Consider the following 56,187-nt stretch of genomic DNA (forward strand, 5'->3'; position numbering starts at 1 on the left):
ATGCGAGGAGTCGGACAGCAGATGGTCGTAGGCCAGTTCGCGCAGGCGCGACGACAGGGCCGGATGCAGGGCGCGGTGCTTGTCGAGCGAACGCACGAGGCGCAGCACTTCCGGCCAGTTCTTCGCCTGCTGCTCGGCTTTCAGCGACCATTGCAGCGCGTGGATGTGGCGCGTGCCGCTGGCATTGAGTTCGCGCACGGCGGCCAGGGCCGCTTCCGGCTGGTGGTCGTCGACCAGCAATTCCGTCACCGTCATCAAGCGGGCCGTTTTCAGGCTGGCATCGCCTTCAACGCGCGACAGCCAGCTGTCGCGGCGTTCGGACTGGCGCATGCGGTGCGCGGCGCGCGCGCCGATCAGCGCGGCCAGGCCGGCGTTCTCTTCCAGCTCGGCGGCGCGCAAGGCGGCCTTCTCGGCATGGCCGAAACGGCCTTCGAACAGGGCTTTCAAGGCTTCGCGCAAGCCCTTGTTGCCGTCGCGCTCACGCTTGCGCTGGCGGTAGGCCGCCACTTGCGCCGGCATGCGCACGGTGGCGCGCACGGCGCGCACCAGCAGGTACAGCAGCACGAACAGCACGACCTGCAGCAGCAGGAAGAAATTCAGCGACAAATCGATGCGGTATGGCGGATAGAACAGTACCACGTTGCCGGGATTGAAACGGGCCGTCACGGCGATACCGATCGCCGCGGCCATCAGGGCGAGTAACCAGAGAAATAGACGCATGGGCTCAGGACTTCGCTTTGTAGTTGCGCACAGCCGTCAGGCTGTCGGACAAGGTTGGCATTTCGATGGCCAGGTTGCTGCCCTGCACTTGGCGCAGCAGGGCTTGCGCCGTCTGCGTGCTCTTGGCGCGAGTGTCGAAATACTTGGCCAGCGCATCCTGCGCGGCGATCAAATCGTTGCGGAAAGCCGTTTCATTGCGCGACAACAAGGCCATGCGGGCATTGAGCAGGCGCAACTTGACGTTTTCACGCAAGAAATACGATTGCGTCGGCGACAGCATCAGCGCTTCCGGCGTATCGACGCGGCGGATGCGTATCAATTGACGCACGTCGGCCCACATGTCGCCGCTCCAGGTATTGAAGCCGTCGCGCACTTTTTGCAGCAGCGGTTCCGGCGCAGGCGGCCCCATCAGCTTCCCGCTCGCATCGCGCACGGGCTTGGCCTTGCCCGGTTTTTCCGGTGCGGCCGGCAAGGCCGGAGTTTCGTCGGACAGCATCGGCAGCGAATCGACCTGGGCGATCACGGCGTCGAGGCGCAGGGCCACGCCCGTCGAATCGACGCTGGGCAGGGCTTTCAATTTTTCCATGTCGCGCCCGATGGCGCGGCGGATGGTGATGAATTGCGGCTTGTCGGAACGCGACAGGCTGCGGTCCGCGTTTTGCAGGGCGATCAGCGCGCCGGGCACGTTGCCGGCCAGTTGCAGCTGCTGGCTGGCCGTCGACAGCACTTGCTCGATTTCCGTCAGCGCCCATTCGTCGCGGTTCTTCGACAAGTCGTTGTACAGTTGTTCCAGCGCAAGCTGCTGGCTTTGCGTTTCGCTCTGGCGGTTTTCCAGCGCGCCCACCTTGATTTGCAGCTCTTTCGTGCCTTCTTGCACGTTGCGCGCCAGCACGCCCGTTTCGGCGTTGCTGACATCGCCTTTTTGCAGGCGCTTGGCCACTTCTTCGCGCAGGTTGCGGATCTGCTTGCTGGTCGACCAGCTTTGCGCAGCCAGCAGCACGGCGAGCACGATGACGGCGATGCTCATGGGCTTTTGCAGCTGTTCCAGCAGGGTCGGCGCGCGGCCGGCAGGTTGGTCGGCCGCCTGCGGCGCCGTCTTCACGGCGCTGCCAGGCGTTGCATTCGGTTCGGAGAGTGTAGGCATTTCGTTCATGGTCGTGATTGTAACGCGGCGAGCACTCCTGCGTCGCCTGATCCTGTCAAGGTGACTCGGGCAAAACCCAGGGCCGCCGCCGTTTGTGCAATGCGGGCGTGCGGCACGATCAGATGCTGCTGTTGCATTTTCACAACAGCCGCCTTTTCAGCATCCATTTCGCCCAGCAGCGCCAGCAGACCGCGCAGCGCTTCCGAGCTGGTGATAATCCAGTCATTATTATGCTGCAACAGGTTTTCCAGGGTCGCCCGCAAGGCGGGCGTCAGCCTTGGCACCTTGCGGCGGTAGGCCGTGACGAACTCGACAGTGGCTCCCGCCGCGCGCAAGCCGTCGGCCAGGTAATCGCGTCCGCCATCGCCGCGCACGATCAGCACGCGCTTGCCGCGCAGGGCCGGCAAGTCCAGCGCCAATAATAGATGTTCGGAGTCGCTGCGCGCCGTGTCCAGCGGACTCGTGATGGTCGCGTTGGCGTCCGTGACGCCGTGCGCGCCCAGGGCCATCCGGCTGCCCTCGCCCACCACGGCCAGCGGCAGGCCGGGGGGCCAGGCGGGCAGATGCGCAAAGACGCAATCGATGGCGTTGGGCGAGACGAACGCCACCAGGTCGTAATCGCGCAGGCGGGCCAGCACGGCTTGCAGCCGCGCGCATTCCTCTGCGCCGTCAAGCGCGTGGATTTCCAGCAGCGGCAGCAGTTGCACGGGCAAGCCCAGCGCCGCGATCCGGGCGGCCAGCGGCCCCGCTTGCGCCGCGGGCCGCGTGATCACCACGGTGTCAGGCATGCGGCGCCAGGCCTTCATGGTTGTCGGGCGTGACTGCGCACGAGGCGAGGATGCCGGCGGCATCTTGCCCGCGCAGCAATTCGGCCACTTGCTCGCCCAGCTGTTCCGGCGCGCCGGCAGCACCTTCAAGCTCGGCGCTGGCCATGCGCGCGCCGTCCGGCGTGGCGACCATGGCGCGCAAGCGCATCTGCCCGCCCTCGACGGTGGCGAACGCGGCCAGCGGAATCTGGCAGCTGCCGCCGAAGATCTTCGACACCTTGCGCTCGGCCGTGACGGCTTGCGCCGTGGCCATGTGGTTCAGCGGTGCCAGCAGGCGCACCAGGTCGGCGCCGTCCGCGCGCCCGCTGCGGATCTCGATCGCCATGGCGCCCTGACCGGCGGCCGGCAAGCTGTCTTCCGGCGCCAGCACGGCGCGGATGCGCGACGCCAGGCCCAGGCGTTTCAAGCCGGCGGCGGCCAGGATGATGGCCGCGTAGTCGCCACGGTCCAGCTTGCCCAAACGCGTATCGAGATTGCCGCGCAGGGGCAGAATCGTCAGGTGCGGGTAGCGCGCGGCGATCAGCGACTGGCGGCGCAGGCTGCTGGTGCCGACGACGGCGCCGTGCGGCAGCTCGGCCAGGCTGGCGTAATCGTTCGACACGAACGCATCGCGCGGGTCTTCGCGCTCGAGGATGGCGGCCAGGGCAAAGCCTTCCGGCAACTCCATCGGCACGTCTTTCAGCGAATGCACGGCCAGGTCGGCGCGGCCTTCTTCCATCGCCACTTCCAGCTCCTTGACGAACAGGCCCTTGCCGCCTACCTTGGACAAGGCGCGGTCCAGAATCTGGTCGCCGCGTGTGGTCATGCCGAGAATTTCGACGCTACACTGCGGATACAGGGCGGCCAGGCGGGCGCGCACGTGTTCAGCTTGCCACATGGCAAGACGGCTCTCGCGCGTGGCGATCACCAGGCGGGCAGGAATATTCAATTCGTTCGGGGTCAATTCGGATGCTTTCAAAACAAGTTCTTTCGCTGTGGCTGTCGTTGTCATTATCGTTGCCATTTCGCCCGTCTGATATCAATTTTGTATCGGGTGGCGCCTGGCGTCGCTATAATCGTTATCGCTTAGCCTAGAAGGCCAAGTCAGGCTAGCGTCCATGTTGAAGACCACAAATTTTATCATGCGCCCCCTCCCCTCTGCGGCCAAACGCCCGGTGCGATCCACATTCCCTTGCTTTTACACTTACTTTGGTTCTTTATTATGCTCAATGACGCAGTAGCACCAGAAATAGTTCCAGCGGCCGGCTCCGACAAGGACGCGCCGCTGAAAGAAGACATCCGCCTGCTGGGCCGCCTGCTGGGCGACGTGCTGCGCGAACAGGAAGGCGACGCCGTCTTCAATGTGGTGGAAACCATACGCCAGACGTCCGTGCGCTTCCGCCGGGAAGCGGACGCGGGTGCCGCGCTGGAACTCGACGCCATGCTCAAGGAACTGAGCCGCGAGCAGACGATTTCCGTCGTGCGCGCCTTTTCCTACTTTTCGCACCTGGCCAACATTGCGGAAGATCAACACCACATCCGCCGCCGCCGCGCCCACCTGCTGGCCGGCTCGCCGGCGCAAAAGGGCAGCGTCAGCTTCGCGCTGAGAAAACTGCGCCTGGCCGGCGTGCCGCGCAAGACGGTCGACACCTTCTTCCAGGACGCCCTGATCGCCCCCGTGCTGACGGCCCACCCGACGGAAGTGCAGCGCAAGAGCATCCTCGACGCCGAGCACGACATTGCCCGCCTGCTGGCCGAGCGCGACTTGCCGCAGACGCCGAAAGAGCGGCACGCCAACATGCAGCTGCTGCGCTCGCGCGTGGCCACCCTGTGGCAGACGCGCATGCTGCGCTACTCGAAGCTGACGGTGGCCGACGAGATCGAAAACGCCCTGTCCTACTACCGCATCACCTTCCTGCGCGAACTGCCGGGCCTGTATGACGACATCGAGGACGATATCGCCGCCGAATACCCGAACGGCGACGGCACGATCGAGCCCATCAACGCCGCCTACGTGCAGATGGGCAGCTGGATCGGCGGCGACCGCGACGGCAACCCGAACGTCAACGCGTGCACCATGCAGCACGCGCTGGCGCGCCACGCCACCACCATCCTCGACTTTTACCTCGACGAAGCGCACGCGCTGGGCGCGGAATTGTCCGTCTCGACCCTGATGGTGGGCGTGAGCGCCGAACTGCAGGCGCTGGCCGACCAGTCGCCGGACGCCTCGCCCCACCGCAGCGACGAACCGTACCGCCGCGCCCTGATCGGCATCTATGCGCGCCTGGCCGCCACGGCCCGCGCCCTGGGCGCCACCAACATCCTGCGCAAGGAAGTGGGCGCGGCGGCCGCCTACCCTGACGCGGCCGCCTTTGTGGCCGACTTGCGCACCATCGTCGCCTCGCTCGAGTCGCACCACGGCGCCGCCCTCGTGCGCCCGCGCCTGGCCACCCTGGCGCGCGCGGCCGACATCTTCGGCTTCCACCTGGCCTCGCTCGACATGCGCCAGACCTCGGACGTGCACGAGCGCGTGCTGGCCGACCTGTTCGCGAAAAGCGGCGTGGCCGCCGATTACACGGCCCTGTCCGAGGAAGATAAGCAGGCGCTGCTGCTGAACGAACTGGCCCAGCCGCGCCTGCTGTACTCGCCCTACATCGCCTACGCGGCGGAAACGGATTCCGAACTGGCGATCCTGCGCGCGGCGCGCGACATCCGCCAGCGCTACGGCGCGCGGGCCATCCGCAACTACATCATTTCGCACACGGAAACCGTGTCCGACTTGCTGGAAGTGTTGCTGCTGCAAAAGGAAACAGGCTTGCTGCGCACCGACTGGCAAACTGGCGACAGCATCTGCGAGCTGATGGTCATCCCCCTGTTCGAGACGATCCCCGACCTGCAGCGCGCGGCCGGCATCATGAGCCAGGTCATGGCCTTGCCTTTGGTCAAGCAATTGATCGCCAAGCAGGGACAGTTGCAGGAAGTCATGCTCGGTTATTCCGATTCGAACAAGGATGGCGGCTTCCTCACGTCCAACTGGGAACTGTACAAGGCGGAACTGGCGCTGGTCGCCGACTTCCAGAAGGCCGGCGTCAAGCTGCGCCTGTTCCATGGCCGCGGCGGCACGGTGGGCCGTGGCGGCGGACCCAGCTACGAAGCCATCCTGGCCCAGCCGCCGGGCACCGTCAACGGCCAGATCCGCCTGACGGAGCAAGGCGAGATCATCGCCTCGAAGTTTTCCAACGCGGAAATCGGCCGGCGCAACCTGGAATTACTGGTGGCCGCCACCCTGGAAGCGAGCCTGGCGCCGCAGGAAGCCAATCCGGCCCGCAACGGCCAGCTGGCGCAGTTCGAAGCCGTGATGGCGCAACTGTCGGACCTCGCCTATCACGCCTACCGCCACCTCGTGTATGAAACGCCGGGTTTTACGGAGTATTTCTTCTCGGCTACGCCGATCGCGGAAATCGCCGAGCTGAACCTCGGTTCGCGCCCCGCTTCGCGCAAGGCCAACCAGCGCATCGAAGACTTGCGCGCCATTCCCTGGGGCTTTTCCTGGGGCCAGTGCCGCTTGCTGCTGCCGGGCTGGTTCGGCTTCGGCAGCGCCATCGAAACGTGGATCAATCAAGCCGACGGCGCCGCGAAAGATGACAGGATCGCCACCCTGCGCGCCATGTACGCCGAATGGCCATTCTTCGCCACCCTGCTGTCGAACATGGACATGGTGCTGGCCAAGACGGACCTGGCGATCGCCTCGCGCTATGCGGAACTGGTGGCGGACCAGGGCTTGCGCGAACGCATCTACAAGCGCATCACAGACGAGCACGGCAACACCCTGCGCTGCCTGGAACTGATCACCGGCAACACGGAACGCCTGGCGGGCAATCCCCTGCTGGCCCGTTCGATCCAGAACCGCTTCGCCTATCTCGACCCGCTGAACCACTTGCAGGTGGAGTTGATCAAGCGCAACCGCGCCCTGTCGGCGGAAAGCCGGATCGACGAAAGGGTGCACCGCGGCATCCAGCTGTCGATCAATGGCGTGGCGGCCGGCCTGCGCAACACGGGCTGATCGCACCGCCTTGCCATCGGCAAACAGGGCCGGCACCGCAAGGGCCGGCCCTTTTGCTTGCCCAATGGAAAAATATTCTCAAGAAAACAACAATTGGTATTACACTAGCGTCGGATACCTTCCCCTCTCCGGCGCCAGGCGCACGGCAGCGGCCAACCACGACGCCAGGGACGCGGATGAGCAAATGGTCGATTGAAACCCTGAGTGGCGCTTGCGGCGCCCTCATCCTGATCATGCTGGGCTGGTTCGCCGGCGCGGCCTGGCAAGAACTCGATTTCTGGCAGCATGTCTGGCTGGCCCTGCTGCTGCTGGCCGCCGCCGTCGCCGTCCTCTGGCTGATGCGCAAGCTGCGCAGCCACCTGGCCCTGACGCGCGCGCAGCTCGACGATAGCCTGATGCGCTACCAGCACCTGAGCGAAACGGCGCAGGACGGCATGTGGCAAACGGATGCGCACGGCCGCATCCTGCACGTCAACCAGCGCCTGTGCGACATGCTGGGCGTCCCCGCGGAACAGCTGCTGGACCACTCGATGGACGAATTCCACGACGAAGCCACCTTGTTGCGCCTGTGTCCGCTGCGCCAGACGGCGACGGATAGTTGCATGGGAGAACTGCATTACCAGCATGGCGACGGCTCGGAACGCTGGGCCATGCTCAGCGGACGCCGCCTGTACGACCAGCGCGGCAACCTGACGGGAGCGCTGGTCATGGCCAGCGACATCACGGAACACAAGCGGGCCGAACACGCGCTGACCGTCGCCCATGCGGAGCTGGAAAGCCGCGTGGCCTTGCGCACGGCCCAGCTGCTCGACGTCAATCTCCAGCTGTCCGCGGAAATCGCCATGCGCGCGCAGACGGAAGCGGCCCTGGCGCGCAGCGAAGAACGGCTGCAGGACATCATTTCCATGATGCCCCTGTCGCTGTTCCTGAAAGACGCCGATTCGCGCATGCTGATGATGAACCAGGCTTGCGAGCAGCAATGGGGCGTGCTGTTCCAGGATATCGCCGAGGGACGCGACGTGCAGCACTTCCCCTCGGACCAGACCCAGGCATTCCACGCGGCGGACCAGGAAGCGTTTGCCAGCCGCCAGGTGGTGATCCGCGAAGAACTCGTGTGGAATGCGCGGCTGCAGGAAAACCGCCTGCTGCAGACGCATAAAAAACCCATCTTCGATGCGCAAGGCCGGCCGCAGATGATCATCGCCATGGGCATCGACATCACGGAAAGCAAGCGCAACGAGGAGAACCTGCAGCGCACCCTGGCCCAGCTGCGCGAACTGACCGACCACCAGCAGACCATCAAGGAAGAGGAAAGGCGCCGCATCGCGCTCGACATTCATGACGACCTGGGCCAGAACCTGATGGTGCTGCGCATCGACGTGTCGCTGCTGCACGCGCGCACGGCCAGGACCCACCCGCGCCTGCACCGCCACGCCCAGCGCGTGCTCGACACCATCGACGCCACCATCCGCTCGGTGCGCACCATCATCAATGACTTGCATCCCAGCACCCTGGAGCTGGGCCTGGGCCCGGCAGCCGAATGGCTGATACGCCAGATGGAAAGCCGCGGCGCCATCCGCTACCAGCTCTCGCTCGACAGCGAGGCGCCCGACCTGGGCCTGGACCAGCGCCAGACGTCGGCCATCTTCCGCGTGCTGCAGGAATCGCTGTCGAACATCGTGCGCCATGCCCAGGCCAGCGAGGTGGAAGTGGCGCTGGCGCAAGATACGGATGCCATCGTGCTGCGCATCAGCGACAACGGCATCGGCATGCAGCCGGACGCCCACGGCAAGAAGGCCGCCTTCGGCCTGAAGAGCATACGCGAACGTGTCCACGCGCTGGGCGGCGAACTGCGCATCGACAGCCAGGAGGGCCAGGGCACGGCGCTGGCCATCCGCCTGCCGATCGCCAAAAGCCAGGCCGTCGAAGCCTAGGACAATTCCAGGGCGAAAAAAAAGAGGCTTGCGCCTCTTTTTTATTGCCTGCTGACTACTTAATTTTGCGTCAAGAAGGTTTTCAGCTTGTCCGAACGCGAAGGCTGGCGCAGCTTGCTCATGGCTTTCGCTTCGATCTGGCGGATGCGCTCGCGCGTCACGTCGAACTGCTTGCCCACTTCTTCCAGCGTGTGGTCGTTCGACATTTCCACGCCGTAACGCATGCGCAGCACTTTCGCTTCGCGCGGCGTCAGGGAGTCCAGCACTTCCTTGATCACGTTGCGCATCGAGGCGTGCAGCGCGGCGTCCAGCGGCGCCAGGGTCGTGTTGTCTTCGATGAAGTCGCCCAGTTGCGAATCGCCATCTTCGCCCATCGGCGTTTCCATGGAAATCGGCTCTTTCGCGATCTTCATGATCTCGCGCACCTTGTTTTCCGGCATTTCCATCTTGACGGCCAGGGTCGCCAGGTCCGGCTCGCTGCCCGTTTCCTGCATGATCTGGCGCGAGATGCGGTTCATCTTGTTGATCGTTTCGATCATGTGCACCGGCACGCGGATGGTGCGGGCCATGTCGGCGATCGAACGCGTGATGGCCTGGCGGATCCACCAGGTGGCGTAGGTCGAGAACTTGTAGCCGCGGCGGTATTCGAATTTATCGACCGCCTTCAGCAGACCGATGTTGCCTTCCTGGATCAGGTCGAGGAATTGCAAGCCGCGGTTGATGTATTTCTTGGCGATCGAAATGACCAAGCGCAAGTTGGCGACCGTCATTTCGCGTTTCGCGTGACGGGCGCGCTTTTCGCCGGCAGCCATCTGCTTGTTGATCTTGCGCAAGTCTGCCAGCGGCAGGGCCACGCGGGCTTGCAGGTCGATCATCTTCTTTTGCAGTTCTTTCACGGCAGGCACGTTGCGGCTGAGGATGGCGCTGTACGGATACTTGCAATCGACTTCGCGGTCGACCCATTCCAGGTCGCATTCATTGCCCGGGAACACCTTGATGAAGTGGGCGCGCGGCATGCCGCATTTGTTCACGCACAGTTCCAGCACCGCGCGCTCGATGTGGCGCACTTCTTCCATCTGGCCGCGCAGGGTGTCGCACAGCTTTTCGACGACCTTGGCCGTGAAGCGGATGCCCAGCAATTCCTGCGAAATGGCTTCCTGCGCCTTGACGTAGGCTTTCGAGTTGTAACCCTCTGGCGCCTTGCGCATCTTGTCGTACTGCGTCGAAATGACGTTGAATTTCTCCAACGCATTCTTTTTCAGCTGGGCCAACTGCTCGCTGGAGAAACCGGCCGCGCCGCCATTGGCGTCGCCGTCTTCTTCCTCGGCTTCTTCTTCCTCTTCCTCGTCGTCACCGCTGGCGGCGGCGGGCGCGGCGGCAGCGGCAGGCGCCGGGGCATTGCTTTCGTTCAAATCGACGAAGCCGTCGACCACTTCATCGACCTTGATTTCGTCGCGCGCGATTTTTTGCGACAGCGCAACGATTTCGCCGATGGTGGTCGGGCAGGCGGAAATCGCCTGGATCATGTCCTTCAAGCCGCCTTCGATGCGCTTGGCGATCTCGATCTCGCCTTCGCGCGTCAGCAGCGCCACGGCGCCCATTTCACGCATGTACATGCGCACGGGGTCGGTGGTGCGGCCGAAGTCGGAATCGACCGTTGACAGGGCGGTCGCGGCAGCCGCTTCCACTTCATCGTCGCTGGTGACGGTGGCGACGTTGTCGGTCAACAACAGACTTTCCGCGTCAGGGGCGCGCTCGTAGACGGCGATGCCCATGTCGTTGAAGGTGGCGATGATGCCTTCGATCGCTTCCGGATCGATGATGTTTTCCGGCAATTGGTCATTGATCTCGGCATAGGTGAGGAAACCGCGTTCCTTGCCCATGTTGATCAAGCCCGTGATCTGCTTGCGGCGGCGTTCCAGGTCCGCTGCCGATGCTTCCGGATCGCCCAGCGCATCGGCCAGGCCGCCCTTGGCCTTGCGGTCGCGCGCTTTCGAGACGGCCTTCAGTTCGGCGCGCTCGACGGCGTTCAGTGCTGCCACTTCGTCGTTTTCCGGCGTGAATTCGCTCGGTTTGCGGCCACGGCGGCCCGGCACCTTGACGGTCGGCAAGAAGTAATTCGAGGTATCGATGGCGGCCAGGGCATCGGCGTCCGTGGTCTTGCTGACCACTTGTGCGCCGGTGATGATGGTCACGGGCGCCGCTTCTGGCTTGGCGCGCACGACTTTCGAACGGGCTGCCGTCACCACCTTGTTCGTGGCGGCGCTTTCGCTGACCTTGCGCGGCGCAGGCGCCGCCTTGGCGCTAGGCGCCACCTTGACGCTCGGCGTCTTGACGGGCGCCGCTTCCACGGCTTCGGCGGCGTCGGCCACGGGCGCGGCAACAGCGGCTTCCGCTACCGTTTCGGCCGGCGGCACGGCAGCCAGGCGCGAGCGGCTTTTCTTCACCACGGTGACGACGGTCGGCGCCGTCGTGACGGTGGCTTCCGGATTCGCTTGCGCATTATCGATGAAGTAAGATAAAGTCGTTTTGGGTACGGCAAGCGGCGCCGCGGCTGGGCGTGGCGCCTTGGCGGACAACGTTAAAGTTTTTGGCGTATTCTTCATGAGATATCTCTTAATGCGAGACCAGATGGTGTCGGCGCGAAGTGAATGATTCCACCTAAGCCTGCGAAACCGGACTCGATGGAGCGTATTGTTGCGGCTGCCGTCAAGGGCAGCGGCGCCTGTCTATCGTGACGTTCATAGCCCGCGCATCCGGCATGAGGAGCGCGGGGCCGAAGCCGGGTCAGATAAATAAGCGATGTACATTGCGGAATGAAAAAAAGCCCGTACCAGAACGGGCTTGAATCTATTGTTGTTCAGTGAAGACACAGCGGAGAGCAAGATTATGCACGAAGGCCCGTTATCTGAATAATTGATAAGTGGAATAACCGATATCAAAAATACCAATAATGGTGGCCCTGCGCCGCACTGCTCCTATCCCCTGCACACCTGAGCCAGACCTTCAAAAACAGGGTCCAGTCATCAGCGCAAGCCGACATTATACACATTTCCCGTATTTCGCGCTGTGCCGGCTGTAGTGCGAACCCGCTTATCGCAGGTCAAGTTGCCAAAAAAGACAATGCACTTGCCTGTGGCGCGTGCTATGCTCCCCTTTTATAGCCCAACCAATGATGTCGATGACCAGCTCCACGCCAGACCAGCAAGCCACCACTCCTGACACGCCAGTCGATGCAGCCCCAGCGGCGGCACCGGCCGCAGCGACCACGCCGGCGCCTGCCGGCCTGACCGCGCGCGCGCTGCTGAAACAGTTCCAGGAGCAATTCCCGCCATTCCGCGATTGCCTGCCCTTGTCGATCGGTATCGACAAGCAGATCCTCGCGCGCCTGCCGGACCTGGACCGCAAGCTGATGCGCACGGCGCTGGGCATCCACACGGGTTCGCTGCGCTACCTGCGCGTGATGGAAAAAGCCAAGGTACGCTACGACCTCGACGGCACAGCCGGCGCGGAAGTGACGCAAACCCACCGCGACCACGCCACGCAAGTATTGCAGCAACGCTTCAAGAAGGAAGCCGAGCGCAAGAAAGCCGAACGCGATGCCGCGGCCGCCGAAGAAGCGAACCGTTTGCGCCTGGAAAAACTGAATCAGCTGACCGCGAAATTCTCGCGCAAGGGCTGATCCGGTTTCATGGACACAGCTGCCGCACCGCCACTGCCCCCCTATCAAGGCATTGCACTCGACCACGTCAAGCTGGTACGCACCAGCGACGATGCGCAGGCGGCCATGGCCGCCCTGCTGGCAGCGGACGCCATCGGCTTCGATACGGAATCGAAGCCGACCTTTGTGAAGGGCGAATCCTCCACGGGACCGCACCTGATCCAGCTGGCCACCGACGACATCGCCTACCTGTTCCAGGTGGGCAGCACGCCGGCGCCTGCCCTGGCCGAACTCAAGGCCATCCTCGAATCGACCACCACCCTGAAGGTGGGCTTCGGCCTGTCCGACGACGTCAAGCGCCTGCGCAACAAGCTGGGCATCGCCCCGGCCCAGGTGCTCGACCTGTCCGTCGCCCTGCGCGGCGGCCAGCGCAACGACCTGGGCGCGAAGACGGCCGTGGCCAAGTTCTTCGGCCTGCACCTGCAGAAATCGAAAAAGATTTCCACCACCAACTGGGCCACGTCGCGCCTGACGGAAAAGCAGATCCTGTATGCGGCCGACGATGCGCAAGTGGCCCTGCGCGTGTACCGCCGCTGGATCGCCGACGGCGGCAAGGTCGCGCCGCAAAAAGCCCCGCGCGCCAGCACGCCGCCAGCCCCGCCGCCTATCGCCGCCTGAGCCGGCGCGCCTTTCTGCAGCATGAGCAAGAGCAAGTCCATCGGCACCACGCTTGACGCGATCGCCGCCGCCGAACAGGCGCTGGGGCGGCAGCTGCCCGCATCCCATGTGCAATGGTTATTGGAGAACAATGGCCGCGCGCTGGGCGCCTTGAGCGTGTTTCCCGTCTACGACGCGGCCAATGCGCGCAAGACGTGGGAATCGATAGCACGCCATTACCGCGAAGGCTGGCAGGAATGGCTGGAGAATGCGGGGACAGGCGACGAGGCCGGCAGCCTGCTGCCCTTCGCCCAGTTCGGCACGGGCGATTACTACTGTTTTGATTATGCGCAAACGGGGCCATCGGGCGAGCCCGTGGTCGTGCTGTGGTCGCACGAAACTGGCGCCACCACCGCGGTGGCGCCCGGCTTTGCCGCATTCCTCGCGCTGCCCGGCCGTCCGGGCTGACACCCGGCGGCCGGCGCAGCCTTATTTGACGAGGCGCAAGGTCAAGGGATAGCGGTAAGTGACGCCATTGCTGGCCTTGACGGCCGCGACGATCGAGCACACCAGGTTGGCCAGCGCCACGATCCAGAACAGGAACAGGCCGATCAGCACGAACGACAGGATGAAGCAGGCGAAATACCAGATGATCAGGGTGATCTGGAAATTCAGCGCTTCGCGGGCGTTCTCGGCCGAGAATTTATCCGCATCATCTTTCTTGATCAAATAAATGATCAGCGGCGCCACCCAGCTGGTGAACAGGCCGCCAACGTGGGACAGAATGGCGATCGTCGTATCTTGTGTACGACCCACTTCCGGCTGCGTGTTATCCATTATGATTCCCATCATTAGTTATAGATACATCAATATAACAGTAATATTTCTTTTTGGAATGGAACACTTGCTGCCGCAAGGGACTTTTTTTCGCCGCTATGCCGCCGCCAGCGCCAGCCGCCCCAGGGTGGCGATGGCTTCTTCCAGTTGCGCGCTCCACGGGTGGCCGTAATTGAGGCGGATGCAGTGGCGAAACGCGCGCGTGGCGGAAAAAATGGGGCCGGGCGCGATGCTGATGCCGGCCGCCAGCGCGCTGCGGTGCAAGGCCAGCGCGTCGATACCGGCAGGCATCTCCACCCAGACGAAATAACCGCCCTGCGGCCGCGTGACCCTTGTGCCGGGCGGAAAATGCACGGCGATGGCTTGCAGCATGGTATTTTGCTGCGCCGCCAGGGTCAGGCGCAGCTGGCGCAAATGGCGGTCGTAGCCGCCTGCCGCCAGGTAATCGGCCAGCGCCATCTGCAGCGGGATGGGCGCCGACAGGCTCGTCGTCAGCTTCAGGCGCTCGACCTGGCGCGCATAGCGGCCCGCCACGGCCCAGCCCAGGCGAAAGCCGGGCGCCAGGGTCTTGGAAAACGAACTGCAATGCATCACCAGACCCGCGCTGTCATGGCTTTTCGTCAAGCCGGGGCGCTGCTTGCCGAAATACAACTCGCCATACACGTCATCCTCGATCAGCGGCACGCCATGGCGCGCCAGCAGTTCGACCAGCGCGCGCTTCTTTTCCGGCGACATCAGGCTGCCCAGGGGATTCTGGAAATTCGTCATCAGCCAGCACGCCTTGGGCTGGTGGCGCAGCAGCAATTCCTCGAGCGCCGCCAGGTCGACGCCGTCGCGGGGGCTGGTGGCGATCTCGACTGCCTTGAGTTCCAGCCGCTCCAGCGCCTGCAAACACGCATAGAAGCTGGGCGACTCGATCAGCACCGTGTCGCCGGGCCGCGTGACGGCTTGCAGGCACAGGTTCAGCGCTTCCAGCGCGCCATTCGTGATGACGATGTCATCGCTGGAAACGAGCACCCCGTCGAGCTGGTAGCGCAGGGCGATCTGGCGGCGCAGTTCGGCATTGCCCAGCGATAAATCCGTGACCGTGCTCCACGGGTCGAGGCGGCGCATGCTGGCCGACACGGCCCGCGCCAGCCGTTCCATCGGAAACAGATGCGGGCTGGGAAACGCCGAGCCGAAAGGCACGATATCGCGCGCGCCGACGGCGCCCAGCACTTCGAACACGAGGTCGCTGACATCGACCGTGGTGCTGGCGTCGAGCGGGCGGGAACTGTCCGGCTCGGGGGCCAGCGCGGCGCGCTGCGGCGCCACGTAGTAGCCGGAGCGGGGCCGCGAGACGATCATGCCGCGCGCTTCGAGCAAATAATAGGCCTGGAACACCGTCGACGGGCTCACGCCCCTGCGCGCATGCTGCTGGCGCACGGAAGGCAACTTATCACCAGGCAACAACAGCTGCGTGCTGATCATGGCGGCGACTTCTTCCGCCAATTCCTCATATCGTTTCAACCCTGCTCCTCAAACTGATCCGTAGTTTTATTGCACAACTGATCCTGTCACAGTGACAGCACCCGTTATATGCTAGGGTAACAACATCCGGGCAGCAACACCGGCACGCCATAATCGACCGACGAGACAGGTTACTTTTCCATGCAACTCTCCATGCTACTGCATTCCCCCCTCGTGCTGTTGCTGTCCATTGCCTTGCCCGCCACGGCGCTGGCCGCGCCCGCCAGCATTTCCGCCAGCCACGACAGCCTGGAACAGCGCATCAAGGCGTGCACGGCCTGTCATGCGCAAAAGGAACGCCACGACGCCTTCTTTCCCCGCATCGCGGGCAAGCCGGCCGGCTACCTGTACAACCAGCTGCTGAACTTTCGCGAGGGACGGCGCCAGTATCCGATGATGAACTATATGGTGGAACACTTGCCTGACGATTACCTGCGCGAAATTGCCGACTTTTTTGCGGCACAGCACCCTGCCCCGCCGCCGGCCCAGCCCAGCAGCGCCGGCACGACGGCCCTGGCGCGGGGCAAGCAGCTGGTGCTGCATGGCGATGCCGGCAAGAAAATTCCCGCCTGTATCGCCTGCCACGGCCAGCAACTGGCCGGCGTGGCGCCCGCCATCCCCGGCTTGCTGGGTTTGCCGCGCGACTATATCAACGCCCAGCTGGGCGCGTGGAAGAACGGCATCCGCCGCGCCCATGCGCCCGACTGCATGGCGCAAGTGGCGCAGCGCCTGTCGGACGCCGATGTGGGCGCCGTCTCGGCCTGGCTGGGCACGCAAGTGGCCAGCGCCGACGCGCGTCCCGCGGAAAACATCGCCCTGCCCTTGCCGCTGCATTGCGGCGGCGTGCCCGGTTCCGGCGCGCAGGTGGCGCCATGAAAAAATGGATGCTCGCGGCCGCCATCGTCGCCATCGGCGCAGCCGGCGCCAAATTCCTGCTGTGGCCGGCGGACGACATGGGACCGCCGGCCGCCGCCAGCACCCTGAGCCAGGAACAGCTGGTCGCGCGCGGCGCCTACCTGGCCAAGGCGGGCGACTGCATGGCTTGCCACACGACGCGCGGCGGCGTGCCCTACGCGGGCGGCCGGGCCTTGCAGACGCCGTTCGGCAAGGTGCTTTCACCCAACATCACGGCCGACAGGGAAACGGGCATCGGCAGCTGGACGGCCGACGATTTCTGGCGCGCCATCCACAACGGCAAGTCGAAGGATGGCCGGCTGCTGTATCCGGCCTTTCCCTACACCAGCTACACCAAGGTGCGGCGCGAGGATAGCGACGCCCTGTACGCCTACTTCCAGAGCGTGCCGCCGCACCGGCAAGCCAACCAGCCGCACGCGCTGCGCTTCCCCTATAACCAGCAGATCGCGCTGGCCGCCTGGCGCGCCCTGTACTTCAAGCCGGGCGTGTACCAGCCGCTGACGGGGAAAAGCATGGAATGGAACCGCGGCGCCTACCTGGTGCAGGGCTTGGGCCACTGCAGCGCCTGCCATAGCAGCCGCACGACCCTGGGCGGCAGCGACGACGGCCTGTCGGGCGGCCTGATCCCCGTGCTGGGCTGGTATGCGCCGTCGCTGACGTCGGATGCGGAAGCGGGCCTGGGCGACTGGGACACGGCGCATATCGTGGAATTGCTGCAAACGGGCGTGTCGCCGCGCGCCACCGTCTTCGGCCCCATGGCGGAAGTCGTGCGGCAAAGCTTGCAGCACATGAGCAATGCCGACGTGCAAGCGATGGCCGTCTACCTGAAAAGCCTGCCCGGCCCCGCGCAGCCCGTGCAACGGGCGCCGCGCGACACGTCGGAGCAAGCCCGGCAGCAACTGGCGCTGGGCGCGAAGCTGTATGAGGCGCAATGCGCGAGCTGCCACCAGGCCGACGGCAAGGGCGTGCCGCCCGGCTACCCGCCGCTGGCCGGCAACCGCGCGCTGACGACGGAGTCGGCCGTCAACGCCATCCGGCTCGTCCTCAACGGCGGCTTCGCGCCCGGGACAAAAGGCAACCCGCGCCCCTACGGCATGCCGCCGTTCGGCCCCGTCATGGATGATGCGGAAGTGGCGGCCGTGGTCACGTACCTGCGCGCGTCGTGGGGTAATGACGCGCCGGCGGTTTCTGCGCTGGAAGTGAACAAGTACCGCAGCGTGCCGCTGGAGTAGCGCGCCTGAAAAACGTCCATGGCCGATTGCATCGCTTACCTTGGACGTTTTTCCGGCGCGCATACGAAAAAAAACCGGCCAGCGCCGGTTTTTTCACGTCAAGCAGCCGTTCTCAGCGGAACTTGCTCTTGTGACCCGTCTTCAGGTCCAGCGCATAACGCACGCCGTTGTCCGTCAGCATGACTTCATCGGGCGGCTCTTCGCCGGCCAGGGCGCCGTCGATCAGGGGCAAGCCTTCGCCCTTGCGCATCAGGTCGTCGCAGCGCTCGTACACGTTGACGCACCCGGTGGACGCCATCAGCGATTGCACGATGGCCACTTTCCACGCATCGACACCGCCCGCGTTGAATTCGCAGATCAGGTAGCCTTGCACGCCGCCGAACAGTTGCACCACCAGGCCGGGCAAGCCCTCGTCTTCGCCCTTGATCAGGGTCAACAGCTGGTTTTCGCCCGCCTTCTTGATGGCAGATAATTTTTTCTCGATGGCGGCCTTGACGCGGCGCTTGATCAGCGCGTGGTCGACCGGTTCGTCTTCCTTGAAGCTCCAGATGCGCGCGCGGATCTGCGACTTCGAATTGTAGGCGGCGCGGGCGATGAACTGCTTCGACGAGCTTTGCACGATGGCCGTCGAGCCCGGCTTCATTTTTTCCTGCGGCTTGCCCTCGACTTTTTCAATCGCGGACGCGTAGATCCACGATTGGCCCAGCAAGCTCTTTTCCTTGCCCTGTTTGATGGTGATGATCAGCATGTAATTCCAGTAGTGTGACCGGCGCGTACCGGTCGTCGTATATCCAATACCGGCATGATACCTCATGCCATCCTGTCGCATCCTCCTGCATTCCATGCCGCTGCTGACGCAGTCTGTCGCAGCGCGCTACGCAGGCGCGGCCGGCTGGCATACCATGCAAGTATACCAATTCCAAACAGGGAGCAAGAATGACACCGACACTTTTCCACCCACGCCGTGCCCGCGCCGCCACCGTCCTGCTGCTGGCCGCCTGCGCGCTGGCCCTCCCGGCCGCGCCGGCGCTGGCCTCGCCGCTCGACTGGATTTCCGGCAACAGTATCCAGGGCAGCGGCAAGCTGCAAAAGCAGACGCGCGAAGTGGGCAATTTCCATGCCGTGGCGCTGAACGTGCCGGGCACGGTCGAATTGCGTATCGGCAACACGGACAGCATCAGCATCGAGGCCGACGACAACATTTTGCCGCTGATCGAGACGGCGGTGGAAAACGGCACCTTGCGCATCCGCCCCGCCAAGCGCAACGCCAACTTCCGCCAAAGCAGCCTGAATATCGTCATCCAGGCGCGCCAGGTGGAACGCATCAGCGTGGGCGGCTCGGGCAACATCACGGCCACGGGCTTGCGCGCCGAGAATCTGCGCTTCGACGTGGGCGGTTCCGGCTCCATCCACGCGCGCGACCTCGACAGCCGCCAGGTCTCCATCGCCATCGGCGGCAGCGGCAACTTCAAGGCCAGCGGCAAGACGGAGCAACTGACGGCCTCGATCGGCGGCTCGGGCAATATCCAGGCGGGCAAGCTGGCCGCGCGCGACGTGCAGGTAAGCATCGGCGGCTCGGGCGAGGCGCAGGTGTGGGCCAAGGATGACTTGACCATCAGCATCGGCGGCTCGGGCGAAGTGAGCTACTACGGCGACCCGCGCATCAGCCGCAGCATGCAGCGTTCGAGCAGCATCAAGCGGCTGGGCGCGGCGCCGAATTAAGCCCCCCCCCGCAATGACAAAAGCCCGGAGCGATCCGGGCTTTTTGCGTTTCAGACAGGCTATATCAGCGGGCCGGCTTCACCGGTTCGCGGTCGATCAGGACCGTGTTGACGCTGTCCGTCAGCCAGATCTGGCCATCCTGGATCGTGCATTGCAGCTGCATCGTGCGCTGCGCCAGCTTGCTCATGTCTTGCGCCGCTTCCGACGGCAAGTTGATCACGGTCAAGTTCTTTGCCCGTTCCAGCTTGTTCGCGATCTGCTTCCACCAGATGTGGCTGGTTGCGCCATAGCTGTAGACGATGACCTGTTCCGAACGGCCGCACGCCTTCAGGATGCGCTTTTCGTCCGGCTGGCCCACTTCGATCCACAGCTGGATGGCGCCCGTCAAGTCTTTCTGCCACAGGTCGGGCTCTTCCGTGTCGAACAGGCCCTTGGTAAACGTCAGCGCCTCGTCGGCGTGGATGGCGAACGCCAGCAGGCGCACCATCATGCGCTCGTCCGTTTCGGACGGGTGGCGCGCCAGGGTCAGCGCGTGATCCTGGTAGTAATTGCGGTCCATGTCGGCGATCTGCAGATCGGCTTTGAAAATTGTTGCTTTGAGGGCCATCGTGTTTCTGTCTCGGTAAAGTGAATTGTGAAGTCGGTATCAGCGGAAAACCACGGTCTTGTCGCCATTTTTCAGGATGCGGTGCTCGACGAACCATTTCACGGCGCGCGCCAGCACCACGCACTCGACGTCGCGGCCGATGGCCGTCAGGGTTTCCGCATCCATCGCATGGTCGACGCGCTCGACGTCCTGCTCGATGATCGGGCCTTCATCCAGGTCGCCCGTGACGAAATGGGCCGTCGCGCCGATCAGCTTGACGCCGCGGTGATGCGCCTGCGCATACGGCTTGGCGCCCTTGAAGCTGGGCAGGAAGGAATGGTGGATATTGATGGCGCGGCCGTCGAGCGCCTGGCACAGGCCGGGCGACAGGATCTGCATGTAGCGCGCCAGCACCACCAGGTCGATCTTGTGCGTGTCCATCAAGTCGATGATCTTCGCTTCCTGCGCCAGCTTGGCCGCTTCCGGCGCGCCGGTGGCCAGCGGCAGGTGGTGGAACGGAATATTGTAGCTGGCCGCCAGCTGGTAGAACTCCATGTGGTTCGACACGATGGCGGGAATTTCCACGTTCAGCAAGCCGCTCTTGTAGCGGAACAGCAAATCGTTCAGGCAATGGCCGATCTTCGACACCATCAGCATGACGCGCGGCTTGACGCGCGCATCGTGCAGCTGGCCGTGGAAGGGGCCGTTCAACTGCATGGCTTGCGACAGGTCGGCGAAGTCGCTGCGCAACTGGGCGTCGCTGACGGCGCCGTCTTCCAGCGCGAAATGCACGCGCATGAAGAACAGCTGGGATTCCTGGTCGCCGAACTGGGCGGAATCGAGGATGTTGCAGCCGCGTTCGGCCAGGAAGCCGGACACGCGGTGCACGATGCCGCGCTGGTCCAGGCAGGACAGGGTCAGGATGTATTCGGGATGCGTCATGGTCGCGGAATAAAGCAAAAAAAGTGGGCTATGCTCGGCTCAGCCACGCGCGCCGGCCATCGGCTGCGCTGCCGCGAGCCGGCTATTGTCGCACGGCCGGGCCAGTCAACCCGCATTTTCCACACAAGCAGCATGGCTGCCGGCGGCGGCAAGCCGATTCACGTTCATTTGATCTAACACAAAGTCATCGCATTTTTCCGCCTGCCAGGCGCCATTCCCCCGCCAAACGGGCCACTGGCGTGGAACCTGGCACGCCATCCGGCGTCTATCCCTTTGCTTGTTTCACCATACGCCGCATCCGGTGCACCGGGTGTTTCCTGGATCCGTTTTTCATTGAGGTAGAACATGTTCACAAACAGTATTTCCCCCAGTTTCAGCCCCGCCCTGAAGTCCCACCTGGAGGCCCAGTGCAATTTCGCCACGGAACTATCACGCAAGCTGGTCGATACGGCGCAGCAACTGAGCGAGCTGCATCTGCGGCTGGCGCAAGACTTGCTGCAGGAATGGAGCAGCGCCAGCCAGCAACTGCTGTGCGCGCGCGACACGGGCGAGTTCATGTCGCTGGCCGCAGCCCAGTTGCAGCCGAGCAGCAACAAGCTGCAGCAGTACCAGCAGCAGCTCGGCAACCTCGTCGCCAACGCCAATGTCGAAATGAACCGCACGGCAGAGAACCACCTGCCCGAAGCGAGGCGCACGGCCGTGGCCTTCGCTGACGAAGTGGTGCGCAAGACGGCCGAGGAAACGGAAAAAGCCACGCAGCGCCAGCGTGAAATGATCGAAAAGATGCACGCCACGGCCCCCAGCAATGGCGCCGGCCGCAGCCGCGATACCGGCAGGCAATCCGATCAGGCGCATTGAGCACTTGAATTGACCACTTGACCCCACTCGACAGCAAGGAGAGCGACATGGCTAGCAATCAAGGTAATGAACAGGGCAAAGGCGCTGGCAGCAGCCAGAAAGCCGGCGAATCGGGCAGCGGCAAAGGCCCGAGCAAACGCGGTTTCGCCGCCATGAACGAGGAACAGCAACGCGAAATCGCCAGCAAGGGCGGCCAGGCAGCCCATCAAAAGGGCACGGCGCATGAATTCGACTCGGAAGAAGCGCGCCGGGCCGGACAGAAAGGCGGCGAAGCCGTCAGCCGCAACCGCGAACACATGGCGGAAATCGGCCGCAAGGGTGGCGAAAGCCGGCAATCGGCCCAGCGCGCCAATGAAAGCCGCAGCGGCACGGCCACGCGCAGCGGCGGCACCGAGCAGGGCCGCACTGGCCGGCAAGGCGGCAAGGACGAGGACGACAAGGGCGGAGCAGGCGGAGCGGGCTGAGCGGGGCAGGCCGGGGCGGCCCTGGCAGCCCTGGCAGCCCCGTGCAAGAGCGGGTGCAGCGCGGGGGGCGGCGGTATGGTACATTCTCGCCTTACCGACACCTCCGCGCCACGCCCCGCCCTTCCCCGCATGCAGCCATCCCTGAAATACCTGAGCGCCTATTCCGAACAAACGCAAGCGCAAGTGCAGCAACTGATCGCGCAAGACAAGCTGGGCGACGTCCTGTTGAAACGCTATCCGAACGCGCACGATGTACGCAACGACAAGGCTTTATACCAGTATGTGCAGGACTTGAAGAATGAATTCCTGCGCAATGCCGAGCCCATCAACAAAGTGGCGTTCGACAGCAAGATCCATGTGATCCAGCACGCGCTGGGCTTGCATACCTCGATCTCGCGCGTGCAAGGTGGCAAGCTCAAGGCCAAGCATGAAATCCGCGTGGCTACCATGTTCAAGGAAGTGCCGCTGGAATTCCTGCGCATGATCGCCGTGCACGAACTGGCACACGTGAAGGAAAAGCAGCATGACAAGGCGTTCTACAAGCTGTGCACGTATATGGAACCGCAATACCACCAGTACGAATTCGACGTGCGCCTGTACCTGACCCAGCTCGACCTGTCCGGCCAGCGCCTGTGGTCATGACATCCATGTAACAATGCCGCCCCGGGCATCCATTGGGCGGCATTGCTGGTGTGGGTCAGAGTAGCCGCCCGGCAAGACGGGCGGCTCTTGACGCATGTGCCGGCGGGACCGGCAGCATGTTCAAGCTCAGGCGGCGTTCTTGCGGCGGTGCAGGAAGGCCAGCAAGCCCAGTCCGCCCAGCATCATGCCGTAGGTGGCTGGTTCCGGCACGGCACTCACGCTGGCGGCGATATTGTCGACCTGGAAGGTGTGCAAGGCGCCCTCCTGCCACGTTGCCGACAGCAGGTTGTTGAAACCCGTGAACGTGTAATCGCTGAAGTTGTGGCTGCCATCGAGGCTGAAGGTCTGGGTCACCGTGCCGCCGCCCACCTGATGGCCGAAGAACGTCACGTCGTAAGGGCCAAGCAAGCTCACGAAGTCAGCCAGACGGATCGAGCTCAGCGAGAAAGCGGCGCCATCGGTACGGCTCAAGGTTGTCGTCGTCAGCACGGTGGCGCCAAGACCGGCCGAGCCGGCATAGGCAAAGTTGCTTTGATGTGCGGAACTCAACAGGCCCAGGAAGCTGCTGTCGAAATCGTAGCCGCCTTCGGAGTAGGAATCGAAGACGGAGCCGAGGATGCCAGGGTGTTCCAGCGCATCGAAGCCGATGACGGTGGTTTGTGCGTGGGCGCCGCCGGCGGCGAGAATGGCGGCGACGGCAGTCGCGCGCAAGAGGGTCATTGGTTTCACAATAGTATCCTTTTCAAGATGATGAAGTAGCGAGGTTGTGGCAACTTGCAATATCTAGGCGTCGTAGCGGGAAACGGAAGGCGCCTCGCTGGGTGTCCGACATGCCTGTCTTTTGAACAATTGCAGTAGAACACATTCATGCATAAAAAGCATCTTCATTTTCAAAAAAACATGCCTATGTGGAAATATTCTAGCTATATTTATATTAATTAATTAATTGATCTTGATCAATTTTCCCGCACAGAAATAAAAAAGCCATGCATTTCACAATGCATGGCTCTGGATGAGACTTCACAAAGAAGATTTACGGCGCACTATCCTTCAGCCGCTGCACCAGGGCCGCAGGATCGACGTCGGCGTTCAGGAACGCCGCGTGCTGCGGGCGGATGAAGCCCTGTTCCTTGCCGTTTTGCACGAAAGCGATCAAGCCGTCATAAAAACGGTCGACATTGAGCAAGCCGATGGGCTTGGCGTGCAATCCCAGCTGCGCCCAGGTGAGCATCTCGAACAACTCTTCCAGGGTGCCATAGCCGCCGGGCATGGCGATGAAGGCGTCGGACAGGCTGGCCATCATCGCCTTGCGCTCGTGCATGTCCTTCACGATGAACTGCCGCGTCAAGCCCGTGTGGCCCACTTCGCGCTCGACCAGCTGGGTGGGAATCACGCCCGTCACCTCGCCGCCCAGGCGCAGCACTTCATCGGCGATCACGCCCATCAGTCCCACCTTGCCGCCGCCATACACGAGCGAGATATTTTCCGCCACCAGCACGCGCGCCAGTTCGCGCGCCGCCACGGCATAGTCCGGCGAGACGCCCGCGTTGGCGCCGCAATACACACATAAAGCCTTGATCACAGTATTCCCTACCCTTTCAATTCATCGATCGCCGCCTCGACCTCGAGGCGCTCCTTGGCGTCCAGTGCCACGCACTCGGCCGCCTTTTCATACAGGGCCAGCGCTTCCGCCAGCTTTTTCTTTCCGTCCAGCATATTCAAGGCGCGCGCATATTCGCTGTGCGCCAGCGCCGAATACGGCGTCAGGGCCAGCGCCGTCTTGAAGTGCTGGTAGCCATCTTCCTTGTTGGCGCCGTAGGTCAGGCCGCCTATCATGGCGCCGACCTTGTCGATAATTTCCGTATGATAAATCCCAAACGCGATATGCGCTTCCGCATGCATGGGCGCCACCGTCATCGTGCGGTCCAGGCTATTGCGCACGCGCGCGCCCATGCCCTGCGCCAGGGCCTTGACGACGGACGTGCCCAGCGCATAGCGGCCCAGGCTGTAGGCGTGCCAGTAGTAGCCGGCCGGATTGTCCGGCTGCTCGCTCTGCTGGCGCTCGCAGCGCTCCGCCACTTCCTCGTACATGTCGAGTTTCCGGCTGTCATCCACTTCCAGGTGCGTGGCATAGATGCAGGTCGCCTTGTGCGCCACCGCATAGCCGGGCACGCCGACAGCCAGGCCCAGTTTCACGGCCCGCTCGAAGTCGCCCGCATGGAAGGCCAGCCACGCCTGCACCAGCGCCGGGTGCGTGGGAAAGGGTTCCACATCGCCCGCATGCAGGCGCGGCCAGGCCGCTTCCAGGGTTTGCGGGGTGTAGACATATGCTTCGTCCGGATAAGGAAATTGTTTCCAAGCCATATATCTCTCCTGTAAATGACGACGTGGCGCCAGCAGTCGCGTCAGTCGTTCTTGAGTTTGGTCACATACTCTTCCGACAGTTTGCGAAACAGCAAATGCGTTTCATTGCGTAAATACGGCCCGATCAGGGACAGCACCTGGTAACAGCCGCGCGCCAGCGCGTCGGACATCGATTGCTGCTCGCTGTACTTGCGCGGGTTGCGCACATATTCGTACGACAGCCAGTAGGTGGCGACGACCACCATATTCGTCGCCATCGCGGCCACTTCCATGTCCGACGCTTCCAGCGACTGTTCGCTGCGCAAGTCTTCGCACAGCTGCGTGGCCACCTTGATCTTGTGCGCCAGGATCAGCTTGAAGTGCAATTCCAGCTTGCGGTTGCGCGACAGCAAATCGTTGAGGTCGCGATAGAAGAAGCGGTAGCGCCAGATCAGTTCGAACATCAGGTGCAAATACAGCCAGACATCCTCGATATTCGAGCGGCGCCCGTCGGGCACGGTCAGGATGCGTTCGATTTCCGCCTCGAACTGGACGAAGATGGAATTGACGATGTCGTCCTTGTTACGGAAGTGGTAATACAGGTTGCCGGGCGAAATGTTCATCTCTTCCGCAATCACGGTCGTCGTGATATTCGGCTCACCAAACTCATTGAACAGGCGCAGCGACAACTCCAGGATGCGTTCGCGGGTACGGCGTGGTGCTTTTTGTAGCATGGCGGGCAATCTCTCTGTGTTCTGCCTCAAGCATACCACCTAAGATAGCTGTAATGAAACACTCCGCCCCCGGGCGCCGGCGAAAAGCCCGGGCAAGAAAAAGCCTGCTCGCGCAGGCTGGAGGGATGCGGCACCGGCTCAGGCGGCCGGCGCTTTTTTCTTCGCCGCCGGTCTCGCCGCCGGCTTGCCTGCCGCTTTGCTGGCCGGCTTGGCCGCGGCGCGCGGCGCGCTCCGGGCTGCCGGCTTGGCCGGGGCCTTGGCGACGACCGCTTTCGGCGCGGTTTTCGGTGCCATTTTCGGCGCCGCCTTCACGGCGGGCTTGGCCGCGGCCTTCGGCTTGGGCGCCGGCGCGGCCTGGGCCGACAGCGCCGCCACCTGCCGGCTCAAGGCCTCGATCTGCGCGTGCAGTGCGGAAATATCCTGTTGCGTGGGCACGCCGATGGTGGCCAGGGCGCGCGCGACACGCTCTTCAAACACCTGCTCCAGCTTGTCCCAGGAGCCGCTGGCCTGCTTGCCCACGCCATCGGCCAGCTTGCTGACACTGTCGCTCACGCCGGAAACCTTGTCTTCGGCGCGCTTCTGGAATTCCGTGCCTTCCTTCACCAGCCGGGAAAACACGCGTCCCCCCTCTTCCTGCGCCTTGGCGAAGGCGCCCAGGCCCGCTTGCCAGATCTGCTGCGCCGACGAGCGCACGGCGTTCGCCAATTCCTTGTCTTCCGCCAATTCCTTCAATTTCTTCACCATCGCCAGCTCCCGTCATATGAAAGGCCATGCCACTTCATGGATACTTTTATTCTAGAGAGCAAAACTAGAGACGGGAGTCTAATCCGATAGAAAGCTGCCTCTGAAGGTGCGCCAGCGCACGCAGCGGCCAGCGCCTAGGCCGCCGCCTTCACCTGGCCATGCAGCAGCTTGTGCAGGCGGAAACCTTCGCGGATATTCTCGCGCAGCACGGCGCCTTTCCACGGTTTCGTGTAGAAGCGGTCGACGGCGCCGCGGTTGATGGCCGCCATGATGGGCGTCAGGTCGGCAAAGGCCGACAGCATGATGCGGAAAGTGTCGGGACACAGGTGCTTGACCCGCTCCATGAATTCGGTGCCGCTCATGAGCGGCATGCACTGGTCGCACAGGATCACCTGCACCTTGTGGCGCGCCAGGATGTCGAAGCCTTCGGCGGCCGTCTGCGCCGTGAGGATGCGGTAGCCGTCCTGCGCCAGGAAGTCGCTGAGCACGTCGAGCATGAAGACATCATCGTCGACGATCAGCAAAGTTTGCTGCTCTTCGCCGGCGGCATCCTCAGGCGCCTGCAGCAACTTGCCGCCCATCAACATCTGCTCGAATTCCTCGTGCGGCACGGGGCGACTGAAATAATACCCCTGCATCTCGTCGCAGCCGTGGCGCCGCAAATAGGCCAGCTGCGCGTCGTTTTCCACGCCTTCGGCGATCACTTCCAGCTTCATGCTGTGCGCCATGCTGATGATGGCCAGCACGATGGCCGCGTCGTCCGGATTGCTGGTGACTTCGCGCACGAAGGCGATGTCGATCTTCAGCTTGTCGATGGGGAAGCGCTTCAGGTAGGCCAGGCTGGAATAGCCGGTGCCGAAATCGTCGATGGAAATCTGGATGCCCAGCGCCTTCAGGTTGCGCAGCACGGCGATGGTTTCCTCGGCGTTCGACATCAGCGAGCTTTCCGTCAGTTCCAGCTCCAGCAGCTCGGGCGCGATCTCGTATTTGCGGATGGCCTTGAGCACCTCCTCTTCCAGGCCGCCGACGAAAAACTGGATGCCCGAGACGTTCACCGACAGGTGCACGGGCCCGATGCTGCTGGCGCCCCACTCGCTGATCTTCTTGCACGCTTCGTCGAGCACCCAGTTACCGACGCGCACGATGAGTCCCGTTTCTTCCAGCAGGGGGATGAACAGGGCCGGCGAAACCATGCCGTGACCGGGGCGGCGCCAGCGTATCAGCGCTTCGGCGCCGCTGATGCGCCCCGAGATGATATTCACCTTGGGCTGGAAGAACAGCACGAATTCCTCGTTGTCGATGGCGCGCCGCAGGGCGTTTTCCATGTCCAGCCGCGCCATCGACTGCGCATTCATTTCCGCCGTGAAGAAGCGGAAGGCGTCGCGGCCCGCCTCCTTGGCGCGGTACATGGCCGTGTCGGCATATTGAATCAGCGTGTCCGCATCGACGCCATCGTCGGGGTACACGGAAATGCCGATGCTGACCGTCACCGTCACTTCATGGCCCTGCAAATCGAAGGGCTTGCGCATCGCCTCGCGCACCTTGTGGACCACGCCCACGGCGTGCTGGGCGCCGTCGGGCAGCACCAGGATGGTGGCAAATTCGTCGCCGCCAAAGCGGCCGATGGTATCGCGCACGCGCAGGCAATCGACGAGGCGGCTGGAAAACTGGCGCAACAGGTCGTCGCCGATGGTGTGGCCCAGGGTGTCGTTGATATTCTTGAAGCGGTCGATATCCATGAACAGCACGGCCACGGCCCACTGGTGTTCGGCCGCCTGGGCCAGGGAATGGGTCAGCGAGACGTAGAACTGGCTGCGGTTCGGCAAGCCCGTCAAGGTGTCGAAATGGGCCAGCTTCATCAGGCGCTGCTCGGCATCCTTGCGCTCGGTGATGTCGCGCGCCACGGCCACCAGGATCCAGCTCTGCCCCGAGCGCAGGGTGCGCCGCTGCACTTCCACCGACAGCGGCGAGCCGTCCTTGCGCTGCAGCTGCAATTCCGTCATCGGCCCGCCCTGGTCGCCGGCCAGCAGCTTGTTGTACAGCTCTTCCAGCTGGGATTCGCCGTCGTGCGCGCGGCCCGGCCCCACGCGCAGGAAATCCTCGCGCTCGAAACCGAGCATGCGGCAAGCCGTCTGGTTGACGTCGACGAAGCACATGCCGGCGCGGTCGACGAGGAAAATCGCGTCGGCCGTGGCGTCCATCGCCAGGCGGAAACGGCGCAAGTCTTCATCGAGGCGGATGCGCGCCGCCATGTCCAGTGTCAGCTGCTCGTGATGGCGCTTGATTTCGTCGTACAGCAGCAGGTTGTCGTAGGCGACGGCGATCTGCGCCGCCACCGTGGCGGCGACCCGCTCGTCGACTTCGGAAAATTCAGTCGCCCCCAGCTTGTCGACCAGGTACAGCCAGCCGTGGCTGCGTTCGCGCGAGGCGATGGCCACGCCCAGGAAGGAGTGCACGGGCGGGTGCGTGTCGGGCAGGCCCAGCGCGCCGGGGTCGCCCTTCAAGCCATTGACCCGGTAGGGCTGGCGCTGCTCCAGCAAGCGGTTCAGGATGCCCGTGCGCGGCGCGCTGGCGATGCGCTCGAGGTTTTTCTCGGCGCCGCACGAAGAAAAATAGCTGAGCTTTTCGGCGCCCTCTTCCAGCACGCCGATGCAGGCGTACTTCGAGACGCAGATATTCTGCGCCACCTTGCAGCCGGCCTCGATCAGGGCGCGCGGATCGCGTTCGGCGCCCAGTTCGATGCCCAGCTCGATCAAGGCCGTCAGGCGCAGGCTGACCGCCTGCAGGCTCGACAGCGAACGCGACAGGCGCTCCGTCATGACGCCCAGGTCTTCGGGGATGGCGGCCTGGCCCTCGCGCTGGCTGGCCAGCTGCGAAATCTGCTGGCTGCTCGATTCGAGTTCATCGAGGTAGCCGCTGACCTGGTGCTCGATGCCGGCCAGCTTGCCCGAGGCGGGAAGCGCCGCGCCGCCGGCGCCCGGCGCCCCCTGCACCTGTGCCGCCGCCGGCATCAGCCCCAGCGCCTCGTTGACGGTGCGCACGATGACCTCGGGGTCGGACGGCTTGGGCAGCACCCAGCGCACGCCGCAGGCCTGCGCCAGCAAGATCGCTTCCTGCTCGCGGTAGGTGGCCGTATAGAAGATGATGGGCACGTCGGTCAGCGCGGGGTCGGCATGCACGCGCGTGACGAATTCGTAACCGTCCATGTTCGGCATGAGGATGTCGGAAATGATCAGGTCGGGCCGCTCGGTGCGCAGGATTTCCAGCGCGTCGGCGCCATTCGCCGCTTCCAGCAGGCGGTGGCCGCCGTAACCCAGCAGCGCGGTCAGGAATTCGCGGTTCAGCACATGATCATCGACGATCAGGATGGTAGCTATGTCGTTTTTAACTGGCGTCGACGGCGCCCCGGGTAAAAAAGACTCCAGCTCCGCAACGAAAAGGTCAGGCTCGATCGGCTTGCCGATGTAGCCATTGAAGCCCGCCTCGAGCAGGCGTTCGCGGTCGCCCACCATGGCCAGCGCCGTCACGGCCAGGGCCGGGATCGCGCGCAGCCGCGGGTCTTTCTTCAGCTCCGCCACCACGCCGTAGCCATCGAGCTTGGGCAAATGCACGTCGCAAATGATCAAGTCCGGCAATTCGCTGCGCGCCATGCGCACGCCCTCTTCGCCGTCATAGGCTGCCAGCGGCGTGTACCCGAAGGCGCGCAGCAAATACACCATCAATTCCATATTGGTGGCGTTATCTTCAATAATCAGGATACGTGCGGACAATTAGCGCCCCCAATAAAAACTGCATGGACTCATTTTCCGCCTGCGTTCAACTTTCCGCATGCGCGGCTAACATAACAATCCTATAACATCTTGCCATACATCCAGAAAAATATCTGTGCGCAGGATACCTGCAGAGCTTCGCAAGCGGCCTCGGGAACAAATTTCCGCCAGCCGTCTTCTGACGTTAGCTTAATACAGTACGCCAGTGGAAAACAGCATTTTCTGCCCGTGACGCTGTTAAACACGGGCAACAGCAGAGTCAAAAGAGACAGTCTTGCCATGCAGATAAAACACAACAGGATTCAGGCAAAACGGGGGGAAGATGGGGGTTGGGCGACTTCGGTCTTGATAGTGATTTCCGCCAACAGCTGACGCAGCACGCGCGCATCGCTGGCCAGCGCCACGTGGCCGATGCCGCCGAAGGCAAGATTGCGCGCGCCGGGCAAATGCGCGGAAGATTGCGGCGCGACAATATTATCGTGGTGCGAGTAAATCGAGGTGATCAGGGCGCGCGTTTCCGGCGTCTCGCTGGCGGCCAGCTGCGCCAGCCAGCCGCTGGGCGCGCCATGGATACGGCTCATCTGGCGCGCATTGGCGCCCGCCGCCACATTGGCCAGCGCCGTGCCGTGGTGCGGCGTGCCGATGGTGACGATGCGCGCCACGCGGGCCGCGCCGTAATGGCGCAGCCAGGCGCGCGCCACCAGGCCGCCCATGCTGTGGGCGACGATGATGGCGCGGTCGCTGCCCGTGCGGGCGCACAGCGCCGCGATGGCTTGCTCGACCTGCGGCACGAATTCCTCGATATCGGCGCCTATCGGTTCCAGGTCGACGCCGTCGTGCACGATGCCGGCCCGCGCCAGCTGCCGGCTCAGCTGCGCCCAGTAGCCGCGGTTGCACACATAGCCGTGGATCAGCAGCACCGGCAAGCCCTGGCCAGCGACGGTGTCGGCCGCATGCAAACGCGGACGCAGCATGCCCCACGACGACGTCCACAGCGTGGCGCGCAGCTCGCCCAGGAACAGCCGCGCGGCGCCCCGCACGCCCAACTGATGCTCCGCCGGCACGGGGCTGCCCATCAGCCGGCTCTGCCAGAAATTGCGCGCCACGACCAGCGCGCGCACGGCCAGCAGCATGGCGCCCGCCAGCAGCAGGGCCAGCACCGGCGACGCGACGCCCCAGACATGCATGGCCAGGTACGCCACCGCCAGCACGGCCAGCACTTGCAGCAGCATCAGCCACCTGAGGATGCGCGCGATCATGCCGTGACCGCAGCGGGCATCGGCACGGGCGCCGGCTTGCCCGTCAGTTCCCGCGCCAGGCCGCTGGCCAGGCGCGCGGCCAGCGCATACAGCGTCAATTGCGGATTGGCGCCTATCGAGGTGGGAAATAGCGAGCCGTCGTGCACGGACAGGTTGCGCACGCCGTGGTAGCGGCCGTCGGCGCCCGTCACGCCCAGGCGCGCATCGTCCGACATGGCGCAGCCGCCCATCACGTGGGCCGATACCACGCGCGTCAGCAGCGCCTTCATCGGCAAATCGCCGATGGCCTGTTTCGCCTGCGTCCAGCTGGTGTAGTGGCTGGCCAGCTCGTGCACGGGATACACGCTCCGCGCGCCGGCGGCGAACTGGATTTCCGCCATCGACAGCAGCGCGCGCCGCACGCCATCCCAGATGAAGGGCGTGAGCGGATAGTCGAGCACGGGCGCGCCGAAGCTGTCGATCGATACGCTGCCGCCCCCCGCTTCATGGTGAAAGCCGTCGCGCAGCAGCGCCAGCAAGGCGTGCGCATGGGGGAAATCGCGCATGGTGCGCGCATGCTCGTCGCCGAAGCCGCCCATGGTGGTGGCCATCAGCAGCGGATGCAGGGGCGGCGCTTCGAGCTTGTAGCCGATGGGGCCATCGATGGGCGCCGTGTGCAGGAAATGGTCGGAATAAATCGTCTGCGGCGCGCCCGCATAGGCGTCGACGCGCTGCTTGAACAAACCCGCCGAAATCACCGTCGGATGCAAGAAGGTGCGCCGCCCCAGCAAGCCGTGCGGATCGGGCGCCTGCGAACGCAGCAGCAGCGCGGGCGAATTGATGGCGCCGCCGGCCAGCACGAAATGTTTGGCGCGCAGCGTCAGGCGCACGCCCGTGGGCGCCTGCCCGGCAGCATCGAGCGCCGTCACCTGCAGGCTGTCGACGCGCCCTCCCTTGAAGACGAAACGCTCGGCGCGCGCATGCACGAGCAGGCCCGCGCCCAGCGCCAGCGCCGACGGGATCGTCGTCACCAGCATCGATTGCTTGGCGTTGGTCGGGCAACCCATGCCGCAGTAGCCGAGGTTCCAGCAGCCGTTCACATTGCGCCGGATGGCGGCCGTGGGGATGCCCAGCGCCGCGGCGCCACGCCGCAACAAGTCGTTGTTTTCATTCGGCGGCGCGGCCCAGTCGCTCACGTGCAGGCGCTTTTCCATCATGGCGAACCACGGCGCCATGGCGTCCACGGAATAGCCGAACAAGCCAAAATGCGTGCGCCAGTAATCGAGGGTGCCGGGCGGCGTGCGGAAGCTCGAGGTCCAGTTGACGGTGGTCGAGCCGCCCACGGTGCGCCCCTGCAAAATGTTGATGGCCTTGTCGCGCGTCTTGCGCGCGGCCGATTCCTGGTACAGCGCGGGATAGGCGTCCGCTTCGCGCATCTTGAAGTCGCGCGAAGACTTCAAGCCGCCCTCTTCGACGATCAAGACCTTCAGGCCGGCCAGCGCGAGGATTTCCGCCGTCACGCCGCCGCCGGCGCCGCTGCCGATGACGACGACATCCGCCTCCAGGGTGCGGTCGGCATTCAGGGTGCTGGCGTCGGTGACGCTCCAGCCGCTAGCCACGCCGATGGCGACGGGGTCAGGAATGGGAGATGTGCTCATGGATGCCTTATGCGCTCAGTTCGGGCAGCGGTCCCGGATAGCCGATGGCGGCCCAGTGGGCGGCATCGGCATACCAGGCGCCGAGGATCAGGTCGTGCAGGGCCAGGTAGGCCGTCTGCAGGGTGGCCAGGCGGTGCGTGCGCCACGATTGCAAGAAGGCGGCCACCTGGGCGGGGTCGGCTTCGCGCCAGCCGCCATGCACGCCGGCGACGAAGCGCCGCGCGGGCGCCAGCGCCAGCAAACCGAACAAATCCTGCACTTCCTGCTGCGCCGCCAGGGGCAAGCCGCGGATGGCCGTGTCGACGCCGGCGATGGCGCCATCGAGCGCCGCGGCCCGCGCGGGGGTTTCCCGCGGCAGCGCGCTGCCCAGCATGGCCGGCACGATGGCGGCCAGCGCCGCGCGCGCCGCGCCATCGAGCACGAAGCGGCCAGGGGGCGACGGTCCGCGCACCAGCCGGTACGCGGCGCCGCCGGCGGCCAGCGCGCAGGCGCCGAGCACACCCAGTTTCAGAAACGATCTGCGTTGCATTGCCATGTCTCCCCTTGTTTTATACCGCCTTTTGCAGGCCAGTGTACGCCAAAGGCAGTGGGCGTTTGAACGCAAAAACTAGAGCGGAGAGTCTAGTTTTTGCGACTGAAACCACAGCAGCAGCATGGCCAGCAGCGCAGCCAGCGCGCCGCCGATGGCGATGCTGGGCAAGCCGAAGGCGACGATCAGCGCGCCGCCCAGTGCGCCGCCAAGCGCCGTGCCCCCATTGAAGGCGGCGATATTCAAGCCCGCCGCCACGGCGTCGCTGCCCGGGCAATGCCGCCGCGCCAGGCGCAGCAAACCCATGGTCGACAGGGTGACGAGGGCAAAGAACAGCAAGCCCAAAGTGCCGCACAGGGCCAGCATGGCCAGGGGCCGGGCGCGCAGCAGATAAAAGGCCAGCAGATTGAGCGCCAGCGCGGCCAGGGCCAGCATGGTGGCGCGCAGCGCGTGGGGGCGGTCCGCGCACCAGCCGCCCAGCAGGTTGCCGCCGATGGCGCACGCGCCAAAGCACAGCATGGCGGCGCCCAGCCAGCCTGCATCGAGTCCGCCCAGCTGCAGCAGGAAGGGCGAGACATACGTGAAAAAGCTGAAGGTAGCCACGCTGACCAGCGCCGCCACGCCGGCCGCCAGCAGCAGGGGCGGTTGCAGGATGGCGCGCAGGCTGGCCAGGGCCGATGTGGCGGCGGCCTGCTGGCGCGCGGCCGGCATGGCCAGGCGCAAGCCCGCGCCGCCGCACAGGGCCAGCACGCCGATCACCGCGAATACCCAGCGCCACGACGCGACGGCGCCCAGCCACGTCCCCAGCGGCACGCCGCCCGCCAGCGCCAGGGTCAGGCCCAGCCAGACGATGGACAGCGCCCGGCCCGCGCGCGACGGGTCGACCAGGCTGGTGGCCGCATGCGAGGCGATGGCCATGAACACGCCATGCGCGAGGCCGACGGCAAAGCGCACCCCCAGCAGCGCGCCCAGCGCCGGCGCGGCCGCCATGGCCACGCTGCCGGCCGCCAGCACGAGCATGGTGGCCACCAGCACCTGGCGCACGGGCCGGCGCGCCAGCAGGGCCGTCAGGATCGGTGCGCCGATGGCCGCCCCCAGCGCATACGCGGCGATGGCGCCGCCGGCCGCCGCCACGCTGGCATGCAGGTCGCGCGCCATGGGCGTCAACAGGCCGGCGGCGATGAATTCGCACAAGCCGAAGGCAAAGCTGCACAGGGAAAGCAGATAGATGGAGAGTGGCAGCGCGGCGGACGGCAGCGCTGTGCGCGAGGACATGGTGGACATGGCAGTTCCTGACAATCAAAACGCCATGCTGGCCCCGCGATCACCATCTGTAAAATATCTTATTTATCTTAAAACGAGACGTTCAAAGTCTCAATGCGGGGAAAAGTGCCGCAATTGCGCCAGCAGCCGCTCGCGCACGGGGGATGTGCGCCGCGGGTCCCACGCCATGTACAGATCGAGCTGGCGCAGCGGCGCGGGCGCGCTGCTTGCCAGCGGCAGCATGATGACGCCGGCCGGCATGGACGCCGCCAGGCTGGCCGGCAGCAGGGCCGCACCAAAACCGGCCGCCACCAGTCCCAGCACCGTCTGCAAACGGCGCGCCTGCTGCGCCACCTGCGGCACGAAGCCCGCATGCAGGCACAGACTGGCCAGCTGGTCGTGGAAACCCTGGCCCAGTTCGCGCGGCGAGGCGACGAAATCGTCAGCGGCCAGGTCCGCCAGGTCCACCCGCGCCTGGCCCGCGCAGCGGTGGTTCAACGGCAGCGCAACGACGATGTCTTCGCCGGACAGGCGCTCGAAGCGCAGGCCCGGCGTGCTGCGCCCCGGCGCGCGCAGCAGGGCGATATCGACCTCGCCCCGTTCCAGCCACTCGACCTGCTGCTGCGTCGACGCTTCGCGCAAGGTGAATTGCACGGCGGGCGAGGCGGCGCGGAAGGCGCGCAAGGCCGTCAATACGTGGGCATACGGGGTGATGTGGATGAAACTGAGGCGCAAGTGGCCCTCGATGCCCTGCGCCACGCGGCGCGTGGCGGCCACGCCCTCTTCCAGGCTGGCCAGCACCTGGCGGGCCGTGGCCAGGAAAGCCGTGCCGGCAGGCGTCAGGCTGACCTTGCGGTTCGTGCGCTCGAATACGGGATAGCCGAGCGCTTCTTCCAGCCGCAATATCGCCTGCGACAACGGCGGCTGCGCCATGTGCAGCCGTTCGGCCGCGCGGCGGAAATTGAGTTCCTCGGCGACGGCGATGAACTGGCGCAGCAGCCGGGTTTCTATCATGGGCCTTTTTTCGCCACCGCCAGGATATGCCGGGCGATGCCGCGCAGGATATTGACTTCTTCCGTTTCCAGCCCCGTGCGCGAAAACAGGCGTTTCAGCCGTGGCATGAGTTTTTTCGGGTTGTCGGCGTCGAGGAAATCGATGGCCACCAGCGCCTGTTCCAGGTGCGCATACATGCCGTCGACCTGCGCCAGGCTGGCCGCGTCGCCATGAAAGCCGACGGGACTGGCGATTTGTCCGTCGCCGAGGGCCGCCACGCGGCATTCGTAGGCGACGACCTGCGCCGCCTGCGACAGGTTCAGCGAGGAATACTCGGGATTGGCGGGGATGTTGATCAGCACATTGCACTGCTCGACGATCTCGTTGGGCAAGCCGAAGCGCTCGTTGCCGAAGATGACGGCCGCGTGCAAGTCCTCGCTGGCCGCCAGCTGCGCGGCGATGGCGCGCGGCGCCGTGACGGGCGGCGAAAATTCGCGCAGCCGGGCCGAGACGGCCGCCGCGTAATTGCAGCCTTCGAGCGCCTCGGCGATGGAGCCGACGATGCGCGCGCCGGACAGGATATCCTGCGCGCCGCTGGCGAAAGCCACCGCTTCCGCATCCCTCAAGGCATCGGGAAAGCGGGGGTTGACCAGCACCAGATCGGAAAAACCCATCGTTTTCATGGCCCGCGCGACGGCGCCAATGTTGCCGGATCGACTAGTTTCGACAAGAATAAATCGCAGGCGTTTGAAAAGAGACGTGTTGATTTCGGGCAGATTCATTTAAAATAGCGCTATTGCGCGGTATCGATACAGGAAATTTCGGGAAACGGAGTCACAAAACGCTGACTCCAGGCCGGGATTTTAACCACTTCGGCACCGCTCCGCTCTTTAATTCATTCTTGCACTCTATCGTACCGGCGCCGAAAGGCGACGCTGGGCGGTCGCGTGCTTTTAACGGAAGCTCACATGCACCCAATGCTCAACACGGCGATCAAAGCCGCCCGCCGCGGCGCCGCCGTCATCAATCGCGCCTCTTTTGACCTCGACCGCGTCGTCGTCACGGAAAAACAACATAACGATTTCGTCACCGACGTCGACCAGGCGGCCGAACAAGCCATCATCGAGGTGCTGTCCAAAGCCTACCCGGACCACGCGTTCCTGGCTGAGGAATCGGGAGCTTCCGCCAACTCGCACGACGAGAATGAATATCAGTGGATCATCGATCCGCTGGACGGCACCACCAACTTCATCCACGGTTTCCCGCAATACTGCATCTCGATCGCCCTCGCGCATCGCGGCGTCGTCACGCAAGCCGTCATCTACGATCCGGTTCGCAACGACCTGTTCACGGCCACCAAGGGCGCCGGCGCCTACCTGAACGAAAAACGCATCCGCGTCACCAAGCTGGACCGCATCTCGAACGCCCTGCTGGGCACCGGCTACGTGGCCGGCAGCGCCCGCGCGCTGGATGAATACCTGAAGATGTACGCGATCATGGGCGAACGCAGCCAGGGCGTGCGCCGCGCCGGCTCGGCCGCGCTGGACCTGGCTTACGTCGCTTGCGGCCGCCTGGACGGCTTCTACGAAAAAGGCTTGAAGCCTTGGGACATCGCCGCCGGCGCCCTGATGATCACGGAATCGGGCGGCATCGTCGGTGAATTTTCCGGCGAATCGGACTACCTGTACAAGGGCGACGTCATCGCCGCCAGCCCGAAGATCTTTGGCCAGATGATCACCCTCTTGACGCCATTCGCCTGATTGCCAGGCGCGGTCTGATGTAACAAAAGCTGCCGGAGGCGACTCCGGCAGCTTTTTTTTGCCCCGGCCCCTCTTCAGCTGCCCCGCATGGCCGGCAGCAGCACGCGGTAAATCTGCAGGAACGCCGGCCCCATCAGCACGACCATCAGCGAGGGGAAGATGAAAAAGATCAGCGGAAACAGCAGCTTGAGGGCGATCCTTGCCGCCGTTTCCTCGGCCCGCTGGCGCCGCTTGGTGCGCAGCTGGTCGGACTGCACGCGCAGCGACGCGGCGATGCTCGTGCCGAAGCGCTCGGCCTGGATCAGCAGGGTCACCAGCGCATCCACATCCTCCACTCCCGTGCGCAGGGCCAGGTTGCGCAAGGCCTTGTCCTTGGCGCTGCCGGCGCGCAATTCCAAGGTCACCAGTTGCAACTCTTCGGCCAGGACGGCGCTTTTCAAGCCGATTTCCTGCGCCACGCGCGCCAGCGCCGCATCCATCGCCAGCCCCGCTTCGACACACACCGTCATCAGGTCCAGCGCATCGGGAAAAGTTTCGAACACTTCGCGCTGACGCTGTTTCAGGCAGTGCGACAGCCAGGCATTGGGCAGGTAGTAACCGAGGGCGGCCGCCGCGACCAGCCACAACAGCATATTGTGCCCGCCCTGGCGCAACAGAAAATACGCCAGCAGCGGCAAGCCCACGAACAAGCTTGTCTTGGCCGCGTAAAACAGCGCGGGCGCGGCCTGGCTGCGCCAGCCCGCATGGACGAAACGGCTGCGGATGGGCGAACTTTCCCAGCCCTCGTCCGGCAGCGACAGCCTGGCCAGCGGGCGCGTCAGGCTGACGGCGTGCGCCAGCCAGCGCCGCCTCGCATGGCGCCCGCTGTCGCCGCCGGCGCCCGCATCGCCCAGCGCCTGCAGCCGCTCCTGCACGGCACTGCCCGTGCACAGACGCAACACCAGCAAGGCCAGCGCGAAAACAATCAGGAACAGCAGGCCCAGCAAGGCCAGCTGCGCCGTACTCATCGTGCTCATCGTGTCTGTTCTTTCATCTTACACCCGGATATTGATAATTCTTCTGATGCAGATCACGCCCAGCATCAGCAAGCCCAGCGATACTCCAACCATCTTGCGCCCGCCCCCATCCGTGTACAGCACGGCAATAAACTGCGGATTCATCAAATGCATCATCAGCGCCGCGCCAAATGGCAGCAAACCCAGGACCCAGGCCGACATGCGCCCTTCGGCCGACAGCACGCGCACCTGGCCCAGCAATTTCAAGCGGTCGCGGATGATGGCGCTGATGCTGCTCAGCAATTCAGTCAGGTTGCCGCCCGTTTCGCGCTGGATCAGCACGGCGATGACGAAATAGCGCAAGTCCGTGCTGGGCACGCGCGCGGCCAGGTTGCCCAGCGCATCGGCCATGGCGACACCGAAACTGACTTCATCGAACACGGCGCGGAACTCGTCGGCCAGCGGCCCCGTCATTTCCTCGCCCACCATTTTCAATGCGGTGGGAAAGGCATGGCCGGCGCGCATGGCGCGGCTCATCAGGTCGAGCGCGTCCGGCAATTGCTGCTCGATGCGCACCAGCCGCTTGCTTCTGGCGCGGCGCACCAGCAGATACGGCAGCGCGGCGCCGCCCGCGCCCAGGCCCAGACGCACATACCATGGCAGCGGCAGCGCGCCGGCCAGCAGCAGGCCGGCCGTCCCGCCCAGCAGGCAATAGCCCAGAAAAGTGGCCACGAACCAGCGCATGCCCGCCTGCAGCAGCAGCTGGTCGAGGCGCCGCGCGCCGGGCAAGCCTTCCAGCACGCCGTGCAGCAAGGGATGGGCGCTCAGCGGGCGCTGCTTGGTGATCGACAGCGCCTGTTCGCCATCGCTGGCCGTGTACATGGCTTGCAGGCGCCGCGCCACCCGCGCCGCGCCCGCTCCCCGCGCCGCTTGCCACGCCAGCCAGGCGCCAGCCACCAGCAGCAGCACGGCCAGGAAAAGGAACAGATAGACAAGGTAGGAAAGCATGGCCGGTCAGCGCCCCGCCGCGGTGGGTTCGAACAGGGCGGCCGACACGCCGATGCCAAAGCTGTTCAGGCGATCGAGGAAGCGCGGGCGGATGCCGCTGGCCGAGAAATGCCCGACCACCGCGCCGCCCTCGGCCACGCCCGTCTGCCGGAAACTGAAGATTTCCTGCATCGTGATGACTTCCCCTTCCATGCCAGTGATTTCCTGGATCGACGTGACCTTGCGCTTGCCGTCGATCAGGCGCGACACTTGCACCACCACCGACACGGCCGAGCTGATCTGCTGCCGGATGGCCTTGCTGGGCAGGTTGGCCGCCGCCATGCTGATCATGTTTTCCAGCCGCGTGATGGCGTCGCGCGGCGTATTGGCGTGGATGGTGGCCATCGAGCCTTCGTGGCCCGTGTTCATGGCGCCCAGCATGTCGAGCGCCTCGGCGCCGCGCACCTCGCCCAGGATGATGCGGTCGGGGCGCATGCGCAGCGCGTTGCGCACCAGCGCGCGCTGGCTCACCTCCCCCTTGCCTTCGATATTCGCGGGCCGCGTTTCCAGGCGCACCACGTGCGGCTGCTGCAATTGCAGCTCGGCCGCGTCTTCCACCGTGACGATGCGTTCCGTCTGGCCGATAAAGCCGGAAATCACGTTGAGCATGGTGGTCTTGCCGCTGCCCGTGCCGCCGGAAATGAGGATATTCATCTTCGCCTTGCCCAGGCCCTGCAGCACCTCGGCCATCTCGGCCGTCATGCTGTGGTAGGCGACCAGGTCGGCCAGGCGCAGCGGATCGACGGAGAAACGCCGGATCGACATCACGGGGCCGTCGATGGCCAGCGGCGGGATGATGGCGTTGACGCGCGAACCGTCGGGCAGGCGCGCATCGACCATGGGGCTCGATTCGTCGATGCGGCGGCCCACGCGCGAGACGATCTTGTCGATGATCTTCATCAAATGGGCATCGTCGTCGAAGCAGACGTCGGTCAGCTCCAGGCGGCCGCCCCGCTCCACATACACCTGCTTGTGGCCGTTGACGAGGATGTCCGACACGCTGGCATCGGCGAGCAGCGTTTCGAGCGGCCCGAAGCCCAGCATCTCGTGCTGGATGTCGCGCGTCAGGCTACGGCGCTCGGCGTCGTTGATGACCACCGCTTCTTCGTCCAGCAGGCGCTCGACCAGGCCGCGCAATTCTTCGCGGATGCGCTCCTGCGACAGGCGCTGCATGCTTTCCAGGTCGACCCGTTCGAGCAGCAGCCCATGGATGCGCAGCTTGAGGTCGCGGTAGCCGTGGTTGTCGATGACGGCCATGCGTTGCGGCGCGAGCGCGGCGATCTTGGCGCTGCCGAGCCGTTCGCGGATGGACAAGGCGGCGATGGGGGAAGTGGCCATGAAATGCTCCTGTTCTGGGATGGGGATCAAGCGCGTGGATCAGGCGCGCCGCAGGACGCGGCCGAGCCAGCCCTGGCGCACCGTGCTGGCCGCGCCGCCGGTCAGGCTGGCGGCGAACTCCTGCAGCGAGCGGGTGATCGGGCTGGCCTTGTCGAGCTGCAGGATAGGCACGCCCTGGTTGACCGAGGCGGCGGCCGAGGCGTAGTGATTCGGCACGGTGCGGTAGACCGCCGTGCCGTACGCCGCTTCCAGGTCGCGCAGGCGGATTTCGCCGCCCTTGTCGTGGCGGTTGACGATGATATGCACCTTGTCCTTCGCGTATTCGAGCGAGCGGAACATGCCCAGCAGGCGCTTGCCGTCGCGGATATACGGCAAGGTCGCCTGCAGGACGGGGAAGATCATGTCGGCGTGGTCGAGCGCGCGCACGCTGACGGCGTCGAGGTTGCGGCCCACGTCGAGCACGATGAAATCGTACTGGCGCCTGGCTTGCCGGATGACGGCGTCGATGTGCTCGGGCGCCACTTCGCTGGCGTGCGCCGGATCCTCGGGCGCGGCCAGCACGCTGTAGTTGGGCAGGATGTGCAGCATGCTCGATGCCAGGAACGAGGCGTCGAGCCGGTGGATGTCGCGCGTGACGTCGGACAGCGTGGCCAGCGGCTTGTTCTCGGACACGAAGAGCGAGGCGTCGCCAAAATGCAGGTTCATGTCGATCAGGGCAACGCGCTGCTGGCCGCCGGCGGCCAGCGCATAACCGAGGTTGCTGGCGATGAAGGTGGCGCCGCTGCCGCCCTTGCAGGAGATGAAGGCCAGCACCTTGCCGTTGCCATGCTCGCGCCGCTCCAGCTTTTCCTCGATGCGTTCGAGCGCCGCATACAGGCTGGCCGGCGCGGCGGGAAACGGCAGCACGTCGCGCACGCCTGCACGCATGGCTTGCAGAAGGAATTCAGGCGCCTGCTGGTGGCACAGCACGATGAAGGCCATGCGCGGATGCTGGTTGCTGAGGCGCTCGATGGCGGCCAGGTCGGCGCCGTCGTTCGACGGGCGGTCGAAGATCAGCACGTCGGGCAGCGATTGCGCCGCCTGCAGCGGTTCCAGCGTTTCGCCGCCCGCGTTGATCTCGTCGAGCCGGTTGCGGCTGCGCAGCAGCCGTCCCAGTTCGGACAGCGTTTTTTGATCCGTGGAATGGATGGCGATTTTCACGATATGCCTTGCTGGTTCTGTGGTGACGGTGCCAGCTTCACTGGCGCGCCCCGACGCCGATGGTGAAGGCGGCCCCTTGCGGCGCGGGTGCGGCAAAGCTTTTCTGGTACGCCGCGTAGGCGGCCTGGGCGGCCTTGCCGTCCATGCCGGCCACGGGATCGCGGTTCGCGCCCGCCTGCGGCGACAGCACTTGCCGCAGGCGCAGCTGCTCGACGCTGCGGCCGAACTGGCGGTCCAGGTTCGGCGTGGCGGCGCAGCCGCTGGCGGCCAGGGCGGCCAGCAGCACAGATAGAAAAAGGGAAAGGGAATGCTGCATGATGTGCTCCTAGTGAGTGTCCGGGCCGGCGGGCGCCTTCTGCGTGGCCGCTTCCTGCCGTGGCCGTGGCGCGCCAGCGCCTTCCATTTTTCCTTGCAAGAAGAACTCGCTGCGGCTGGGCGCCACATAGGCGTCGGTCGGCAAGACGATATCGCCGTCGAGCGTGCCGTCGAGCGGCTTGACCAGGTGCGGCGTGATGATGAACACCAGCTCGGTACGGTCGGTCTGGAAATCGCTGCTGCGGAACAACGCGCCCAGCACGGGGATCTCGCCCAGGAAGGGCAAGGCCTTGATATTGGTCGTCACATTGTTCTTGATCAAACCGCCCACGGCAAAACTCTGGCCATCGAACAGCTGCACCGTGGTGGTGGTGCGCCGCGTGGTAAAGGCCGGCAACACGGCATTGGCGGCGGCGCCCCCGCCGGTGGTGATGCCGATGCCTTCGCGGTTCAGCTCCGACACTTCCGGCGCCACCTTCAGGTTGATGCGCCCGCCTTCCAGCACGGTGGGCGTGAACTTGACGGCGATGCCGAATTCCTTTTCCTCCAGCGTGATCTTGTTGGTGGTGCTGTCTTGCGCGACCGGAATGAAAATCTTGCCGCCCGCCAGGAAACTGGCTTCCTGGCCACTGATGGCCATGATGTTCGGTTCGGCCAGCACCTTCACCAGGCCGTCGCGCTTTTGCGCGTCGAGCGTCAGCCCGTTGCCATTCTTGCCGTGCACGGCGCCCAGCTGGCTGGGGTTGCCGCTGAGCAAGTTCGACAGCAAGCCGTAGCTCCAGTTGCCGCGCGTGCCGCTGATGCCCACGCTGGCGCCCAGCTGGTCGACCAGGGTCTTCGACACTTCGGCGATTTTCACTTCCAGCATGACCTGTTGCGGCGCCGCAATCGTCAGCATGTTGATGACCTTGACGCCGCCGGCCGCGCTGGCGGCGCCGTCGGCCGGCGCTGCCGCTTCGCCGGCGCCGCGCTGCGCATAGGCTTGCGCCATGTCCAGGATCTGGCTGGCCTTGACGCTGTCGCTCACCTGCCCCGACAGCACGATGCTGCCGCCGGCCGCGCCGGCCTTGACGGCGCGCTCGCCGGGGAAGACATAGGCCAGCTGCGCCTGCAAGCCCTCGACATCGATCTCGACTTCGATATCGACGATCACGGGGCGCTGCTGCCGGTCCCACAGGATCAGGTTGGTGCTGCCCGGGGCCAGGCCCCAGACGAACAGCTGGCTGGACGAGCCCAGCATCCTGGCGCCGGCCACCCGCGGATCGTTGACGGCGATCTGCGACACCGGCAGGCTCAGGCTGCGCAAGGTGGACTTGCCCACGGCGATGCGCACGGGCGCGCCCAGGCGGGCGATATCGGCGCCCAGCGACATGGCCGGCGCCGCGACGGGCGACATGACGGCCTGCCTGGCCGGCGCCGCCGCCCTGGCGCCGCCCGGCCAGGCCAGGCTTGCCGCCGCGCCGCCCAGCGTCAGGGCCAGGCGCATGCCCGCACTCGCGGCGTGCTTACGAAATTTGTTCATCGATCATCCTTGCTCGCTTGCCTGCTGATTTTTAAAATTGCTGGACGCTCGTATCCATGCCCTTGATGACGGTGATGCTGTCGCGCGCGGGAGCGCGTGGGGGGGCCGCCTGGCGCCGCGCCGCGCGCACCGGCGCGGCCGCCGGCGCCTTCAGTTCCAGCAGCGACTCCTTGGTGGCGCCGCCCGTGGTGACGGGCGCCGGATCGACCTGGTTGCGCAGCACCAGCGACAGACTGCCCACGCTGCGCGCCAGGTCCAGCTTTTCCACCTGCTCCGGCGTCAGCTCCAGGGTCACGGCATTGACCACCTTGGGCTTGTTGTCGTCGCGGCCGGACTCTTGCGCCACGGCCAGCACCAGGATGCGTTCCAGCACGATCTTGGAAATGGCCAGCGGCCCGCCGCCCGCCGGCCTGGCGCGGTCATCCTGCGTATGCACGAGAATATCGACGAAATTGCCCGGCAGGGCGAAGCCGGCCACGCCCACCACGTCGTTGACGCGCACGGTCATGGCGCGCTTGCCGGCAGCCACGATGGCCGACAGGCCGCCCGTGGCGCCGGGCGGCGCGAGCTTGCTTTCCAGCACAGGCTCGCCCTTGCTGACCGCCGTGCGCGTGATGCGCCCGTCCAGCGCGCCGGCCTCGCCAAACGCCCCCGGCGGCATGGCGCCCGCCGGCCAGTCCATGCCGCGCAGCATGGCCGGCGTCACCTTCGCGCCCACGCCGATATCGACCAGCGCGACCATCACCGTCTGGCTGGCCGGCGCGCCTTGTCCCGACATCCAGCGGGCCGCCGCCAGCACGGCGCCCCCCGCCATCAGCAGCGCCAGCAGCAGCACGATCGCAACGCGGCTATTTCTCATGATTTTTCCTCTTGGTAAAACTTGGGTTTCCGGGCGGGCACATCATGCATAGCCGCCGGCCGCCAGGGCCAGCCAGATGGCGGTGCCGGCGGCAATGGCGATCGCGTACGGCAGTTTGCCGCCCGGCACGGCGGGCGCATCGACCCGCGGCACTTCGCCTGCCGCGGCGCGCAGCAAGCCTTGCAGCAGCAATTGCCGGGCATTGCTCATCGCCTGGCGCAGCGTGCCCTGGCACAGGGCGACGGCCAGCGCCAGCACGCCGCCCGCCAGCAGGCTGCACAGCACGGCAAACACGGCGGGGCGCGGGCCAAGAAACGCCCCCACCATCGCCATCAGCTTGACGTCGCCCGCGCCCAGCGCCTTCATCGCATACATGGGCAGCAGCAAGCCCAGGCCGACGGCCAGGCCGCCCAGCGCCAGCCACGGCCCGGCCGGCGTCACCCCGGGCCAGGCCACGCTGTTGAGCAGCACGCCAAGCAAGGCGCCGGAAAACACCAGCCGGTTGGGAATGCGCCGGCGGCGCACGTCATGCCAGACAGCCGCGGCAAGCAGCCCCCACAAGACTAAGGCGGGGCTGAACGTCCAGAAAGAATGAGGGTCCATCGTGTACCTGATGCAAGCCGATGGCATGACGGCATGCGCATCGTTGGGCGGGAAGTCGACAGGCCGGTGCGCAGGGGCAGCCGGCCTGTCGGGGTGCAGCGCGGTGGGCAGGCGCCTTAGATCGCCGCGCCCGTCAGCTTGGTGCCGATCGCCTTGAAGGCGCCATCGAGGCCGGTGGTGAAATAGCCGACGGCCGTGACCAGCGCCGCAGCCACCAGCGCAGCGATCAGCGCATATTCGATGGCCGTCACGCCATCTTCTTCGGCGATAAAGTTTTTAATGAAATTCATATTATTCCCTTTCAGGTCAAGTTTTAAACATGATAAAAACTGAAAATACAGTCTGAAAATAAAAACATTCTCTTTGTTTTTATTTGCCAATTTCTGATGCGTGTATTTTATATAAACAAACATTAAATCGAATCAGAGAAAAGTCATTTTATGCGCAGTACAAACCATCTTAATTTTTTGTCTATAATCAGGACATATGTACTGTCACTCCGCATGGACGGGTTCGGCCAGCCGGTTGCGGGTGGCGTACACATATAATTCCAGGCGGTTGGTGACATCGAGCTTGCTGTAGATCGATGTCAAATGATTACGCAAGGTTTGCTCCGAGATAAAAGCGCGCTGGGCGATCGCACGGTTCAGCGCGCCATTTCCTTCCACCATCATGGCAACGATCTTGCGCTCCTTCAGCGTCAGCCTGGCGATGCGCTGCTCTTCCGGGTCGGGCGCCGCTTCCGGCTTGTTCAGCACGCCCAGCATGCTGTCGAGCAGCGCCGGGTCCAGGCACAATTCGCCGTGATGCAGGCGGGCGATGGCGTCGACCATTTGCTTGACGGGCGTTTCCTTGCCCACCACGGCGCGCGCGCCGCTGCGCACGGCGCGCCCGCAGGCGGCCTGGTCCTGCGTGCCGCTGAACAGCAATGCGCGCGACACGCCATTGCCCAGCAGCTGCGGCAGATAATCGATGGCGCAGGCGCCGCCGCAGCCAAGATCGGCGTCGAGCACGATGACGTCGGGACACAGGGTGCGCGCCAGCAGCAGCGCGCTGTCGATCTCGGTGGAACTGGCCACCACCTGCATCGGCGGCTGGGCGCCGGCGAGCAACTGCTCCAGGCCCCACAGCCAGGTCTTGTGGTCCGACACCAGCATGACGCGTATGACATTGTTTGTTGACATGCTTTACCTCTTTACTTGTAGCCCACTCCCATCGGGGAATGCTGTTGATCCGAATCGGCTTGCCTGCCTCGTCCGCGCGCGCCTTCTGCTGCCGCACGCGGGGGAAAGAAGTCATGGGGGCACAAAGGAAGAGGCCTTGGGCCGGCACGCGCCAACGCGGTGCGTGCCCCAGGGCAGCGGTCGCCGCATGCCGGGCGTGAACCGATGGATGGGCAGCGTGGCCGGGGCGGGTGCGCCACGGGCGCGCCATCGCTGCTGCCACCGCTGCTGTTGCTTACATTGCAGCATTTTTGTTGCATCACCTTGCAAAACAAGTCCTTGCCTGCACGCAGGACAATCCTGACACCAGGCCTGTTTTCATACCCGCGCATATTACTCCCGGCCCTGTAGCGACGGGGCCGGCACGTTTGAAATAACGCAGTTAATTGCGATTATCTTGACCTGTAATAATTTAAATGGCGGACACGCCCTTGAAAATCGATATAGAATAATTGCCAGTCAAATGGCGCAATGCCATCCGCCCGACATTCGTCATCGCGGAACTTAACCGGATTATTCCCATGCGCTTAAAACAGGCCGATTCCCGCATATTCCGCAAGCAAAGCGGACAGGGTGGCGCCACCCTGGTCGAATTGGCCCTGATAACACCGGTCTTTCTCATGCTGATAATCGGCATCATTGAATTGAGCATGGCTTATTTTGCCAATATGACCATGCAGCACGCGGTGCGCGAAGGGGCGCGCTATGCCGTCACGGGGGCCAAGGACCTCGACCCCGACAGCGCCAACCAGCAGCGCTACCACGCCGTCATGCAAAAAATACGCGACAGCTCCATGGGCATGTATGACAAGGTCAGCCCCGTGATCTCCGTCAACGGCAGCGATGCGGTAGGCGCCGCCATGTTCGGCCAGGCCGGCGATATCGTCGTCATTTCCGTCGATTGCCGCTGGGCGTTTGCCACACCCATGATCCGTGCCCTGTTCCGCGACGGCCAGGCGCATTTCGTCGTGGCGGCCACCATGCGCAATGAAAGCTTTGGCGGCCTGTGATGCGCGCGCCCGCTCCCCGTTTTCCGCGCCGCGCCGCGCGCGGCATCGCCGCCATCGAATTTGCCATCGTGCTGCCCTTGCTGGCCTTGCTGCTGTTCATGCTGGCCGACCTGTCGCGCGCCATCCAGGCCAAGACCATCCTGCTCAACATCAGCCGCGAAGGCGCCAACCTGTCCGCGCGCGCCACGTCCGACTTGAGCGGCTCCAGCCAGGGCATCATGAATGCGCTGGCCGCCAGCACGCCGCCGCTGGACATGCACGGGCGCGGCATGATCTACATCACCAAGATCATGGGTTACACGGCGCAGAGCGGCTTGCGCAATATCGTGCTGGAACAGTACCGCTGGGACGCCGGCGCGAAGGCCAGCGGCTACCTGCCCGCCAGCCAGGTGTGGCAATGCGGCAGCTGGCGCGATGGCACGTGCAGCGGCATCGCCAAGGACGAGCAAGCCCCCACGGTGTCATTGATGCAGAACCAGCTGGCCGATGGCGAACTGATCTATGCCGTGGAAACTTTCTACAATTTCGACCTGCTGTTCGGCACCTTGAAATTTGGCAACAGCACGACGCCCGTGCTGGGGCCAGACCTCACTTCGATGACGGTATTCTGATGCGCATTCCACACAAGCGGCAAGGCGGGCAAGTGCTGATCATGGTGGCGCTGTCGGCCATCGTCCTGATCGCGTCCGTGGGCCTGGCCATCGATTCGGCCCTCGGCTACTTCGTCAAGGCCAAGCTCAACGCCGCCGTCGATTCGGCCAGCCTGGCGGCGGCGCGCGGCGTCACCGCGGGCAACTCGGAAGAGGAACAGCGGGCCAGGGCGCGCCAGTCCGCAAAGGATTTTTTTGACGTCAATTATCCGGACCACTTCCTGCTGTCGACGCCGACCCTCCATCCCGTCGACGTCACGTTCGACAAGGGTACCGTCACCATCGACGTCTCGGCCAGCGCCTCGCTGCCCGTCTCGCTGATGGGCGTACTGGGCTTCAAGACCCTGGACGTGGCCGCCAGCGCGCAAACCATCCGCAAGGACCTGGACATGGTGCTGGTGATGGATACGTCGCGTTCGCTGGAACACAATGCGGACGCCGTGCGGGCGGCGGGCAAGTCCTTCCTGAACAAGTTCAACGCCACGGTCGACCGGGTCGGCTTGCTGCACTTCGCTTCGGAAGCGCAAATCGACGTCCCGATCAGGCAGACCGACCGCGGTTTCGACCGCGGCGGCATGACCATGAAAGGTGGAAAGATCGATCAATTCGCCTTCGTCGGCGGCACCAACTCGTCCGCCGGCATGTTCCAGGCGCGCAAGCAGCTGAACGATATCGCGCAGGTCGACCGCTCCAGCCTGCGCGTCATCGTGTTTTTCTCCGACGGTTCGCCGGCGGCGTTTTCCTCGTACTTTCCCAACAAGGACAACAAATGCAAGGACGCAGGCGGCCTCGCCACCTTTCCGAAACTGCAAAACCCGGCATTGGCGGGCCTGTACAGGATGAAAGTGAGCGACACGCTCCAGTACGGCGATTGCGCCGCCAGCCAGATCACCGCGCTTCCCGCATGGTATAACGCGACGAATGACGCGGCACTGCGCGAGTTTCCCATCGTCACCAACTCGCCCCGCGTCGTGACCGCGTCCACCGCCACGGCGCAGGCGCAATGGACGAATGTGCACCGCGCCTCGCGCAACCTGGTCGAAGCGATGGCGGCCAAGGCGCGCCAGGAAGGCATTTTCGTCTTTACCCTGGGCATGGGCGCATCGCTGAAAACCAAGGAAGGGCCGGACAACGAGCTGGGCGAAGACTTGCTGCGCTGCCTGGCCAATACCACCGATGCGAAAGCGGCTTGCCGCAAGCCGGCCGAACCCGTGGGCCTGTATTGCTATGCGGCCAGCGACAGCGACCTGAGTCCCTGCTTCACCCGGCTCGCCTCGGCCATTCTGCGCCTGTCCAAATAAGCGCCTAACCCTGCCACTGCCCCGCCACGACAAAACCCAGGGTCATGGCTACCACCATCGCCGCGCCGGTGGGCGTAGGCGGCGTGGGCGACGGCAGGTCGAACCAGCGGCACACGGCCCCCACCAGCAATCCCAGTACCGATCCTGCCAGCATGACGTTCATGGCGCCTCCCCTTGCGTTTCACGGCGCTGCAAATACAGGCCCGTGAGCCAGTAGCCGCAGCTGGTCAGGAACACCAGCAGCGCTGCGCCCAGCACGGGCGGCGCCGGCACGGGGATGTGCGCCAGCTGGCAGACGAAGCCCACGACAAAGGCCAGCAGCAGGCCCAGGATGACTTTCTTGTAGTACATGCTCATTTCCGCTCCTAGAAGGCGAAGCAGCTGCAACCCAGCGTGCCCCAGAAGCCGGAAAAATCGCTGATCGGCACGGCCGACTTGCGCGCCCGGTCGTGGGCGTGGGCGTGCACGCCGCAGGCGCCCGCGCACTGGTGCGGCATGGCCGCCTGCGCCGGCCTGGCCACGGGCCGGTAATGGCCCGGCACCGCGCGCACGGGCGACCACTCGGGCAGCACGGGAATCGGGGGCGGCGCCAGGGTCGTGAATTCCGCCTGGCCGTAGACGACCTTGCCGCCGACGATGGTGAGCACGGATTCGATGGACTTGATCGCCTCTTCCGGCACCGTGAAATAATCGGCCGACAGCACGGACAGGTCGGCCAGCATGCCCTCGCGGATGCGCCCCTTCTTGCCTTGCTCGCTGGAAAACCAGGCGCTGCCCGCCGTCCACAGTTCCAGCGCCGTGTCGCGCGACAGGCGCCCCGCCGCATCCGTCAGGGCCAGGCCGCCCACGGTGCGCCCCGACACGAGCCAGTACAGCGCCGTCCACGGGTTGTAGCTGGCCACGCGCGTGGCGTCCGTGCCGCCGCCCACGGGCACGCCCGCGTCCAGCATGCGCTGCACGGGCGGCGTGGCCTTCGCCGCCTCGGCGCCATAGCGCTCGACGAAGTACTCGCCCTGGAAAGCCATGCGGTGCTGGATGGCCAGGCCGCCGCCGAGCGCCTTGACCCGGTCGATATTTTTCGGGCTGATGGTTTCCGCGTGGTCGAACAGCCAGTGCAAGCCGCCGAACGGCGTGTCGCGGTTGACCTTTTCGAATACGTCGAGCATGCGGCCGATCGATTCGTCATAGGTGGCGTGCAGGCGGAACGGCCAGCGCTGCTCCACCAGGTGGCGCACGACCTTTTCCAGCTCGTCTTCCATGCCGGCCGCCAGCTCCGGGCGCGGCTCGAGGAAATCCTCGAAGTCGGCGGCGGAAAACACCAGCATCTCTCCGGCGCCGTTGTGGCGGTAAAAATCCGTGCCGTCGCCCGGCTTGACCATGCCCGTCCACTTCTGGAAGTCCTGCAATTCCGCGCCCTTGTTCTGCGTAAACAGATTGTAGGCAATGCGGATGGTCAGCTGCTCTTTTTGCGCCAGTTCGTCGACGACGGCGTAATCCTCGGGATAATTCTGGAAGCCGCCGCCCGCATCGATGGCGCTGGTGATGCCCAGACGGTTGAGTTCGCGCATGAACTGGCGCGTGGAGTTCACTTGCAATTCGCGCGGCAGGGTCGGGCCCTTGGCCAGGGTCGCATATAAAATCATGGCGTTCGGCCGGGCGATCAGCATGCCCGTGGGGTTGCCGGCAGCGTCGCGCACGATCTCGCCGCCGGGCGGGTTCGGCGTGTTCTTGTCGTAGCCGACGGCGCGCAGAGCGGCGCGGTTCAGCAAGGCGCGGTCATACAGGTGCAGGATGAAGACGGGCGTGTCGGGCGCGGCCGCGTTGATTTCGTCGAGGGTCGGCATGCGCTTTTCCGCGAACTGGAATTCCGTCCAGCCGCCCACCACGCGCACCCATTGCGGATTCGGCGTGCGCAGCGCCTGTTCCTTGAGCATGCGCAAGGCGTCGGCCAGCGAAGGCACGCCTTCCCAGCGCAATTCCAGGTTGTAGTTCAAGCCGCCGCGGATCAGGTGCAAATGCGAGTCGTTCAGGCCGGGAATCACGGTGCGGCCAGCCAGGTCGATCACTTGCGTGGCGGGGCCGCGATGACGCATCACGTCCTCGACGTCGCCCACGGCGAGAAATTTGCCATCGGCGATGGCGACGGCGGACGCCAGCGGCTGCGCCCTGTCGACCGTGTGGAAACGGCCATTGAGCAAGATCGTGTGTGCATGCATGGGAACTCGCGATTCAGGTGAAGGATACGCCCCCGCCGGCGGGCGGCGGTGGCGCGATATCAATAAAATCTCAATGGCCTTCGCTGGCATTGAACATGGATTTGGCGTAGATCAAGCCCAGGCCATAGCCGCCGCCGTGCGCCACGGCCGTCGCCACCGTCTCGTTGTAGGTCTCGCCGCGGGCCCAGTCGCGCTGCAGTTCCAGCAAGTATTGCACGGACGTCATCGGCTGCGCGCCCGCCTGTATCATGCGCTGCATGGCCATCGCATGGGCTTCGTCGGAGACGTCGCCGCTGGCGTCGGCGATCACGTACACGTCAAAGCCCTGCTCCAGCGCCGACAGCGCGGGGCCGACGATGCACACGGACGTCCACAGGCCGGCCAGCACGATCTTGCCCTTGCCGTAGCCATTCACCTTGTCGGCGATGCGCGCATCTTCCCAGGTATTCATGCTGGTGCGGTCGATCGGCGCCTGTTCCGGGAAGACGGACTGGATTTCGTCAAAAATAGGGCCGGAGAACGATTTGGCCGCCACCGTCGTCAGGATCGTCGGCACCTTGAATTCCGCCGCCGCCTTGGCGACGAGGGCCGCATTGTTGCGCAGCAAGGCCAGGTCGATGGAGCGCGTGGCGAACGCCATCTGCGACTGGTGGTCGATCATGATCAGGGTATGGTCGTTCGGAGTCAGCAGTTTTTGGGCGGCTTGGGCGGTAGCGATAGGCATGATGTTTTCCTCAGTGAAAATAATTGAATATCAAAGTAGTGGTATCCGGCCCGCACAATCTTGCGCTTTCCTTCTTGCGCTGCCATGTTGCGTGTCAGTGACAGGCAGTATGCACGCACAAAAAGGAAAACAAAAACGGAAAGAATGCCAAGCTATATTCGATTTTTTCGATGATATAAAATAAGCACACCGCAACCAATCGCACGGAGGAAAACATGGGATTTGAATTCAGGATCGCGGCCAGCCTGACGGCCGGCCAGCGCCAGCACATCGAACAGCTGCTGGCGGCGCTGCCGCAGGCGGCCGACGGCATGCCCGGCACGGACGCCAGGCTGACGGAGGCCGGCCTGTATGTATGCCAGTACCTGCGCCCGGAGCCGTGGCACGGCCTGGACGCCGTGCGCGCCTGGCTCGATGCGCAGGGCGTGGACTACGCCGTCGCGGAGGTCGACGACTGACGCTACAGGGCGCCTTCCAGCATCACGCGCCAAGCGCGGTAGGTGCCCGTATCGACCGTGCGCAGCGCGCTGCCCCCGCCATCCGCATACAGGCTGCGCGTGCGGTCTGCCTGCCGCAGCAGGTTGGCGCCCGACACGCGCAGGCGCAGCGTGCCGCTGACCTTCCACAGCGCATACACATCGAGTTCGCGCCGGGCGCCTTGCCAGGCCAGCAGCTGGCCTGACTCGCGCGACGGCCCTCCCGCCTGGTAATGCAGGTTGCCGCCCACGGTCAGCGGCCGGCTGGCCAGCTGGTAGTCCGCCCCCAGGTTGGCGCTCCACGGCAGCTGGCCATCGAGGCGGTTGTGCGGGCCGGGAATGGCATCCACCGCCGACCAGTTGCGCGCCAGATTCGCCCGCAGGTCCAGCGCGGGGGCACGGGGGAACAGCGCCTTCAGCGGCAGCTTCGCTTCCAGTTCGATGCCGCGCACCTGCGCCCTGCCATTGTTGACGGGCGTGGCCACCCAGCGCCCGTTGTCCTGGTACAGCCGGTCCAGCATCACGTCGCGGATGCGGCGCCAGGTGGCGCTGGCACTGAGCATGGCGCCCTCGCCCAGGTAGTATTCATAGGCCGCGTCCAGGCCCCACGCCAGTTCCGGGCGCAGCGCGGGGTTGCCCTGGTTGTCGGGATTCGTGGGGCTATTGCCGTTGTCGACCGCATACGGGCGCGGGATCAGCTGGAAAATCTGCGGCGCCTTGTACGTGCGCGTGACGGCCAGGCGCACCTGGTCCTTGCCTGCGAACTTCCACAGGCTTTGCAGCACGGGACTCCATACCTGCGCGCGCACGTCGACAGGGTCCGCGCCACCGGTGGCGCTGGCCGTGCGCCAGGTTTCCCAGCGCAGGCCCAGGTACAGCGACCAGCGCGCGGAGACATCCCACTCATCCTGCGCGAACAGGGCCAGGCGCCGCACCGTGACCGCGTAGTCCGCGTCCGGCAGGACGGGCGGCCCGCCCGGCTCCAGCTGGCGCTCGCGGCGATACTCCGCGCGCCGCCGGCGGCCCCCGTCCCAGCCCGCCGCCAGCGCGTGCCCCTCGCCCAGCGCCCGGCGGTAGGTGCCGCTGGCCTGCACGCCCACATCGTCCACGCCCGCGTCGACCAGGCGCACATTCGCCGGCCCAGGCAGAGCGCCCACGCCCCGGAACAGGTAATCGCTGCCGCGGTGGTTGACATCGACACCCAGCTTCACATCGAGGCTGGCGCCAGCTTCCAGCTTGCGCAGCCAGCGCAGGTCGCTGCGCACGGTGCTGCTGTCCTGGTCGAAGGCGGCGTCGTTGTCCGGATAGCCGGTATGGCCGCCCAGGTAAGCCGTTTCCACCACATGGCGGCGGCTGGCCAGGCGACGCACATTGAGCAGGCTTTGCCAGGCCAGGCTGTCTTCGCCCGCCAGCGCCCATTGCAGGCGGGGCGCCAGCTCGAACGTGTCGCTGGTCACGCGCTCGGTCAGCGGCATGTGGCGCACCACGGTGGGCGTGCCGCCGGCCGCATACTCGCGGTTCCATTCATCGAGCAAACCCCGGCGCCCCGTGTGGCCAAGCGTGCCGGCCAGCGCGTACGACAGACGCCCGTCCTGGCTGGACCATTGCACGGTGGCGCTGCCGGCGGGCATGCCGTTGCTGGCCGAGCCGCCCAGCTTGTAGGTGCGCTCGCGCCGCTTGGCTGATTTCTTCAGCACGATATTGATGGAGCCGGCGATCGCCTGGGCGGAAAATTCCGCCGTGGCGGCGCGCATGATTTCCACGCGCTCGACCAGTTCCGGGTCCAGCGCGTCCAGCGAAAAACCGGCCGGCACGGGGTCGCCGTCGAGCATGACGAGGGTGTAGCCCTGTCCCAGCCCCCGCAGCTGGAGCTGCCCGCCCTGCCCCGTGCCGGCCGGCGCGCCGATGGTAATGCCGGGCAGGCGCTTCAAGGCATCGGACAGGACGCGGTCGCCCTGGCGTATCAGCTCATCGTGGCCGACGACCATGCCGGCGACGGTATCGTTGCGGCGCTGCTCCAGCTTGCCCGCATTGACCGTCACGGAAGGAAGGGTGTCCTCGGCACGGACGTGCGCCGTCAACGGCAGCGCAAGGCTGCACAGGAAAATACTCAATCGCATGGGAATTCCAGAAAGATGGCGGTTGCCGGATGAATGGTTGCCGGGCCAGGCGCGCCGCACCCGCCCGGCCTGCAGTCAAAAACAGGCGTCAGCGGCCGAACTGCTGCTTGCGCATGCGCAGGGCCCGCGCGCTGGCGTTGGCGTCGAGGCCCGCGAGCCACTGCTGCGGATCCTGCAGGCGCCCGTTGCGGGTGACCTGGAAATGCAGGTGCGGCCCCGTCGCCAGGCCCGTCGCGCCCACCGTGCCGATGGACTGCCCCGCCGTGACGGCCATGCCGGTAGTGAGCGTGACCCGGTCGAGATGGGCATACAGCGATTCGACGCCGCCGCCATGGTCGATGCGGACGGCCTTGCCGAGGCGCGCATCCTCGCTGACGCTGGCGATGCCGTCGGCCGCCGCATGCACGGGCGTGCCCCGCCTGGCGCCCAGATCGATGCCGCCATGGCCTTGCGGCGTGATCTCGCGCACCACGCCAAAGAAGCCCGTCACACGCATGGTATCCAGGGGATTGCGCCAGGCGGTGGGCGCCGGGGCTGGCGCGGCGGGCATGGCTGCCGGCGCGGCAGCCGCCGTCCACGCCAGTGCCGGCTGCAGCGCCAGGCTGGCCGCGCCGATTGCGCACAACAGCAGCACCGTCAGCACCCGCAAGGCGGGAGGCAGCCGCTCCTGCCCGTCGCGCATGCGCAGCAGGCGCTCGGCCATGCCGCCGCCGCCAAACGCCAGTCCCGGCAGCGGCTGGGCCTGCAAGCCCAGCTGCTTGACCAGCGCCGCCGCATATTGCTGGCGCTGGCGCGCGGGGCGGCCGGCCAGGACCTGGCGGTCGCAACCGAGCTCCTGCGCCCAGGCCAGCTTGCCGGCCAGCC

At 64.9% G+C, this 56,187-nt stretch carries 54 protein-coding genes (2 of these 54 cut by a window edge); 16 read left to right on the top strand and 38 right to left on the bottom strand.

Going from position 1 to position 56,187, the window contains the following annotated elements:
• The 4 genes in view from OX460_RS15615 to hemC are tightly spaced (at most 4 nt apart) and all read right to left on the bottom strand, a layout consistent with a single transcriptional unit that may run on beyond the window.
• Positions 1-720, bottom strand: the 5' portion of a protein-coding gene (locus OX460_RS15615) for a heme biosynthesis protein HemY (protein ID WP_289899198.1). Its footprint begins 477 nt before the window's first position; the window shows 720 of its 1,197 coding nt (coding positions 1-720); its start codon is at positions 718-720; its stop codon lies off the left edge, out of view.
• 4 nt (positions 721-724) lie between these two features.
• On the bottom strand, positions 725-1,873 hold the full coding sequence (locus OX460_RS15620; protein WP_077401782.1) for a uroporphyrinogen-III C-methyltransferase: 1,149 nt from the start codon (positions 1,871-1,873) through the stop codon (positions 725-727).
• On the bottom strand, positions 1,870-2,652 hold the full coding sequence (locus OX460_RS15625) for a uroporphyrinogen-III synthase (RefSeq protein WP_289899199.1): 783 nt from the start codon (positions 2,650-2,652) through the stop codon (positions 1,870-1,872). The genes OX460_RS15620 and OX460_RS15625 overlap by 4 nt, the downstream gene beginning before the upstream one ends.
• Positions 2,645-3,649, bottom strand: coding sequence for a hydroxymethylbilane synthase (hemC, locus tag OX460_RS15630; RefSeq protein ID WP_285817243.1), 1,005 nt, complete (start codon positions 3,647-3,649; stop codon positions 2,645-2,647). Before hemC ends, OX460_RS15625 begins: the two co-directional genes overlap by 8 nt.
• A 243-nt stretch (positions 3,650-3,892) precedes the next feature.
• Here hemC and ppc point away from each other — a divergent pair, with 243 nt between their 5' ends.
• Complete coding sequence (ppc, locus tag OX460_RS15635) at positions 3,893-6,733, top strand: phosphoenolpyruvate carboxylase (RefSeq protein WP_289899200.1); 2,841 nt, start codon at positions 3,893-3,895, stop codon at positions 6,731-6,733.
• A gap of 176 nt (positions 6,734-6,909) precedes the next feature.
• The gene (locus OX460_RS15640; protein ID WP_289899201.1) at positions 6,910-8,667 is read left to right on the top strand and encodes a PAS domain S-box protein; all 1,758 of its coding nucleotides are present in this window, start codon (positions 6,910-6,912) and stop codon (positions 8,665-8,667) included.
• Positions 8,668-8,726: 59 nt separating this feature from the next.
• On the opposite strand, the gene rpoD is transcribed toward OX460_RS15640, so the two are convergent.
• Positions 8,727-11,273 (bottom strand): RNA polymerase sigma factor RpoD, encoded by a 2,547-nt coding sequence (gene rpoD, locus OX460_RS15645; RefSeq protein WP_289899202.1) that lies wholly within the window; start codon positions 11,271-11,273, stop codon positions 8,727-8,729.
• A 566-nt stretch (positions 11,274-11,839) separates the two neighbouring features.
• On the opposite strand from rpoD, the gene OX460_RS15650 reads away from it, so the two are divergent.
• The 3 genes from OX460_RS15650 to OX460_RS15660 are packed head-to-tail and all read left to right on the top strand — an operon-like array spanning position 11,840 to position 13,453.
• Positions 11,840-12,349 (top strand): ProQ/FINO family protein, encoded by a 510-nt coding sequence (locus OX460_RS15650; RefSeq protein WP_034758713.1) that lies wholly within the window; start codon positions 11,840-11,842, stop codon positions 12,347-12,349.
• Positions 12,350-12,358: 9 nt separating this feature from the next.
• Positions 12,359-13,006: a 3'-5' exonuclease gene (locus OX460_RS15655; protein ID WP_077401767.1), complete on the top strand. Its 648-nt coding sequence runs from the start codon at positions 12,359-12,361 to the stop codon at positions 13,004-13,006.
• A gap of 21 nt (positions 13,007-13,027) precedes the next feature.
• Positions 13,028-13,453 carry an SMI1/KNR4 family protein gene (locus tag OX460_RS15660; RefSeq protein WP_099664824.1) on the top strand — a complete coding sequence of 142 codons (426 nt, stop codon included), beginning with the start codon at positions 13,028-13,030 and terminating at the stop codon, positions 13,451-13,453.
• A 21-nt stretch (positions 13,454-13,474) separates the two neighbouring features.
• On the opposite strand, the gene OX460_RS15665 is transcribed toward OX460_RS15660, so the two are convergent.
• Complete coding sequence (locus OX460_RS15665; protein ID WP_034786172.1) at positions 13,475-13,822, bottom strand: DUF4870 domain-containing protein; 348 nt, start codon at positions 13,820-13,822, stop codon at positions 13,475-13,477.
• A gap of 96 nt (positions 13,823-13,918) precedes the next feature.
• Entirely contained in the window at positions 13,919-15,331 is a 1,413-nt protein-coding gene (locus tag OX460_RS15670) for a PLP-dependent aminotransferase family protein (RefSeq protein WP_251351844.1), read from the bottom strand.
• A 153-nt stretch (positions 15,332-15,484) separates the two neighbouring features.
• On the opposite strand from OX460_RS15670, the gene OX460_RS15675 reads away from it, so the two are divergent.
• Entirely contained in the window at positions 15,485-16,207 is a 723-nt protein-coding gene (locus OX460_RS15675) for a c-type cytochrome (RefSeq protein ID WP_251351845.1), read from the top strand.
• Positions 16,204-17,478 carry a cytochrome c gene (locus OX460_RS15680; protein ID WP_289899203.1) on the top strand — a complete coding sequence of 425 codons (1,275 nt, stop codon included), beginning with the start codon at positions 16,204-16,206 and terminating at the stop codon, positions 17,476-17,478. Before OX460_RS15675 ends, OX460_RS15680 begins: the two co-directional genes overlap by 4 nt.
• Before the next feature lie 112 nt (positions 17,479-17,590).
• Here the strand turns inward: OX460_RS15680 and OX460_RS15685 are convergent, their stop codons facing one another.
• Positions 17,591-18,226: an SAM-dependent methyltransferase gene (locus tag OX460_RS15685; protein WP_077409040.1), complete on the bottom strand. Its 636-nt coding sequence runs from the start codon at positions 18,224-18,226 to the stop codon at positions 17,591-17,593.
• A gap of 188 nt (positions 18,227-18,414) precedes the next feature.
• Here OX460_RS15685 and OX460_RS15690 point away from each other — a divergent pair, with 188 nt between their 5' ends.
• Positions 18,415-19,200, top strand: a complete 786-nt coding sequence (locus OX460_RS15690) for a head GIN domain-containing protein (RefSeq protein WP_289899204.1) — start codon at positions 18,415-18,417, stop codon at positions 19,198-19,200.
• Positions 19,201-19,264: 64 nt separating this feature from the next.
• Here OX460_RS15690 and OX460_RS15695 read toward each other — a convergent pair whose 3' ends face one another.
• Both OX460_RS15695 and purU read right to left on the bottom strand, forming a co-directional pair.
• Entirely contained in the window at positions 19,265-19,807 is a 543-nt protein-coding gene (locus OX460_RS15695; RefSeq protein WP_070291303.1) for a YaeQ family protein, read from the bottom strand.
• A 39-nt stretch (positions 19,808-19,846) separates the two neighbouring features.
• Complete coding sequence (purU, locus tag OX460_RS15700; RefSeq protein ID WP_077401742.1) at positions 19,847-20,728, bottom strand: formyltetrahydrofolate deformylase; 882 nt, start codon at positions 20,726-20,728, stop codon at positions 19,847-19,849.
• Between the two features lie 345 nt (positions 20,729-21,073).
• Here purU and OX460_RS15705 point away from each other — a divergent pair, with 345 nt between their 5' ends.
• From OX460_RS15705 to OX460_RS15715, 3 genes are all read left to right on the top strand, one after another.
• A complete protein-coding gene (locus OX460_RS15705; RefSeq protein ID WP_099664830.1) occupies positions 21,074-21,586 on the top strand; it encodes a phasin family protein in 513 nt (170 codons plus the stop codon).
• 47 nt (positions 21,587-21,633) lie between these two features.
• Positions 21,634-22,050, top strand: a complete 417-nt coding sequence (locus OX460_RS15710) for a KGG domain-containing protein (protein WP_099664831.1) — start codon at positions 21,634-21,636, stop codon at positions 22,048-22,050.
• A gap of 129 nt (positions 22,051-22,179) precedes the next feature.
• Positions 22,180-22,692, top strand: a complete 513-nt coding sequence (locus OX460_RS15715; protein WP_034758768.1) for a M48 family metallopeptidase — start codon at positions 22,180-22,182, stop codon at positions 22,690-22,692.
• Positions 22,693-22,818: 126 nt separating this feature from the next.
• On the opposite strand, the gene OX460_RS15720 is transcribed toward OX460_RS15715, so the two are convergent.
• From OX460_RS15720 to OX460_RS15775, 12 genes are all read right to left on the bottom strand, one after another.
• Complete coding sequence (locus tag OX460_RS15720; protein ID WP_289899366.1) at positions 22,819-23,412, bottom strand: PEP-CTERM sorting domain-containing protein; 594 nt, start codon at positions 23,410-23,412, stop codon at positions 22,819-22,821.
• 313 nt (positions 23,413-23,725) lie between these two features.
• Positions 23,726-24,271 (bottom strand): TIGR00730 family Rossman fold protein, encoded by a 546-nt coding sequence (locus tag OX460_RS15725; RefSeq protein ID WP_289899367.1) that lies wholly within the window; start codon positions 24,269-24,271, stop codon positions 23,726-23,728.
• Between the two features lie 11 nt (positions 24,272-24,282).
• Complete coding sequence (locus tag OX460_RS15730) at positions 24,283-25,056, bottom strand: hypothetical protein (protein WP_289899205.1); 774 nt, start codon at positions 25,054-25,056, stop codon at positions 24,283-24,285.
• A gap of 41 nt (positions 25,057-25,097) precedes the next feature.
• The gene (locus OX460_RS15735; RefSeq protein ID WP_034758777.1) at positions 25,098-25,769 is read right to left on the bottom strand and encodes a TetR/AcrR family transcriptional regulator; all 672 of its coding nucleotides are present in this window, start codon (positions 25,767-25,769) and stop codon (positions 25,098-25,100) included.
• Between the two features lie 138 nt (positions 25,770-25,907).
• On the bottom strand, positions 25,908-26,513 hold the full coding sequence (locus tag OX460_RS15740) for a phasin family protein (RefSeq protein WP_289899206.1): 606 nt from the start codon (positions 26,511-26,513) through the stop codon (positions 25,908-25,910).
• A gap of 134 nt (positions 26,514-26,647) precedes the next feature.
• Positions 26,648-30,283 carry an EAL domain-containing protein gene (locus OX460_RS15745; protein WP_289899207.1) on the bottom strand — a complete coding sequence of 1,212 codons (3,636 nt, stop codon included), beginning with the start codon at positions 30,281-30,283 and terminating at the stop codon, positions 26,648-26,650.
• Between the two features lie 302 nt (positions 30,284-30,585).
• Positions 30,586-31,542: an alpha/beta fold hydrolase gene (locus OX460_RS15750; RefSeq protein WP_289899208.1), complete on the bottom strand. Its 957-nt coding sequence runs from the start codon at positions 31,540-31,542 to the stop codon at positions 30,586-30,588.
• On the bottom strand, positions 31,539-33,179 hold the full coding sequence (locus tag OX460_RS15755; protein ID WP_289899209.1) for a GMC family oxidoreductase: 1,641 nt from the start codon (positions 33,177-33,179) through the stop codon (positions 31,539-31,541). Before OX460_RS15755 ends, OX460_RS15750 begins: the two co-directional genes overlap by 4 nt.
• Before the next feature lie 7 nt (positions 33,180-33,186).
• Positions 33,187-33,714: a hypothetical protein gene (locus OX460_RS15760; protein ID WP_289899210.1), complete on the bottom strand. Its 528-nt coding sequence runs from the start codon at positions 33,712-33,714 to the stop codon at positions 33,187-33,189.
• A gap of 72 nt (positions 33,715-33,786) precedes the next feature.
• Positions 33,787-34,992 carry an MFS transporter gene (locus tag OX460_RS15765; protein ID WP_289899211.1) on the bottom strand — a complete coding sequence of 402 codons (1,206 nt, stop codon included), beginning with the start codon at positions 34,990-34,992 and terminating at the stop codon, positions 33,787-33,789.
• A 90-nt stretch (positions 34,993-35,082) separates the two neighbouring features.
• A complete protein-coding gene (locus tag OX460_RS15770; RefSeq protein ID WP_289899212.1) occupies positions 35,083-35,985 on the bottom strand; it encodes a LysR substrate-binding domain-containing protein in 903 nt (300 codons plus the stop codon).
• Positions 35,982-36,746 carry an RNA methyltransferase gene (locus OX460_RS15775; RefSeq protein WP_289899213.1) on the bottom strand — a complete coding sequence of 255 codons (765 nt, stop codon included), beginning with the start codon at positions 36,744-36,746 and terminating at the stop codon, positions 35,982-35,984. Before OX460_RS15775 ends, OX460_RS15770 begins: the two co-directional genes overlap by 4 nt.
• 195 nt (positions 36,747-36,941) lie before the next feature.
• Here OX460_RS15775 and OX460_RS15780 point away from each other — a divergent pair, with 195 nt between their 5' ends.
• Positions 36,942-37,724, top strand: coding sequence for an inositol monophosphatase family protein (locus OX460_RS15780; RefSeq protein ID WP_034758799.1), 783 nt, complete (start codon positions 36,942-36,944; stop codon positions 37,722-37,724).
• 74 nt (positions 37,725-37,798) lie between these two features.
• On the opposite strand, the gene OX460_RS15785 is transcribed toward OX460_RS15780, so the two are convergent.
• The 10 genes from OX460_RS15785 to OX460_RS15830 all read right to left on the bottom strand — a co-directional run bounded on the left by OX460_RS15785 (position 37,799) and on the right by OX460_RS15830 (position 46,787).
• Positions 37,799-38,731 (bottom strand): type II secretion system F family protein, encoded by a 933-nt coding sequence (locus OX460_RS15785; protein ID WP_289899368.1) that lies wholly within the window; start codon positions 38,729-38,731, stop codon positions 37,799-37,801.
• Between the two features lie 27 nt (positions 38,732-38,758).
• Complete coding sequence (locus OX460_RS15790) at positions 38,759-39,727, bottom strand: type II secretion system F family protein (RefSeq protein ID WP_289899214.1); 969 nt, start codon at positions 39,725-39,727, stop codon at positions 38,759-38,761.
• A 6-nt stretch (positions 39,728-39,733) separates the two neighbouring features.
• The gene (locus tag OX460_RS15795; protein ID WP_289899369.1) at positions 39,734-41,023 is read right to left on the bottom strand and encodes a CpaF family protein; all 1,290 of its coding nucleotides are present in this window, start codon (positions 41,021-41,023) and stop codon (positions 39,734-39,736) included.
• A 120-nt stretch (positions 41,024-41,143) separates the two neighbouring features.
• A complete protein-coding gene (locus OX460_RS15800; protein WP_289899215.1) occupies positions 41,144-42,304 on the bottom strand; it encodes an AAA family ATPase in 1,161 nt (386 codons plus the stop codon).
• A gap of 37 nt (positions 42,305-42,341) precedes the next feature.
• Positions 42,342-42,620, bottom strand: coding sequence for a hypothetical protein (locus tag OX460_RS15805; protein ID WP_289899216.1), 279 nt, complete (start codon positions 42,618-42,620; stop codon positions 42,342-42,344).
• 9 nt (positions 42,621-42,629) lie between these two features.
• Positions 42,630-44,141, bottom strand: a complete 1,512-nt coding sequence (locus tag OX460_RS15810) for a type II and III secretion system protein family protein (protein WP_289899217.1) — start codon at positions 44,139-44,141, stop codon at positions 42,630-42,632.
• 31 nt (positions 44,142-44,172) lie between these two features.
• Positions 44,173-45,000: a Flp pilus assembly protein CpaB gene (gene cpaB, locus OX460_RS15815; RefSeq protein WP_099664843.1), complete on the bottom strand. Its 828-nt coding sequence runs from the start codon at positions 44,998-45,000 to the stop codon at positions 44,173-44,175.
• A 42-nt stretch (positions 45,001-45,042) separates the two neighbouring features.
• Positions 45,043-45,603, bottom strand: a complete 561-nt coding sequence (locus OX460_RS15820; protein ID WP_289899218.1) for an A24 family peptidase — start codon at positions 45,601-45,603, stop codon at positions 45,043-45,045.
• Positions 45,604-45,719: 116 nt separating this feature from the next.
• On the bottom strand, positions 45,720-45,893 hold the full coding sequence (locus OX460_RS15825) for a Flp family type IVb pilin (RefSeq protein ID WP_071650303.1): 174 nt from the start codon (positions 45,891-45,893) through the stop codon (positions 45,720-45,722).
• Positions 45,894-46,097: 204 nt separating this feature from the next.
• Positions 46,098-46,787: a response regulator transcription factor gene (locus OX460_RS15830; protein WP_251351860.1), complete on the bottom strand. Its 690-nt coding sequence runs from the start codon at positions 46,785-46,787 to the stop codon at positions 46,098-46,100.
• 560 nt (positions 46,788-47,347) lie between these two features.
• Between OX460_RS15830 and OX460_RS15835 the strand changes: the two genes are divergently transcribed.
• The 3 genes from OX460_RS15835 to OX460_RS15845 are packed head-to-tail and all read left to right on the top strand — an operon-like array spanning position 47,348 to position 49,787.
• Complete coding sequence (locus tag OX460_RS15835; protein WP_251351861.1) at positions 47,348-47,836, top strand: TadE/TadG family type IV pilus assembly protein; 489 nt, start codon at positions 47,348-47,350, stop codon at positions 47,834-47,836.
• Complete coding sequence (locus OX460_RS15840; RefSeq protein ID WP_289899219.1) at positions 47,836-48,447, top strand: TadE/TadG family type IV pilus assembly protein; 612 nt, start codon at positions 47,836-47,838, stop codon at positions 48,445-48,447. Before OX460_RS15835 ends, OX460_RS15840 begins: the two co-directional genes overlap by 1 nt.
• Positions 48,447-49,787 carry a VWA domain-containing protein gene (locus OX460_RS15845; protein WP_289899220.1) on the top strand — a complete coding sequence of 447 codons (1,341 nt, stop codon included), beginning with the start codon at positions 48,447-48,449 and terminating at the stop codon, positions 49,785-49,787. The genes OX460_RS15840 and OX460_RS15845 overlap by 1 nt, the downstream gene beginning before the upstream one ends.
• Before the next feature lie 4 nt (positions 49,788-49,791).
• Here OX460_RS15845 and OX460_RS15850 read toward each other — a convergent pair whose 3' ends face one another.
• The 4 genes from OX460_RS15850 to OX460_RS15865 all read right to left on the bottom strand — a co-directional run bounded on the left by OX460_RS15850 (position 49,792) and on the right by OX460_RS15865 (position 52,727).
• Entirely contained in the window at positions 49,792-49,950 is a 159-nt protein-coding gene (locus tag OX460_RS15850; protein ID WP_077401676.1) for a XapX domain-containing protein, read from the bottom strand.
• The gene (locus OX460_RS15855; protein WP_251351864.1) at positions 49,947-50,144 is read right to left on the bottom strand and encodes a DUF1427 family protein; all 198 of its coding nucleotides are present in this window, start codon (positions 50,142-50,144) and stop codon (positions 49,947-49,949) included. Before OX460_RS15855 ends, OX460_RS15850 begins: the two co-directional genes overlap by 4 nt.
• 8 nt (positions 50,145-50,152) lie before the next feature.
• A complete protein-coding gene (locus OX460_RS15860) occupies positions 50,153-52,003 on the bottom strand; it encodes an amidohydrolase (RefSeq protein WP_289899221.1) in 1,851 nt (616 codons plus the stop codon).
• 70 nt (positions 52,004-52,073) lie between these two features.
• The gene (locus tag OX460_RS15865) at positions 52,074-52,727 is read right to left on the bottom strand and encodes a hydrolase (RefSeq protein ID WP_251350751.1); all 654 of its coding nucleotides are present in this window, start codon (positions 52,725-52,727) and stop codon (positions 52,074-52,076) included.
• 215 nt (positions 52,728-52,942) lie between these two features.
• Between OX460_RS15865 and OX460_RS15870 the strand changes: the two genes are divergently transcribed.
• Positions 52,943-53,185, top strand: a complete 243-nt coding sequence (locus OX460_RS15870; protein ID WP_251350752.1) for a hypothetical protein — start codon at positions 52,943-52,945, stop codon at positions 53,183-53,185.
• Positions 53,186-53,187: 2 nt separating this feature from the next.
• Here the strand turns inward: OX460_RS15870 and OX460_RS15875 are convergent, their stop codons facing one another.
• Both OX460_RS15875 and OX460_RS15880 read right to left on the bottom strand, forming a co-directional pair.
• Positions 53,188-55,323: a TonB-dependent receptor gene (locus OX460_RS15875; RefSeq protein ID WP_289899222.1), complete on the bottom strand. Its 2,136-nt coding sequence runs from the start codon at positions 55,321-55,323 to the stop codon at positions 53,188-53,190.
• Positions 55,324-55,411: 88 nt separating this feature from the next.
• Positions 55,412-56,187, bottom strand: the 3' portion of a protein-coding gene (locus OX460_RS15880) for a M23/M56 family metallopeptidase (RefSeq protein WP_289899223.1). The gene runs 652 nt beyond the window's last position; the window shows 776 of its 1,428 coding nt (coding positions 653-1,428); the start codon falls outside the window, past its right edge — the gene reads right to left on this strand; it ends in the stop codon at positions 55,412-55,414.

Origin of the sequence: Janthinobacterium sp. SUN033, assembly GCF_030397595.1 — a bacterium.
Lineage (GTDB): Bacteria > Pseudomonadota > Gammaproteobacteria > Burkholderiales > Burkholderiaceae_D > Janthinobacterium > Janthinobacterium kumbetense.

Bases quoted from the DNA above. Each gene is read 5' to 3' on its own strand.
- OX460_RS15620 (WP_077401782.1), bottom strand. From the start codon at position 1,873: ATGAACGAAATGCCTACACTCTCCGAACCGAATGCAACGCCTGGCAGC.
- OX460_RS15625 (WP_289899199.1), bottom strand. From the start codon at position 2,652: ATGCCTGACACCGTGGTGATCACGCGGCCCGCGGCGCAAGCGGGGCCG.
- ppc (WP_289899200.1), top strand. From the start codon at position 3,893: ATGCTCAATGACGCAGTAGCACCAGAAATAGTTCCAGCGGCCGGCTCC.
- OX460_RS15640 (WP_289899201.1), top strand. From the start codon at position 6,910: ATGAGCAAATGGTCGATTGAAACCCTGAGTGGCGCTTGCGGCGCCCTC.
- rpoD (WP_289899202.1), bottom strand. From the start codon at position 11,273: ATGAAGAATACGCCAAAAACTTTAACGTTGTCCGCCAAGGCGCCACGC.
- OX460_RS15650 (WP_034758713.1), top strand. From the start codon at position 11,840: ATGATGTCGATGACCAGCTCCACGCCAGACCAGCAAGCCACCACTCCT.
- OX460_RS15655 (WP_077401767.1), top strand. From the start codon at position 12,359: ATGGACACAGCTGCCGCACCGCCACTGCCCCCCTATCAAGGCATTGCA.
- OX460_RS15660 (WP_099664824.1), top strand. From the start codon at position 13,028: ATGAGCAAGAGCAAGTCCATCGGCACCACGCTTGACGCGATCGCCGCC.
- OX460_RS15665 (WP_034786172.1), bottom strand. From the start codon at position 13,822: ATGGATAACACGCAGCCGGAAGTGGGTCGTACACAAGATACGACGATC.
- OX460_RS15675 (WP_251351845.1), top strand. From the start codon at position 15,485: ATGCTACTGCATTCCCCCCTCGTGCTGTTGCTGTCCATTGCCTTGCCC.
- OX460_RS15680 (WP_289899203.1), top strand. From the start codon at position 16,204: ATGAAAAAATGGATGCTCGCGGCCGCCATCGTCGCCATCGGCGCAGCC.
- OX460_RS15685 (WP_077409040.1), bottom strand. From the start codon at position 18,226: ATGCTGATCATCACCATCAAACAGGGCAAGGAAAAGAGCTTGCTGGGC.
- OX460_RS15690 (WP_289899204.1), top strand. From the start codon at position 18,415: ATGACACCGACACTTTTCCACCCACGCCGTGCCCGCGCCGCCACCGTC.
- OX460_RS15695 (WP_070291303.1), bottom strand. From the start codon at position 19,807: ATGGCCCTCAAAGCAACAATTTTCAAAGCCGATCTGCAGATCGCCGAC.
- purU (WP_077401742.1), bottom strand. From the start codon at position 20,728: ATGACGCATCCCGAATACATCCTGACCCTGTCCTGCCTGGACCAGCGC.
- OX460_RS15705 (WP_099664830.1), top strand. From the start codon at position 21,074: ATGTTCACAAACAGTATTTCCCCCAGTTTCAGCCCCGCCCTGAAGTCC.
- OX460_RS15710 (WP_099664831.1), top strand. From the start codon at position 21,634: ATGGCTAGCAATCAAGGTAATGAACAGGGCAAAGGCGCTGGCAGCAGC.
- OX460_RS15715 (WP_034758768.1), top strand. From the start codon at position 22,180: ATGCAGCCATCCCTGAAATACCTGAGCGCCTATTCCGAACAAACGCAA.
- OX460_RS15720 (WP_289899366.1), bottom strand. From the start codon at position 23,412: ATGACCCTCTTGCGCGCGACTGCCGTCGCCGCCATTCTCGCCGCCGGC.
- OX460_RS15730 (WP_289899205.1), bottom strand. From the start codon at position 25,056: ATGGCTTGGAAACAATTTCCTTATCCGGACGAAGCATATGTCTACACC.
- OX460_RS15735 (WP_034758777.1), bottom strand. From the start codon at position 25,769: ATGCTACAAAAAGCACCACGCCGTACCCGCGAACGCATCCTGGAGTTG.
- OX460_RS15740 (WP_289899206.1), bottom strand. From the start codon at position 26,513: ATGGTGAAGAAATTGAAGGAATTGGCGGAAGACAAGGAATTGGCGAAC.
- OX460_RS15750 (WP_289899208.1), bottom strand. From the start codon at position 31,542: ATGATCGCGCGCATCCTCAGGTGGCTGATGCTGCTGCAAGTGCTGGCC.
- OX460_RS15755 (WP_289899209.1), bottom strand. From the start codon at position 33,179: ATGAGCACATCTCCCATTCCTGACCCCGTCGCCATCGGCGTGGCTAGC.
- OX460_RS15760 (WP_289899210.1), bottom strand. From the start codon at position 33,714: ATGGCAATGCAACGCAGATCGTTTCTGAAACTGGGTGTGCTCGGCGCC.
- OX460_RS15765 (WP_289899211.1), bottom strand. From the start codon at position 34,992: ATGTCCACCATGTCCTCGCGCACAGCGCTGCCGTCCGCCGCGCTGCCA.
- OX460_RS15770 (WP_289899212.1), bottom strand. From the start codon at position 35,985: ATGATAGAAACCCGGCTGCTGCGCCAGTTCATCGCCGTCGCCGAGGAA.
- OX460_RS15775 (WP_289899213.1), bottom strand. From the start codon at position 36,746: ATGAATCTGCCCGAAATCAACACGTCTCTTTTCAAACGCCTGCGATTT.
- OX460_RS15780 (WP_034758799.1), top strand. From the start codon at position 36,942: ATGCTCAACACGGCGATCAAAGCCGCCCGCCGCGGCGCCGCCGTCATC.
- OX460_RS15785 (WP_289899368.1), bottom strand. From the start codon at position 38,731: ATGAGTACGGCGCAGCTGGCCTTGCTGGGCCTGCTGTTCCTGATTGTT.
- OX460_RS15790 (WP_289899214.1), bottom strand. From the start codon at position 39,727: ATGCTTTCCTACCTTGTCTATCTGTTCCTTTTCCTGGCCGTGCTGCTG.
- OX460_RS15795 (WP_289899369.1), bottom strand. From the start codon at position 41,023: ATGGCCGTCATCGACAACCACGGCTACCGCGACCTCAAGCTGCGCATC.
- OX460_RS15805 (WP_289899216.1), bottom strand. From the start codon at position 42,620: ATGCAGCATTCCCTTTCCCTTTTTCTATCTGTGCTGCTGGCCGCCCTG.
- OX460_RS15810 (WP_289899217.1), bottom strand. From the start codon at position 44,141: ATGAACAAATTTCGTAAGCACGCCGCGAGTGCGGGCATGCGCCTGGCC.
- cpaB (WP_099664843.1), bottom strand. From the start codon at position 45,000: ATGAGAAATAGCCGCGTTGCGATCGTGCTGCTGCTGGCGCTGCTGATG.
- OX460_RS15820 (WP_289899218.1), bottom strand. From the start codon at position 45,603: ATGGACCCTCATTCTTTCTGGACGTTCAGCCCCGCCTTAGTCTTGTGG.
- OX460_RS15825 (WP_071650303.1), bottom strand. From the start codon at position 45,893: ATGAATTTCATTAAAAACTTTATCGCCGAAGAAGATGGCGTGACGGCC.
- OX460_RS15830 (WP_251351860.1), bottom strand. From the start codon at position 46,787: ATGTCAACAAACAATGTCATACGCGTCATGCTGGTGTCGGACCACAAG.
- OX460_RS15835 (WP_251351861.1), top strand. From the start codon at position 47,348: ATGCGCTTAAAACAGGCCGATTCCCGCATATTCCGCAAGCAAAGCGGA.
- OX460_RS15840 (WP_289899219.1), top strand. From the start codon at position 47,836: ATGCGCGCGCCCGCTCCCCGTTTTCCGCGCCGCGCCGCGCGCGGCATC.
- OX460_RS15845 (WP_289899220.1), top strand. From the start codon at position 48,447: ATGCGCATTCCACACAAGCGGCAAGGCGGGCAAGTGCTGATCATGGTG.
- OX460_RS15850 (WP_077401676.1), bottom strand. From the start codon at position 49,950: ATGAACGTCATGCTGGCAGGATCGGTACTGGGATTGCTGGTGGGGGCC.
- OX460_RS15855 (WP_251351864.1), bottom strand. From the start codon at position 50,144: ATGAGCATGTACTACAAGAAAGTCATCCTGGGCCTGCTGCTGGCCTTT.
- OX460_RS15860 (WP_289899221.1), bottom strand. From the start codon at position 52,003: ATGCATGCACACACGATCTTGCTCAATGGCCGTTTCCACACGGTCGAC.
- OX460_RS15865 (WP_251350751.1), bottom strand. From the start codon at position 52,727: ATGCCTATCGCTACCGCCCAAGCCGCCCAAAAACTGCTGACTCCGAAC.
- OX460_RS15870 (WP_251350752.1), top strand. From the start codon at position 52,943: ATGGGATTTGAATTCAGGATCGCGGCCAGCCTGACGGCCGGCCAGCGC.
- OX460_RS15875 (WP_289899222.1), bottom strand. From the start codon at position 55,323: ATGCGATTGAGTATTTTCCTGTGCAGCCTTGCGCTGCCGTTGACGGCG.